The 57,671-nt window shown below is 38.7% G+C and carries 46 protein-coding genes, 1 pseudogene and 1 CRISPR repeat array (1 of these 48 only partly in view); of the genes and pseudogenes, 25 read left to right on the top strand and 22 right to left on the bottom strand.

What is annotated here, in order from left to right; all coding sequences use genetic code 11:
- The 3 genes from gpmI to FJR04_RS13710 all read left to right on the top strand — a co-directional run.
- Window positions 1-196: the 3' end of a 2,3-bisphosphoglycerate-independent phosphoglycerate mutase gene (gene gpmI, locus FJR04_RS13720; protein ID WP_168495615.1), read on the top strand. The gene continues 1,403 nt to the left of window position 1, outside the view; only the last 196 of its 1,599 coding nucleotides appear in the window; its start codon lies off the left edge, out of view; the stop codon is at window positions 194-196.
- 89 nt (window positions 197-285) lie between these two features.
- Window positions 286-519 (top strand): preprotein translocase subunit SecG, encoded by a 234-nt coding sequence (gene secG / locus FJR04_RS13715; RefSeq protein WP_168495613.1) that lies wholly within the window; start codon window positions 286-288, stop codon window positions 517-519.
- Window positions 520-531: 12 nt separating this feature from the next.
- Window positions 532-1,299, top strand: coding sequence for a peptidase (locus FJR04_RS13710; RefSeq protein ID WP_168495611.1), 768 nt, complete (start codon window positions 532-534; stop codon window positions 1,297-1,299).
- Between the two features lie 33 nt (window positions 1,300-1,332).
- On the opposite strand, the gene FJR04_RS13705 is transcribed toward FJR04_RS13710, so the two are convergent.
- The 7 genes from FJR04_RS13705 to FJR04_RS13675 all read right to left on the bottom strand — a co-directional run bounded on the left by FJR04_RS13705 (window position 1,333) and on the right by FJR04_RS13675 (window position 9,254).
- The gene (locus FJR04_RS13705; protein WP_168495609.1) at window positions 1,333-1,782 is read right to left on the bottom strand and encodes a DUF29 domain-containing protein; all 450 of its coding nucleotides are present in this window, start codon (window positions 1,780-1,782) and stop codon (window positions 1,333-1,335) included.
- Window positions 1,783-1,948: 166 nt separating this feature from the next.
- Window positions 1,949-2,917 carry an orange carotenoid protein N-terminal domain-containing protein gene (locus FJR04_RS13700; RefSeq protein WP_168495607.1) on the bottom strand — a complete coding sequence of 323 codons (969 nt, stop codon included), beginning with the start codon at window positions 2,915-2,917 and terminating at the stop codon, window positions 1,949-1,951.
- Between the two features lie 305 nt (window positions 2,918-3,222).
- Complete coding sequence (locus FJR04_RS13695) at window positions 3,223-4,371, bottom strand: glycosyltransferase family 4 protein (protein WP_168495605.1); 1,149 nt, start codon at window positions 4,369-4,371, stop codon at window positions 3,223-3,225.
- A gap of 371 nt (window positions 4,372-4,742) precedes the next feature.
- Complete coding sequence (locus FJR04_RS13690; protein WP_168495603.1) at window positions 4,743-6,350, bottom strand: MFS transporter; 1,608 nt, start codon at window positions 6,348-6,350, stop codon at window positions 4,743-4,745.
- Window positions 6,334-7,257: a DNA repair protein RecO gene (recO, locus tag FJR04_RS13685; RefSeq protein ID WP_168495601.1), complete on the bottom strand. Its 924-nt coding sequence runs from the start codon at window positions 7,255-7,257 to the stop codon at window positions 6,334-6,336. The genes FJR04_RS13690 and recO overlap by 17 nt, the downstream gene beginning before the upstream one ends.
- 70 nt (window positions 7,258-7,327) lie before the next feature.
- A complete protein-coding gene (deoC, locus tag FJR04_RS13680; protein WP_168495646.1) occupies window positions 7,328-8,014 on the bottom strand; it encodes a deoxyribose-phosphate aldolase in 687 nt (228 codons plus the stop codon).
- A 118-nt stretch (window positions 8,015-8,132) separates the two neighbouring features.
- Window positions 8,133-9,254 (bottom strand): DNA cytosine methyltransferase, encoded by a 1,122-nt coding sequence (locus FJR04_RS13675; protein ID WP_168495599.1) that lies wholly within the window; start codon window positions 9,252-9,254, stop codon window positions 8,133-8,135.
- 48 nt (window positions 9,255-9,302) lie between these two features.
- On the opposite strand from FJR04_RS13675, the gene FJR04_RS13670 reads away from it, so the two are divergent.
- Together FJR04_RS13670 and FJR04_RS13665 are read left to right on the top strand one after the other, a co-directional pair.
- Window positions 9,303-9,824, top strand: coding sequence for a hypothetical protein (locus FJR04_RS13670; protein ID WP_168495597.1), 522 nt, complete (start codon window positions 9,303-9,305; stop codon window positions 9,822-9,824).
- A gap of 16 nt (window positions 9,825-9,840) precedes the next feature.
- Window positions 9,841-10,092: a hypothetical protein gene (locus FJR04_RS13665; protein ID WP_254445284.1), complete on the top strand. Its 252-nt coding sequence runs from the start codon at window positions 9,841-9,843 to the stop codon at window positions 10,090-10,092.
- Window positions 10,093-10,273: 181 nt separating this feature from the next.
- Here FJR04_RS13665 and FJR04_RS13660 read toward each other — a convergent pair whose 3' ends face one another.
- Both FJR04_RS13660 and FJR04_RS13655 read right to left on the bottom strand, forming a co-directional pair.
- Entirely contained in the window at window positions 10,274-10,498 is a 225-nt protein-coding gene (locus FJR04_RS13660) for a hypothetical protein (protein WP_168495642.1), read from the bottom strand.
- Window positions 10,482-10,967 carry a type II toxin-antitoxin system VapC family toxin gene (locus FJR04_RS13655; protein ID WP_168495595.1) on the bottom strand — a complete coding sequence of 162 codons (486 nt, stop codon included), beginning with the start codon at window positions 10,965-10,967 and terminating at the stop codon, window positions 10,482-10,484. Before FJR04_RS13655 ends, FJR04_RS13660 begins: the two co-directional genes overlap by 17 nt.
- A 29-nt stretch (window positions 10,968-10,996) precedes the next feature.
- Here FJR04_RS13655 and FJR04_RS13650 point away from each other — a divergent pair, with 29 nt between their 5' ends.
- The 8 genes and pseudogenes from FJR04_RS13650 to FJR04_RS13615 all read left to right on the top strand — a co-directional run bounded on the left by FJR04_RS13650 (window position 10,997) and on the right by FJR04_RS13615 (window position 22,690).
- On the top strand, window positions 10,997-11,500 hold the full coding sequence (locus FJR04_RS13650; protein WP_168495593.1) for a hypothetical protein: 504 nt from the start codon (window positions 10,997-10,999) through the stop codon (window positions 11,498-11,500).
- Window positions 11,501-11,795: 295 nt separating this feature from the next.
- A complete protein-coding gene (kdpA, locus tag FJR04_RS13645; RefSeq protein ID WP_168495591.1) occupies window positions 11,796-13,481 on the top strand; it encodes a potassium-transporting ATPase subunit KdpA in 1,686 nt (561 codons plus the stop codon).
- A gap of 73 nt (window positions 13,482-13,554) precedes the next feature.
- Complete coding sequence (kdpB, locus tag FJR04_RS13640; protein ID WP_168495589.1) at window positions 13,555-15,654, top strand: potassium-transporting ATPase subunit KdpB; 2,100 nt, start codon at window positions 13,555-13,557, stop codon at window positions 15,652-15,654.
- 49 nt (window positions 15,655-15,703) lie between these two features.
- Window positions 15,704-16,303, top strand: a complete 600-nt coding sequence (kdpC, locus tag FJR04_RS13635) for a K(+)-transporting ATPase subunit C (protein WP_168495587.1) — start codon at window positions 15,704-15,706, stop codon at window positions 16,301-16,303.
- Window positions 16,304-16,554: 251 nt separating this feature from the next.
- Complete coding sequence (locus tag FJR04_RS13630) at window positions 16,555-17,706, top strand: anhydro-N-acetylmuramic acid kinase (protein WP_168495585.1); 1,152 nt, start codon at window positions 16,555-16,557, stop codon at window positions 17,704-17,706.
- A 94-nt stretch (window positions 17,707-17,800) separates the two neighbouring features.
- On the top strand, window positions 17,801-18,265 hold the full coding sequence (locus FJR04_RS13625) for a hypothetical protein (protein ID WP_168495583.1): 465 nt from the start codon (window positions 17,801-17,803) through the stop codon (window positions 18,263-18,265).
- 764 nt (window positions 18,266-19,029) lie between these two features.
- Window positions 19,030-20,012, top strand: a pseudogene (locus FJR04_RS13620) (serine/threonine-protein kinase).
- Window positions 20,013-20,056: 44 nt separating this feature from the next.
- Window positions 20,057-22,690: a DNA polymerase III subunit alpha gene (locus tag FJR04_RS13615; RefSeq protein WP_168495581.1), complete on the top strand. Its 2,634-nt coding sequence runs from the start codon at window positions 20,057-20,059 to the stop codon at window positions 22,688-22,690.
- A 411-nt stretch (window positions 22,691-23,101) separates the two neighbouring features.
- Window positions 23,102-24,803: direct repeats of the CRISPR family, unit length 37 nt; unit sequence ATTGCAATTTTCACTAATCCCTATTAGGGATTGAAAC.
- A 159-nt stretch (window positions 24,804-24,962) separates the two neighbouring features.
- Here FJR04_RS13615 and FJR04_RS13610 read toward each other — a convergent pair.
- On the bottom strand, window positions 24,963-27,215 hold the full coding sequence (locus FJR04_RS13610) for an FdhF/YdeP family oxidoreductase (protein WP_168495579.1): 2,253 nt from the start codon (window positions 27,213-27,215) through the stop codon (window positions 24,963-24,965).
- A 234-nt stretch (window positions 27,216-27,449) separates the two neighbouring features.
- Here FJR04_RS13610 and FJR04_RS13605 point away from each other — a divergent pair, with 234 nt between their 5' ends.
- Window positions 27,450-28,196 (top strand): hypothetical protein, encoded by a 747-nt coding sequence (locus FJR04_RS13605; protein ID WP_174763546.1) that lies wholly within the window; start codon window positions 27,450-27,452, stop codon window positions 28,194-28,196.
- 509 nt (window positions 28,197-28,705) lie between these two features.
- Here FJR04_RS13605 and FJR04_RS13600 read toward each other — a convergent pair.
- Together FJR04_RS13600 and FJR04_RS13595 are read right to left on the bottom strand one after the other, a co-directional pair.
- A complete protein-coding gene (locus FJR04_RS13600) occupies window positions 28,706-29,608 on the bottom strand; it encodes a S1 RNA-binding domain-containing protein (RefSeq protein WP_168495638.1) in 903 nt (300 codons plus the stop codon).
- Window positions 29,609-29,685: 77 nt separating this feature from the next.
- Window positions 29,686-30,426 (bottom strand): dienelactone hydrolase family protein, encoded by a 741-nt coding sequence (locus FJR04_RS13595; RefSeq protein ID WP_168495636.1) that lies wholly within the window; start codon window positions 30,424-30,426, stop codon window positions 29,686-29,688.
- Between the two features lie 284 nt (window positions 30,427-30,710).
- Here FJR04_RS13595 and FJR04_RS13590 point away from each other — a divergent pair, with 284 nt between their 5' ends.
- Both FJR04_RS13590 and FJR04_RS13585 read left to right on the top strand, forming a co-directional pair.
- Window positions 30,711-31,697: a GntR family transcriptional regulator gene (locus FJR04_RS13590; protein WP_168495577.1), complete on the top strand. Its 987-nt coding sequence runs from the start codon at window positions 30,711-30,713 to the stop codon at window positions 31,695-31,697.
- 184 nt (window positions 31,698-31,881) lie between these two features.
- A complete protein-coding gene (locus FJR04_RS13585; protein ID WP_168495575.1) occupies window positions 31,882-33,267 on the top strand; it encodes an aldehyde dehydrogenase family protein in 1,386 nt (461 codons plus the stop codon).
- Between the two features lie 88 nt (window positions 33,268-33,355).
- On the opposite strand, the gene rpmF is transcribed toward FJR04_RS13585, so the two are convergent.
- Both rpmF and FJR04_RS13575 read right to left on the bottom strand, forming a co-directional pair.
- A complete protein-coding gene (gene rpmF, locus FJR04_RS13580) occupies window positions 33,356-33,532 on the bottom strand; it encodes a 50S ribosomal protein L32 (RefSeq protein ID WP_168495573.1) in 177 nt (58 codons plus the stop codon).
- Window positions 33,533-33,695: 163 nt separating this feature from the next.
- Complete coding sequence (locus tag FJR04_RS13575; RefSeq protein WP_254445283.1) at window positions 33,696-34,247, bottom strand: hypothetical protein; 552 nt, start codon at window positions 34,245-34,247, stop codon at window positions 33,696-33,698.
- A 192-nt stretch (window positions 34,248-34,439) separates the two neighbouring features.
- Between FJR04_RS13575 and FJR04_RS13570 the strand changes: the two genes are divergently transcribed.
- Complete coding sequence (locus tag FJR04_RS13570; protein ID WP_168495634.1) at window positions 34,440-36,290, top strand: caspase family protein; 1,851 nt, start codon at window positions 34,440-34,442, stop codon at window positions 36,288-36,290.
- 36 nt (window positions 36,291-36,326) lie between these two features.
- Here FJR04_RS13570 and FJR04_RS13565 read toward each other — a convergent pair whose 3' ends face one another.
- The 4 genes from FJR04_RS13565 to FJR04_RS13550 form a co-directional block, all read right to left on the bottom strand.
- Window positions 36,327-36,704: a Mo-dependent nitrogenase C-terminal domain-containing protein gene (locus FJR04_RS13565; protein ID WP_168495571.1), complete on the bottom strand. Its 378-nt coding sequence runs from the start codon at window positions 36,702-36,704 to the stop codon at window positions 36,327-36,329.
- A gap of 867 nt (window positions 36,705-37,571) precedes the next feature.
- Complete coding sequence (locus FJR04_RS13560) at window positions 37,572-39,338, bottom strand: ribonuclease J (RefSeq protein WP_168495569.1); 1,767 nt, start codon at window positions 39,336-39,338, stop codon at window positions 37,572-37,574.
- Between the two features lie 237 nt (window positions 39,339-39,575).
- A complete protein-coding gene (dapA, locus tag FJR04_RS13555) occupies window positions 39,576-40,460 on the bottom strand; it encodes a 4-hydroxy-tetrahydrodipicolinate synthase (protein WP_168495567.1) in 885 nt (294 codons plus the stop codon).
- 131 nt (window positions 40,461-40,591) lie between these two features.
- Window positions 40,592-41,614: an aspartate-semialdehyde dehydrogenase gene (locus tag FJR04_RS13550; protein WP_168495565.1), complete on the bottom strand. Its 1,023-nt coding sequence runs from the start codon at window positions 41,612-41,614 to the stop codon at window positions 40,592-40,594.
- A 1,045-nt stretch (window positions 41,615-42,659) separates the two neighbouring features.
- Here FJR04_RS13550 and tig point away from each other — a divergent pair.
- From tig to FJR04_RS13530, 4 genes are all read left to right on the top strand, one after another.
- Window positions 42,660-44,054 (top strand): trigger factor, encoded by a 1,395-nt coding sequence (tig, locus tag FJR04_RS13545; RefSeq protein ID WP_168495563.1) that lies wholly within the window; start codon window positions 42,660-42,662, stop codon window positions 44,052-44,054.
- Window positions 44,055-44,224: 170 nt separating this feature from the next.
- Window positions 44,225-44,902 carry an ATP-dependent Clp endopeptidase proteolytic subunit ClpP gene (gene clpP, locus FJR04_RS13540; protein WP_168495561.1) on the top strand — a complete coding sequence of 226 codons (678 nt, stop codon included), beginning with the start codon at window positions 44,225-44,227 and terminating at the stop codon, window positions 44,900-44,902.
- Between the two features lie 30 nt (window positions 44,903-44,932).
- Complete coding sequence (gene clpX / locus FJR04_RS13535) at window positions 44,933-46,276, top strand: ATP-dependent protease ATP-binding subunit ClpX (RefSeq protein ID WP_168495559.1); 1,344 nt, start codon at window positions 44,933-44,935, stop codon at window positions 46,274-46,276.
- A 71-nt stretch (window positions 46,277-46,347) separates the two neighbouring features.
- The gene (locus FJR04_RS13530) at window positions 46,348-47,199 is read left to right on the top strand and encodes an alpha/beta fold hydrolase (protein ID WP_168495557.1); all 852 of its coding nucleotides are present in this window, start codon (window positions 46,348-46,350) and stop codon (window positions 47,197-47,199) included.
- A 160-nt stretch (window positions 47,200-47,359) separates the two neighbouring features.
- Here FJR04_RS13530 and ureC read toward each other — a convergent pair whose 3' ends face one another.
- The 3 genes from ureC to FJR04_RS13515 all read right to left on the bottom strand — a co-directional run bounded on the left by ureC (window position 47,360) and on the right by FJR04_RS13515 (window position 51,124).
- The gene (gene ureC, locus FJR04_RS13525; protein WP_168495555.1) at window positions 47,360-49,066 is read right to left on the bottom strand and encodes an urease subunit alpha; all 1,707 of its coding nucleotides are present in this window, start codon (window positions 49,064-49,066) and stop codon (window positions 47,360-47,362) included.
- Window positions 49,067-49,359: 293 nt separating this feature from the next.
- The gene (locus FJR04_RS13520; protein ID WP_168495553.1) at window positions 49,360-49,926 is read right to left on the bottom strand and encodes a phycobiliprotein lyase; all 567 of its coding nucleotides are present in this window, start codon (window positions 49,924-49,926) and stop codon (window positions 49,360-49,362) included.
- Between the two features lie 517 nt (window positions 49,927-50,443).
- Window positions 50,444-51,124: a HEAT repeat domain-containing protein gene (locus tag FJR04_RS13515; protein ID WP_168495551.1), complete on the bottom strand. Its 681-nt coding sequence runs from the start codon at window positions 51,122-51,124 to the stop codon at window positions 50,444-50,446.
- Between the two features lie 318 nt (window positions 51,125-51,442).
- Here FJR04_RS13515 and FJR04_RS13510 point away from each other — a divergent pair, with 318 nt between their 5' ends.
- A complete protein-coding gene (locus FJR04_RS13510) occupies window positions 51,443-51,994 on the top strand; it encodes a ferritin-like domain-containing protein (RefSeq protein ID WP_168495549.1) in 552 nt (183 codons plus the stop codon).
- A gap of 79 nt (window positions 51,995-52,073) precedes the next feature.
- Here FJR04_RS13510 and FJR04_RS13505 read toward each other — a convergent pair whose 3' ends face one another.
- Window positions 52,074-52,733: a fasciclin domain-containing protein gene (locus FJR04_RS13505; protein WP_168495547.1), complete on the bottom strand. Its 660-nt coding sequence runs from the start codon at window positions 52,731-52,733 to the stop codon at window positions 52,074-52,076.
- A 524-nt stretch (window positions 52,734-53,257) separates the two neighbouring features.
- Between FJR04_RS13505 and FJR04_RS13500 the strand changes: the two genes are divergently transcribed.
- The 3 genes from FJR04_RS13500 to FJR04_RS13490 all read left to right on the top strand — a co-directional run bounded on the left by FJR04_RS13500 (window position 53,258) and on the right by FJR04_RS13490 (window position 57,380).
- A complete protein-coding gene (locus tag FJR04_RS13500) occupies window positions 53,258-54,052 on the top strand; it encodes a glutathione S-transferase family protein (RefSeq protein WP_168495545.1) in 795 nt (264 codons plus the stop codon).
- 81 nt (window positions 54,053-54,133) lie between these two features.
- Window positions 54,134-55,864: an ATP-binding protein gene (locus FJR04_RS13495; RefSeq protein WP_168495542.1), complete on the top strand. Its 1,731-nt coding sequence runs from the start codon at window positions 54,134-54,136 to the stop codon at window positions 55,862-55,864.
- 532 nt (window positions 55,865-56,396) lie between these two features.
- Window positions 56,397-57,380, top strand: coding sequence for an RNA polymerase sigma factor, RpoD/SigA family (locus FJR04_RS13490; RefSeq protein WP_168495540.1), 984 nt, complete (start codon window positions 56,397-56,399; stop codon window positions 57,378-57,380).
- The last annotated feature ends 291 nt before the right edge of the window (window positions 57,381-57,671 follow it).

Here is a 57,671-nt window from a genome sequence, read left to right as displayed (position 1 = left end):
AGGCGAAAAAGCTAAAATTCCTGGATATGGTACAGATGTACGGTTGAGAAATGATGGCAAATTAGCCGATATTGCCCCGACTATTCTGGATATTTTACAGATATCCCAACCAGAAGAAATGACAGGGCGATCATTACTTAAAGCGGCAGAATATGATGTACAACTAACTCGTACTCCTGTACAAGTAGGTTTGTAAAATATACTTGAGTTAACAGTTAACTTTTGATAGTTAACTGTTTTCTTAGTTACAATTGTGTAAAATTTGTTATAATCAAGATTTCTAATATGACAATTACTAGCATCGTACAAGGTATTTGGGCGTTTTCTGCTCTGGGTTTAATTGTTCTCGTCTTGCTGCATAGTCCTAAAGGTGATGGGATTGGTGCTATTGGTGGACAAGCGCAATTATTTAGCAGCACCAAGAGTGCCGAAAATACTTTAAATCGAGTTACTTGGGCATTAACGGTTGTTTTTCTGGGTCTAACTGTGGTTTTAAGTGCTAACTGGTTGCCCAAATAATTGAAAACGAACATGGGGAAGATCACCCAAAATCAACTATTTTGGCGACGGTTAATAGTTCAATTTCGCTCACTACAAGTAGCAGTTCTGACTTTAGCGATAAGTACAGGACTGCTAGTTATTTTGAGTAATTTTCCAGTTGATGCGGTTTTGCCGGAACAGGGAAGAAACTCTCTACCTATTATCCAAAAACCCCATTCTTTACCACCAACTTTGGCACAATGGCAAGATCCAACAAATAGTGGTGATTATTTTGATCAAATCAAATCTACGAAAGTTGGCTATTTAATTTGGTCAATTTTTCCCATAAAAGTGAAGATAGAAACACCAACAAATATTAGTGAAAAACAATCGCAACTATGGGTTAGTAGTGTTTTAGAAGCAGTGCAAGAATGGAGTATTTATTTACCTTTGCAGATAGTGAAAACATCTGATATTGCAGATATTATCATTATTCGCAAAGCACCTCCTTTGCAACTTGATCCTAATAGGAAAATACTTAGGGCGCGTTCGGCTTTAGCTAGTTATGATTTATATAATTTCAATAATATTTTATTTCACCGTTTCACAATTCTATTGAGTCCTAGTCAAACTGGTGATTATGTCTTATCAGCAGCACGTCATGAACTTGGCCATGCTTTAGGAATTTGGGGGCATAGTCTTCTAGAAACTGATACTATGTATTTTGCTCAAGTTCGCAATCCACCGCTTATTTCTGCACGTGATGTGAATACTTTGAAGAAGGTTTATGAACAATCTACGAGTTTGGGGCATAATTGAATTTACTTCATGCAAAGGCACAAAAGTAAGATTTTAAGATGAAGGCAACCAGTTTTTATCTAAAATCTGATCTAAGGTGTAAGGACAGATTTCTGGTAAGTTGGTAAGTTTGGTTTTGGCTTTAACATAATCTAAGGCATTGCTGTAAATGAGATTGATATTTTCTGCTAAATGGTTGCGTAAGTTACTGGTTAATTCTTCATTAATTTGATTACGAAAACTAATAATTTCCGCAGCCCAATGGTTAGCATTTCTGGGCTTTTCTATATGCCAGTTTTGATAAAGTAGTAAATGTCTAATAATTTGTTCTAATAAACTTCTTACGCGTCTTTTTTCGGTTTTCGCCAATTCTTCTAATTCTGCTATTAAGTTATCATAGTCAATCTCCCCTAATTGGCGAGATTTGAGACTTTCAATTGTCTCCTCTAACCATTGTGAGTAATTAGACTCATATAATTTGTTGATCTCAATAGCTGTTTTCATTTAGCTTGATACTTCATAGCTTGCTTATGCGCTTGAGCTAGTTCTTCCTCGTCAATACTATGATAACAAGTTTTTTATCCGTTGTCAATGGCGTTTTCTTCTTATAATTGGGAGGCTGTATAAATATATCAATGCAAACTTGATTTTTAACAGCCTCCTGATTTGATTAAACTCGACGTAGGTTCATTAGTTCTTGAGGAGATGCAAGCATATCAATGGCTACAAAGAAGATTTTTCCATCGGGATTGATTAAAAAGCGCCAAGAAATATTCATACCGACTGTGACACCAAACCAAGGAGTTTGCACTATCCCTGTGATTTTTAGTTGCTTAGAACCGTCTGGTTGAACTTCACAAATACCTTGTTGTGGCATCATGTTAAGTCCTTGTGCTTCTTCACGCATATATTTAGCGATCGCTTCTGGTCCTACAATTGGCTTTTGAAATGGTGGTTGTAGCGCACCGTCGTTAGTGAATAGGGCGATCGCATCATCAAATTTATCTGCATTCATGGCTTCAATGTAGCCTAATACAGCGGGTTCTGTAATCCCGTCAATTTTAACTGAGGAAATAACTGGGGTTGTCCGTTGGAAAGCAGGTTCTGTAGATTCTTTGGGGTAACTGCTTGGACCTAATTCAGAAGTATCAAAGCCCATATTTACTACGGTATTCCGTAATACGGTAATTTGCTGACCTTGATCAAGCTTTTGTGTAGCTTCTAACACAAATCTTACACCAGGAGACATTTGATAACCAACTGGAATGGGAGTAACGATTCCCTGTTTCATCAATTCTCCTAACTCATACCAAAAAGCGAGTTTGGTATTAACGCTAAAGAAACCATAGGAACGGCTGATAGGAGTATCAGCACGGCTGGCTAAATCCCGCATGACTTTGGTTTGATCTTCGCGTGTCATTTGCTTAATTTGAGTCAGCAAACTGTCTGCTAGTTGTAAACGTGCTGCTCCTGGTGCTGCGGGAGTAATGGTCTTACCCATTTCAGTATAAGCATACCAAAGATAAGCTAGTTGATCGTCAACGTTAAGTTGATCGAATAATGCTATGGTTGCGGGAATGGGACTAGGAACTTGAGTATTAGAAAAAATAGTTTGAGCAGACTGGATAGTTAAAGCCACAGTCGGAATCTCCAAGATAATTTGTTAATTAGTCGCTGTTGAGAGATAAGTTAAAAATGTTTATTATGAACTTATCTGCTATGTAAAGCAATGTAACGGCAATCTTAAATTTTGTAAAGTAACAGAAATTACGAATTGACAAAATGTATTAAATGTGATTTATAAAAAACTGGGATTTTAGTAGTTAAATCTACAATAAAAATCTTTCCCCCATAGAAGCAGAGAGAAAGATGTGATCAGTAATTCTCAATCGGGCTGGCTGATAGAGTAGTGTCAGCCATAATTATAATATGTTGAATGTCTGCTTAACTACCCCAACTTAGTGTCAAAGGTCGTTGTGCTAGAACTTGGCTATAAAGCTCTTCTAGTTGAGTAATATTATCACTGAGGGTATAACGTTCTAATACGCGATTTCTGGCTTTTTCTCCCAACAATGTTGTTAACTCTGGATGATCTTGGAATAGTGGTAACAGGGTTCTGAGTTGCGATCGCACACTGCTTGTATTAATTACAACACCTGCCCCTTTTTCTAAAACTTCCCCGTCTGCACCAACATCAGTAGCTAAACAAGCTAAACCGCAGGACATAGCCTCTAATAGAGACAAGGATAAACCTTCTACTAAAGAGGGTAAAATAAACACATCTGCACCCCGCAAAATTTCGATGCGGCGATTTTCGTCAGCGATAAATCCTAACCAGATGATGCCATATTCTCGCCCATAAAACGATTCCAAAGAAGGCTTTAATGGTCCATCACCGACAATCAGTAATTTGGTATTAGGTTCCATGTCTGATTGTTTCCAAGCACGCAAGAGAGATTCAACGTTTTTCTCTGGAGCAATTCTCCCTTGATAAACAAACAAACGATCTGCCCCAAATTCGGCCTTAATATGGGAAATACCAGGAGAATATTTGACAGTATCTACACCATTAGGAATGACAGCAATTTTACTTTCCCCAACACCCATGCTTGATAATAATTCCCGCTGAATTTGGGAAAAGATAATGACGCGATCGTAGTGATCCAAAAAAGGAGCGTAGAGTTGATAAGCTAGAAGTTGGGTACTAGATATTAATTTTGCGCCTTTCCCTGCAAATGGAGTGTGAAAAGTTGCAATGAGGGGCAAATTTAATTCTTCACAAATTTCTGGTAAGACAAAATCTAAAGTTGATAGAGTCAGAGAAGCATGAACTATATCAGGCTTAATTTCCCTAAGAGAGTCTTTCAGAACTTTAGTAGCTTTGAAAGAGGGAATTGTGTAAACCTGGGACTTGTAAATAAATGGTAAAGGAACTTCTTGACAATTAGGCCAATTGTCTTTGGTTGGTTCTTCTTGAGTAAAGTGGAGAAAACTAACCTCATGTTCCCTGTCTAGCAATCCGTTGGTAATTTCTCGACTGTAGGTGACGTTACCACAAAAGGGTGTTTTTTTTCCAATCCAAGCTATACGCATTCTTTGGTTATCTATGAAAGAAAAGCGAGTGTAAACAATACTGTTTTTATTATGCTGTTGTGATTGCTGAATTTTTGTGAATGACAAAAGCTCAGATGTTTTTAAATGACAGTAATGGCGAAACTCAGTAAATAAATTTATTGATAATGTTAATAAGTTATGAACTGTATAAATTAATCACAACTTAGATACTGATTATTTAGTTGATCCCCAGCAAGTATTTTACATCTTGCTGGACTAATTTTACCATGAAAGCCGATAGTTAGATACAGTTGTTGATTATTTACCAGATGATAACTTCCTAGAATGATAGTAACTGCCTAAGTGCTTAGAACCTGAATTGATCGTCAAAATTCTGCCACTACAGAGTTTTATTCTTGATGATTAACTGCTGAATCATGATTTCGGCTATACCAGGTAAAGAGACCCCCGCATAAGACGATGGCAGCCAAGGTAAAAAATACTACTTTTAATCCCACAAAAGTTTCCGCTACACCAGCTAAAGCCAAGGGGAGAGAGAGAGCAATATTAATCACATTATTTTGTAGTCCAAAGACTTTACCTCGCATAGCTGCGGGTGTTTCGGTTTGGATGACGGTTTGCATAGGTATACCGACTAGAGCGCCAAATACTCCCATAAGGGCGATGAATAGCAGCACTGGTAAGAGTTGGGTAGTGAATAGAGATAAACCGATTAAAGAGCCTGTCATTCCTAAACAACCCCAAAAACTGAGTTGTTTATAGGAAAAACGCTGGCCAAATTGACCAAGAATTGTTGCTCCTCCAGCCATACCCACACCACCAGATGCTAGTAAAAAGCCGAATTGAGAAGCTTTCAGATTAGGAATAATTTCTGCCATGCGAACTGCGAGAACAGTAAGGGCGGCAAAGACAGAAAATAAGATAATTAGTTGTAATAAAGCATTGCGGAGTTGATTATTCGCTTTGAGATAACTAAACCCGTCGCGCAAGTCAGAGAAAACATGAGGAAATTCTGTTTCTGGGGGGTGGGGTTTTTCTTTAGTTTGCAGTAGTAATAATATTAGTCCAGCGATCGCATAACTACCACCAACCAAAATTTCCTTACCCAGTCCACCACTACCACCTAATTGTGACCAGAGTCCATCGGCTAATGCTAAAACTGGTTCACCTACGGCAAAACCTATAATCAAAGAAGCCATCATTGTCGTTGTGTAGAGAGAATTAGCCGAAAGCAAATCCTCTTCTCGCACCACTAAAGGAATAGCTGATTGTTCGGCGGGGGCGAAAAATTGGGTTAAGGTAGAAACCAAAAAAGTCACACCTAAAATAATCAAAAAACCTACTGGTAAAACTCCCACAGGCCGCCAACCATGGGTTAACCAAAGTAGAGGAGGAATTACCAAAACCAGAATACCGCGCCAAATATTTGATGCTACCAATACGACTTTTTTTGACCAGCGATCTACAAAAACCCCGGCTACAGAACCAAAGAGAACTGCTGGAATCGTAAATGCCATCATTAAAGCCGAAACCCAACCACTAATACTCTGATCACTAGCTTGAAATTGGCTGTTAATCAAAGCAATCATTAATACTAAATAAACCTTATCTGCTAGTTGACAGAAAACTTGACCTGCCCAAAGAGCCAGAAAATTCGGATTTTTTAATACAGGTAAAAAACCCGCTTGTTTATTTTTTTCCGATGTGGCTTGTCCACCATCACCAGCATCTGTAAATGGCATCTTTTCTGGTGTTAAAACATCTTGAACGCCATTAATATTGCCATTTGTCTGTGTAATTTTTAATGATTGATCCGATTCTATTTCTGATGTACAAGTTTCATCTTGAGAAACATCCGGTGATGACATTTCTGGATTATGAATATGACTAAGTTTAGGTGGAGAAGCAACATTATGATCTGATGCTGTATGCTTTTTTTTAGCTTGGCTAGGTGAAAGAGACCGGCTTTTTCTATCTAAATCAGACGATTGCATCATGGTTAGCGGCAAAATAAGAATCAATCAAAGTGGCAGAGCGAATAGGTTGTCCAAAATGATACTGGACATACTGACGCAAAATTTGCTCAACAGATAACCAGCCAGAATAATCGGCTGAATCTATTTGTATTATCTCTGTTTCCGACAGATGTTGAAGCATAAGCAGTTCTTTCCCATTCAAACGACGAGAAATAATTGGTAACTCCTGCTGGTGAAAAACTGTTTCATAGCTGGGGTTAGAGGTTGAGGAATCAGGAAAATTTATGTTTTTTCTGGCTTCCGTCTCTCCATTTTCCCATTTCTCCTGCTCTATTTTTTTTCGCAAGCTTTTCCAAGCATCTAAGCAAATTATCCCACCAGTGGGAATACTAAATCCTACTTGCCAGTGGGGATTTGTCCAGTCTGGAGTTAAAAGACGCTGGGTTAAGCCGCAAAATTCTACTTGGGGGGTGAGTCCTGCTAATCCTAAAAGGTGGAATACACCTTGGACTAGATGAGCAATTACAGCTTTTATTTCTGTTTTGGGGATACTTTCTAACCGCTGGAGATGTTCATTAAATAATTCATAAAGTTCTATTTGGGGTTGTTCGCTTAAAGCTTGACACAAGACTATTTCAGCTAAATATTGACTAGCAGCTAATTTACCTAAATCTTTAGATAGACCAGAATAAGTTTTTATAGTTTCAGCTTGAGTAATTCTATCGAGATTTCTACCGGGGGAAATTAGTAATTCATTGATGACAAATATCCCCATTCTCCCGCCCAAGCTGGAGTTTTGTTTACGAGTTCCCGGAGCGATCGCCCGAATTAACCCAAATTCATGAGTTAAAATTGTGACTATCTTATCTGATTCGCCGATCGCCTGAGTTTTGAGATTAATGCCAATTGCTTTGTAGGTTTTACTCATTTTTAGTCAGTGGTGAGTCAGTAGTCAGTGGTCAGTAGTAAGGGAAAAACAACTGACAACAAACAAATGACTACTCACTCATTTCTTTTTCTGGGTTATTGCGTTGACGCAGTAAATCTATCGCGCGAGATGTACCTAATCGAGTAGCACCAGCCATAATTAAATCTAAGGCTTCGTTGTGAGTGCGAATACCTCCTGATGCTTTGATTCCTACCCGATCTTTTGCTATTTCCTTTAAAAGCTTAACATCTGCTACAGTTGCGCCACCATTCCAACCTGTACTGGTCTTTAAGAACGCTGCACCCGCATCCATGGCAAGTTCCGCAGCTATTTGTTTTTCCATATCTGTGAGCAGGTTGGTTTCGAGAATCACCTTTACAGGCTGTCCAGCTTCTTCACAAATTGTAGCAATTTCCCGGTGAACTTCCTCTGTTTTACCGGCTTTTAACCATCCTAAATTAATGACTACATCTAACTCAGTAGCACCATTGTCTACTGCTTCTTTAGCTTCATACAACTTAACCGCTGAAGTCGTTGCACCATTGGGAAAGCCAATTACCGTACAAACGTGAGGATTTTTGTTATGAAGTAGCTCTACTACTTGCTTGACATAGCAGGGATTTACACAAACTGCTGCAAAGTTAAATCTATATGCTTCGTCGCACCATTGACTAATCTGCTCTGGCGTAGCTATTGGTAACAGCAGAGAGTGGTCTATAAATGGCGCGATATCAATATTGGGATAGTCTGCTGCCATCATTTGTTTTTCTGGTGTAGTGTTTATTAAACTTTATGAAAATTAAAGTATTTCTTATATATTAAACCACATACAGGAGAAGTGAGACAGTAGTGGCACAGGGCGTGCGCCCTTATTCTTACAAGTCAGTATTTAAAAAGTCAAGAATAGTTTGTGCTAATGCCTTAGCTGCTAAGTATGGAACACCATTACCAACAGTTTTAAACATATTAGTAAGTGACATATTTTCTGGTAGTGAAAAATTAGCAGGTAAAGATTGAATAGCTAATGCTTCCGCTACAGAAATACGTCTAATTTTGTAAGGATGTAAATGTACTTCGTTATTACCATAACAAGCCGTGGGAGAATAACGCCATCTATGGAGACGTTTAAATGACTTTTTAGAATCATCTCCTTCGGCAATAGTAGCAAATTTAATTTTACCTGCTCTTGGTTGAAAATGGTGTTTAGCATTAGGATGATTTAGGACGTTATTTTTTCTAAACCAATATTCAACGGTGAGTTGTTGAGGAATATTTTCAGGACAAGGAATTATAGAATCTTCTTGAAATGGTTCGCACTTATTCCAAGGATAAGTAAACACTTGATTTTGAGGATATAAAATATATTTTTCCCAAGGAAAGGTAAAATCATCTTTGATTTTCATGTCTTTGAGAAAATTATCTTTAAAGCCAAGTAAAATAATTCTATCTCTATCTTGAGGTACAGCGTATTCAATTGAATTAATTAAACGTTCTGTTAAGATATAACCAGATTTTTGTAATTTGATTTTTAGTTCTTCAAAAAATAAACGGTGTTTTGTTGTTCTCCACAAACCTTTGACATTTTCAAATAAAAAGAAATCTGGTAAGTTTTGACAAATTAATTCAATATAAGCAGATGAGAGTTTACCATTATCACCTAAATGTCCTTTGTTTTTGCCACCAATAGAAAAATCTGGACAGGGTGGACCACCAATAAAGCCAATTATATGATTTGATTTACGGGAATCTTTGACTAATTCATTTAATCTTTTTGCTGGTATTCCTGCTATTAATTTACTTACGTCTGCGGCTTCACCTTCATGATATCCATATTCAGGTTGTGGGAGGTTGAGTTTTTCCCGTGAATAGCGATATGCGGACATGAAAGGGGGGAAGATTTCGTTGACATAGGCGATTTTATAACCTGTGGTTTCAAAGCCTAAATCGAGTAAACCTGACCCGGAGAAAAAAGAGAAGATGGAAATAGTCTCATTCATTGGTAAGATAAAATGATGTTGTTTTTGCTGAATTAATTAAATATTATTATGTCTTCATCCGATTGGGAAAAGTTCTTAGCTGAAGGAAAACGGGCAGTTGAAATAGTTCGTAAAGGGTTAATAAATCGTGGTATCAATGCTGGTGAATCAAGAATAACAGAATTTGGTACTGATGAAGATATTCCAATATATAGCAGTGATAATCAGCGTCAGCTATTTTGGATCTCAGTCAAGAGTGTTTCTGGTTTAGTGGAAAATCCAAGAATCCTACCTTTTGGTTATCAAGGTTGGATGTGTGGAGAGGTAGAAAGTAAGCAATGGGTAAATCCACCTGCTGCTATTATTTGGTTTTGTTTAGTTAATGGAATGTCATGGGGTGCTATTTCTCCTAGTAGGTTAAGTACCCGTTGGTTTATTTATCCAGATCGTTGGGGTACATCAGTAGATAGTAGAAAAACTCGTCAGTTAGCTCGGAAAGTATATCTTTATCCTAGTTGGCTTGTTCCTCCATCAGCTATAATAAATAAAGCAGAAATTATCGCTTATGTTCAGCGACTAGCACAAGAATAATAGAAAGGTTTTAAATATGTCTGAACCATTTGTAGACCTTAATGCTATCTTCAATCTGGCAATTAAAGAAACTGAAGAACTCATTAAGTTGGGTTTTGATATTAGTGATCCTTGTATTGTCACACCACTGGGATGGTATGCTAATAAATATCCAGAAATTGCGGAACGTTGTAATGAAGCTTTGCTAGAATTGAGTGATAAGCAAGCTACATCTACTCCTGCATTTGTTGGTGTTGGATATTCTGAGAGTAATTTACATAGTTTTTGATTACATTCATAATGTAATCGGATTAACAATCATGAATATACCAGGGAATTAATTCCCTGTCTAATAGCTCAAGTCTACTTTAGTAGACTAAAGATTGTTTTTTAGTCCACTTGAGTGGACTTTAACTATTAGCCTATGATTAAAATCGTAGGTGGTTTAGTTCCTTAGTGCAAGAGTTGAACTATTCAATAATTTCGTCATATTGATTTAAATCGTCTTCCGGTAATTGTTTTATTTCCATAAATACATCTTCCAAAGTTTTTTCATCTAGCCATTGATGACGTTCTTTTGTATAGTCTCCCTCACCAGGATGAAAATATTGAATAAACCGAATAGTATCAGCAACTCCCAGAGAATTAATTAAGGCATCATAGCCTTGTTTGATAATTTCATTTTGGGTTTTCATCATTACTTTCCTCTGCTTGTATTACTTCTGCCAGCCATTGCACAGGGTTATTAGTTTTGACGTTAATTAATTGAGAATATTTTTGATATTTTTTGATAAGTCTATCATCTGTTGTCAAAAATATATCTGCCTGACTTCTTTCAGCACTGGCAATGTGGGTGGCATCATAGCTGGAGAATCCTAATTTTTGGAGTTCAGCGGATCTGCTTTCAATGAAGGCGTTATTAATAACTTTAATTTTAGCAATAAAGAGTAATTTTTTGATGTTTTGTAATCTTTCTATATCAGGTGTTTGGTTTAATTCAGCGATTAAAGCACTACTATTGATGAGTTTCCAAGTCCCTGATTGACATTGACTCAGAATTGTCATAACTGCCTGTGCTTCTAAATAAATACGAGATTGCGTTTGATCATCAAATGGACGATTTAAACAACAAGCATCAAGATATATTATATATTGTGTAATCATAGTGTTTAATCATATTAATCATAACTAAAATGTATAAATTACAAAGAATATTCAGCGGATTTGTATTACTATCGGTACAAGTAGTATATTGGATAATTAGTTCAATTGTTGATATTAAATATTTTTATCAAAAAAGGTTAGCACTGGCAAAATCTCAGGAAATTCTCGACTGGGTAAAATCTCAAAATATACCTTTAGATACTAGCGAAGGCTTGAAATTACCTGATCATCTAGTAAATATCAGTCATGATGGGTTAGTTCAAGTTCTGCATACATCAGAGGATACCTACTGTGTAGCAATTATGATTCAATATAAATATACTACAGGTGCGACACAAAGGGTTAAAGGTATATTTGCTTGTGATTTCCCATTAAATCACAGATATTTGACCAAAATTCCTGATATTTGTCACCGGATCAATATATTAGGAGAATATCAAAAGCCATACAAAGTCGCCTGGGCGTTTACAAATCTTGAGGTTGAAAAGCAATATAATGATTGCTTGTTTGCAGTTTATCGTCAGTTGGGGTAATTAGTTTATTTCTAAAATCTACCAATAACTAGATAATTATATATACCTACGTAGACTTAACTATAATTAAAAGCATATTTTTATTGAATAGTAAACTATATTTGATCTGTAGTTAAATAAATTAAAAATATACTGGATAAAATATTTAGCTAGATTCAGATAAAACGATACCATGTTGATGAATTGAGATGGTATAAAAATTATCTAATTGCTAAAAATTCAATTTACTACTAATTTAGACATGATTGTTGAGTATTGACTGGCTAGAACTTGAGTTGAATAGAGTATAAATTACATGGGACAAGGTTTTTTACAAATTGCTTTAACGCTGTGTATTGTCATAGTCATTACCCCAAGACTGGGAAAATACATAGCCCGCGTTTTTTTAGGAGAAAGGACAATACTTGATCCTGTTATGAAGCCAATAGAGGCAATAATTTACATTTTAGGAGGTGTGGGTAAAAAAAATGATATGAGTAGCTGGCAGTATATCCGCGCCTTGCTATTCAGCAATTTAATTATGGGTGGTATGGTTTATGCTCTCCTCTATTATCAGGAATTTCTACCCTGGAATCCCAATAAACTAGGGAGGATAAGATGGGATTTATTACTACATACTACTCTTTCCTTCCTGACCAATACCAATCAACAGCACTACGCGGGAGAAAACACCTTTAGTTATTTTAGTCAAACATCAGCTTTAGGCTTTTTGATGTTTACTTCAGCGGCTAGTGGTTTAGTGGTGGGAATAGCCTTTATCCGCGGGTTGACAGGGAGAAAACTAGGAAATTTTTATGTTGATTTTACCCGTGCTATCACGAGGATATTACTACCTTTATCTATTATTGGGGCGATCGCTCTGATTATTTCAGGTGTACCCCAAACTTTAGCCGAAACTCTCGTAGTAGAAACCTTAGAAGGGAGAATTCAGTACATAGCTAGAGGTCCAGTAGCATCTTGGGAAATGATCAAAATGTTAGGGGAAAATGGCGGTGGCTTTTTCGCAGCTAACTCCGCTCACCCTTTTGAAAATCCCAATGGCGCTTCTAACTTAATCGAAATCATTGCTATGTTGGCCATTCCCACCTCTCTAATTTACACCTACGGCATATTTGCCAATAACCTTAAACAAAGCTGGCTATTATTTTGGATGGTGTTTATCATCTTTGTTTTCCTGATTGGAGTTACAGCCATAGGAGAATTGCAAGGAAATCCCCTGATTAACAATGCTTTGCGATTAGAATTACCTAATCTTGAAGGTAAAGAAGTCAGATTTGACTGGGCGCAAACTGCATTATGGGCAATTGCAACTACCGCCACCATGTGCGGTGCTGTCAACGGAATGCACGATTCTCTCATGCCCAATGGCATATTTTCTACCTTATTCAACCTATTTTTACAAATAATTTGGGGTGGACAGGGAGTAGGAACGGCTTATCTCTTTATTTATTTGATTCTCACCGTTTTTCTTACCGGTTTGATGGTAGGGCGCACCCCGGAAATTTTTGGGCGCAAAATTGAGAAACGAGAAATTGTTCTTGCTAGTGTAGTGCTGTTAATTCATCCAATGATGATTTTAATTCCCAGTGCTGTAGCTTTAGCTTATCCTATATCTCTATCAGGAATTAGTAACCCAGGATTTCATGGTATTTCCCAAGTAGTTTATGAATACGCCTCAGCCGCAGCAAATAATGGTTCTGGCCTAGAGGGATTGAATAATGATACTTTATGGTGGAATTTAAGTACAAGTGTCAGTATTTTTGCAGGGCGTTATATCCCCATGATTGCCCTGATCCTTTTAGCTGCTAGTATGTCTGAAAAACAAGCTAGTGCCGAAAGTCGTGGGACTTTAAAAACAGATTCTCTACTATTTACTGGTATTACCGCTGGTGTCACTCTAATTTTAGGAGTTTTGACATTCTTCCCTGTTTTAGCTTTAGGTCCAATCGCTGAAGGTTTTAAACTCGCCGCTGGTAGTTAGAAGAAATGAGGTGATGAGGAGAATATTTCTCTTAATCACCTATTGTCAATTATCAATTATCAATTATCAATATATGAACTCAGCCGCAAATACCTCTAATTCTAAATCGCCCCGTTCTCGTTATCGGCGCAAGAAACGTAAAAAAACGCGGGTAACAAACAACGGACTCTATTTCCGGTCAATTGGGGATGCTTTTATCAAACTACATCCTAAATATGCCATCAAAAATCCGGTGATGTTTTTGGTCTGGATAGGAACAATTATTACTTTCTTCGTGACCATTGATCCCGAATTATTTGGACCGATAAATCAAAACAACCCTCATCTGTTTAATGGCTTGTTAACTGGAATTTTGTTCTTGACGGTTCTATTTAGCAACTTTGCTGAAGCCATAGCCGAGGGACGGGGTAAAGCCCAAGCTGATACTTTGCGTTCCACCCAATCAGAAACGATCGCTAAAACCATCACCGTTGACGGCACAATTACAGAAGTTCCTTCCACTAGCTTGAAACCAGGAGATACCATCTATGTAGTCTCCGGTGATGTAATTCCTGCTGACGGTGAAGTGATCATGGGTGTCGCTTCTGTGGATGAATCGGCAATTACGGGCGAATCTGCCCCAGTTCTTAAAGAATCAGGTTCAGATGTTGCTAGTTCAGTTACAGGTGGTACGCGCATAATTTCCGATGAACTGATTATTCGCATCACTGCTGAACCAGGTAAAGGCTTTATTGACCGGATGATTGCCTTAGTAGAAGGAGCAGAACGCACCAAAACACCTAATGAAATTGCTTTAACAGTATTATTAGCGGTTCTAAGCTTAGTATTTTTATTGGTAGTGGCGACTCTTCCCGCCTTTGCCTACTATGTCAATAGTCCTGTTAGTGTCTCCATTTTAATTGCTTTGTTGGTAGCACTAATTCCTACAACTATTGGTGGTTTGCTGAGTACCATCGGCATTGCAGGTATGGATAGAGTTGCCCAATTTAACGTTATTGCTACCTCTGGAAGAGCGATCGAAGCTTGTGGAGATATAAATACCCTCATTCTCGACAAAACAGGGACAATTACCCTGGGCAACCGTTTGGCTGAAGAGTTTATCCCTATCAATGGTCACTCAATGTCAGAAATTGCTAATGTGGCCTTGGCTGCTAGTATTTTTGACGATACTCCAGAGGGTAAATCTATTGTCCGACTTGCAGAAAAGTTAGGTGCTAATTTTGATTTAGACCGCAAACAGGCACAAGGGATAGAATTTTCCGCAAAGACGCGCATGAGTGGCACTAATTTACCTGGAGGAAGGGAAGTGCGAAAAGGTGCAGTAGAAGCAATTAAAGGCTTTGTGCTTTCGCGTCATGGACAGGATAGCCCAGAATTAGATGTTGCTTACGAACAAGTTTCCCATCAAGGCGGTACACCTTTAGCTGTTTGTCTCGATAACAAAATTTATGGTGTGATCTATCTCAAGGATATTGTTAAACCGGGTATCCGTGAACGATTTGACCAACTGCGGCGAATGGGAGTGCGGACAATTATGCTCACGGGAGATAACCGGATAACGGCTTCTGTGATTGCTAAAGAAGCTGGAGTAGATGAATATATCGCGGAAGCTACACCAGAAGACAAAATCAGTGTGATTCAACGGGAACAGGCTGAAGGAAAAATCGTGGCGATGACTGGGGATGGAACTAATGATGCTCCTGCTTTAGCTCAGGCTAATGTAGGTGTGGCTATGAATACGGGAACACAAGCGGCTAAAGAAGCTGCGAATATGGTGGATTTAGATTCTGATCCTACCAAATTAATTGATATGGTGAGTATTGGTAAGCAATTGTTAATTACCCGTGGGGCGTTGACGACGTTTTCGATCGCTAATGATATTGCTAAATATTTTGCGATTATTCCGGTATTGTTTACTGCTGCTAATCTAGGAAGCTTGAATATTATGAAGTTAAGCAGCGTCAATTCGGCTATTCTCTCGGCGCTGATTTACAATGCTTTAATTATTCCGGCTTTGATTCCCCTAGCATTAAAGGGAATTAAGTTTCGACCTTTGACAGCTAATCAACTTCTCCAACGAAATATTTTAATTTATGGCTTAGGTGGGGTGATTACACCATTTATTGCTATTAAGTTAATAGATATGATGCTCACATTTGTGGGTTTAACGTAAATAATTACGTGAGTAAGTAATCGGATAAAATTAAATTCAAAATTAAATTATGTCTATGATCAGAGAAGCTATCAGAGCAATCAGAATAACTCTGGTAATTTGGTTATTAACAGCGATTATATATCCTCTTTTTGTATTGCTAATAGGTCAGTCACTGTTCCCGTTTACAGCTAATGGTAGCATGATGTTAAATATCAATGCTCAACCAATTGGTTCGACTTTGATTGGTCAAGGATTTACATCAGATCGCTATTTTCATGGTCGTCCCAGTGCTGTTAGGTATAGCCAAGGTAGAAAAGCTCAACCTACTGGTATTTCTGGGGGTAGTAATCTTGCGGCTACTAATCCAGAACTCAAGGAACGCATTCTCCAGCAAGTAGAAGAATTTCAGGATGACAATAAACAACCTCTAGCTGATTTGATTTATACATCAGGATCTGGTTTAGATCCTCATATTTCTTTGAAAGCAGCAAGACAACAAATAGAAAGAGTAGCACAAGCACGGGGAATAAAAGAAGATGAGATTATTCCTTTAATTACTAAATATATTGATGGGAGATTTTTAGGATTTTTCGGTGAACCAGGGGTGAATATTTTACGTTTAAATTATGCTCTGGATTTACAAGATATTAATCGTCAACGGAATTAGTAATTAGTTAGTTGTTTAATATTTGAAAGATCCGTAGGGTGCGATCGCATAACGCACTCTACAAATACTGAAGTTAAAGAAATTGTCTGAAATGGCTTACGCCACGCTGCGCTATCAGGATTTAAGGATAAACAGGATTAAGACTGAGATTTTATCACCAATCACCAGCCTCATAAATATGAGTATTGTTTTGACATAGGTAATTGTATGAATTACACTACCATTGACAATCTATAAAAATATTTGAGTCAATGCAGCCGACTCGCGTGATTGGTTTAATGAGTGGTACATCTGTAGATGGGATAGATACCGCTTTAGTAGAAATTTCTGGTAGGGATTTGGATCTGAAAGTGGAATTACTAGCAGGAGAAACATATCCTTACCCTCCTAAACTCAGAGAAAAAATTTTGGATCTGGGGGCTGGTAGTGCTGTCTCAATGCTAGAGTTAGCCGCAATAGATGATGCGATCGCTCATGCTTTTGCTGAAGCTGCTCAAAATATTCAAGCTGGTTATAAAGCGGCTACTTTGATTGGCTCTCATGGTCAAACTGTATACCATCGGCCACCCCAGACAGGAGGAGAATTAGGTTATAGTTGCCAATTAGGACGGGGCGACTTAATTGCCCATTTAACAAATATTACTACTATCAGTAATTTCCGAACTGCTGATATTGCTGTCAGTGGTCATGGTGCGCCGCTTGTGCCTAAAGTTGATGCTTATTTACTCAGTCATCCCCATGAAGACCGTTGTGTTCAAAATATTGGTGGGATTGGGAATGTAACTTATCTTCCAGCCCGTGGTGATCATTGGTTATCGCAAATTCGGGGTTGGGATACAGGTCCTGGTAATAGTTTATTAGATTTAGCGGTAGAGCATTTTACAAATGGTGCTAAAACCTATGATGAAAACGGTGATTGGGCAGCTAGTGGGACACCATGCGATCCATTGGTAGAACAATGGCTAAGTCAAGAATATTTCCACTTACCACCCCCTAAATCTACTGGACGGGAGTTATTTGGCATAAATTATTTGCATCATTGTTTACAAGATGCCCAAGCCTACGAACTCAATCCCGCAGATTTTTTAGCAACCATTACAGAACTGACAGCAGCTTCTATTGTTCATAGTTATGACACTTTTCTCACAAGAAGGCCACATAAGGTGATATTGTGTGGTGGTGGTAGTCGCAATATTTACTTAAAAAATAGACTAGAGTTATTGTTGGGGAAAATACTGATTGTAACTACTGATGAATTTGGCTTGAGTGCCGCTTTTAAAGAAGCGATCGCATTTGCGGTTTTAGCATACTGGCGAAACATGGGAATTACGGGTAATTTACCCGCTGTAACAGGAGCATCCCATGACGTGCTTTTAGGGGAAATTCATGGTAATCATAGCTAACTCAGCTATATTTCCGCCTTTTTCTCTCAGAAGACTATGGTAATACGTATTTCTAAAATTTTACTGTGCTGGATGAAAACAAGGAATTTAGCAAGTGGCTCATACTTTTTTATTAGAACCAGGACGTTGGGTAATGCAAGGTAATTGGCTGGAACGCAATAGTCCACCAATCCCCTTGAAAGGTTTAACATTGGTGATTTGGAATCGAGATAATTGGTTCTCTATGGCTACAAAATTAACATTCCCGAACAGCGATCGCGCAGAAATCTCTTTTCAATACAAGGGACGACTTCATGATGGAGAACGCCAATATACTTTTTTGCTCCAGCATAATTCTTTAGGACAAGTAGAAGGTGAAGGTTGGATTTGCCCAGAGACAATTGTGCAGCGTTATTGGGTAATCAATGACACTTCTAGTGAGGGAAACTATCGTCAAAGACGTAGTGGTTTTGAAACCTTGCATCGAATTAATGACGATCAATATTACTTAACAAGCGGACTGCTTGCTGGTCATTTTTTAGACAGTACAATGGAAGCTAGTCTAGAACGTCAAATATAATTGTTACACTCATTTATAAATATGTGAATCATAGCCATGACAATCCTATTCAATTTGGGCAAAAACTCAGTATATACTTAGGGCTAGAAATCATAGGGACGTATCCCTGACGGGACTGGAAGCATCAGCATTTGGTGTAAGGGCGTATCCCTAACGGGGGCTGGAAGCATCAGCATTCGGTGTAAGGGCGTATCCCTAACGGGGGCTGGAAGCATCAGCATTCGGTGTAAGGGCGAAGCATTCGGAAAATAAACTTGGGAAAAACCGATAAATTATCGCCCGAATGCTTCGCCCCTACAAGGGAAAAACCGATAATTTATCGTCCGAATGCTTCGCCCCTACTTGGGAAAAACCGATAATTTATCACCTGAATGCTTCGCCCCTACAGGAGTCAGAAGGAAGAAGAATATTTCGCACTTACTCCTTGCGGACTGGCCTCTGCTCCTTTGTGCTAAGGTAAAAATCTGATTATGTAGTGTAACTCTTATGGGGTGGGCAAAAAGCCAGCCCTTAATGTGCTTTTAATTCAAGCACAAAAGTATAGTAACCTTTAGTAGTAGAAATGTACTCAATGCGGATTAATCAATTTTACGTAAATATATGGGTAGGATTGAGTATCTTGCGTAAATCTACTCAAAAAAGGGATAATTAGCTTGGAAACCGTTGTCTGATCTAGACTTCATCTCTTAATATATCCCATCTATGTAAACAGAACCCACAAAATTGTCCTCTGAATTGTTAAACATTGGAGTCGAATTTTTTCTATGTCAGACCCCAACATTGGTCGCTTACTCGGAAACCGCTACCACATACAAGAACTAATTGGTACTGGAGCAATGGGACGAGTTTATTGTGCTAAGGATACTTTGTTGGGCGGTGTCCCCGTTGCTGTTAAGTTTTTGTCTCTATCAGTCCAAAACGAAAAAATGCGCTTGCAAGACCGATTTGAACGAGAAGCAAAAACTTGCGCTTTACTAGGTCAAAAAAGTATCCATATTGTCCGAGTGATGGATTATGGCGTAAATGAAACATACTATGTGATGGAATATCTACAAGGACAAAGCTTGAGTAATATAATTCGCAAGCAAATTCTGACCTTACCTAGATTTCTGAGCATGGCCAGACAGATTGGGCTGGGATTACAGTGCGCTCATGAAGGTATTATTGTAGATGGAAAAATTTGTCCAATCATTCATCGTGATATTAAACCTAGTAATATTATGGTGATTCAAGATCCTAGTTTTGGTTTATTCAACCTATTTACCACAACAAAAATCTGTTACCCGCACTTTGGGTAATGTTACCCCAACAAGAAATTCAAAAACGTTTAGTTTGTACTCGCTACAATCAATTTTTATTTATTTCTTCTCCCCATCCAGTAGTGTTATGGATTACAGTTATTTATACCCGTCAGCATGGTGCTAAATGGTTGCCTTACTATTTGGATCTCAAGACTAGTTTTGGTCAAGAAATTACGCGGTTATTACAAAATACTGGTCAATATCGTTTATTATTCTTTGCCAAAGAAACTCCTAATCCTTGTACTCATATATTGCCGTCAAGTATTGCACCTGCTCAACGTGAACGATTACAAGAATGGCTGCAAGCTAGTAGTTTTTCCAATTCATCAACAGATCCTCAGATTAGTAAAAATTTGTTGAAAAAAGAATATGAAAAAATTAAATCTAAAATATTATCTAAGTTAGAAACCATTGATACAGATTCTCCTTTTGATCTTTCTGGTTGATCAAGTTGTTAATATAAAATTCCGTTACTTTACCAAATACTAATATGTCATTTGTTCCTTTACATATTCACAGCGATTACAGCTTGCTTGATGGGGCTAGTCAACTACCAGAATTAGTAGATAGAGCGATCGCATTAGGGATGAAAGCGATCGCCCTCACAGATCATGGTGTCATGTATGGCGCAGTTGAACTGATTAAAATCTGTCGTAACAAGAACGTCAAGCCAATAATTGGCAATGAAATGTATATTCTCAATGGTGAGATTGACAAACAAGAACGTCGTCCTAAATATCATCAAGTCGTATTAGCTAAAAACACACAAGGCTATAAAAACTTAGTTAAAATTACCACCATTTCTCACCTCCAAGGAGTACAAGGTAAAGGCATTTTTTCCCGTCCTTGTATTAACAAAGATTTACTCAAACAATACCGTGAAGGCTTAATAGTCACCAGTGCTTGTTTAGGTGGAGAAATTCCCCAAGCAATTCTGAGTAATCGTCCAGATGCAGCCAGAAAAGTTGCCAAATGGTATAAAGAAGTATTTGGTGAAGATTTCTATTTAGAAATTCAAGATCATGGTTCACAAGAAGACCGAATTGTGAATGTAGAAATCGTCAAAATTGCACGGGAATTAGGAATTAAATTTATTGCTACAAATGACTCTCATTTTATCTCCTGCTTTGATGTAGAATCCCATGATGCCTTACTCTGTATTCAAACAGGTAAACTAATTAGTGAAGATAAAAGAATGCGGTATAGCGGCACAGAATACCTCAAATCTGCCGAAGAAATGCAACAGTTATTCCGTGACCATTTAACCGATGATGTCATCGCTGAAGCCATAGCCACAACAGAAGAAATTGCTGATAAAGTTGAACCTTATCATATTATGGGTGATCCGCAAATTCCTACACCCACAATCCCTTCAGGACATACTGCGGATACTTATGCAGAAGAAGTTGCTTGGGAAGGACTTTTAGAAAGATTACATCGCAAATCTCGCAATGAAGTAGATCCAGTCTATAAAGAAAGATTGGAATATGAATTAAAAATGATTCAAAAGATGGGATTTTCTACCTACTTTTTAGTAGTGTGGGACTACATCAAATTCGCACGAGATAATAATATTCCTGTTGGTCCAGGACGGGGTTCTGCTGCTGGTTCTTTAGTAGCTTATGCCATGAAAATTACGAATATTGATCCCGTACATCATGGTTTACTATTTGAAAGATTCCTGAATCCTGAACGGAAATCAATGCCTGATATTGATACGGATTTTTGCATTGATAAACGCGATCAAGTCATTGATTATGTAACTAATAAATATGGTGTGGATAGAGTTGCCCAAATTATTACTTTTAACCGTCTGACATCAAAAGCAGTGTTAAAAGATGTGGCTAGAGTGTTGGATATTCCCTATGGTGAATCTGACAAAATGGCGAAAATGATTCCAGTGGTGCGAGGTAAACCCACTAAGCTGAAAGTGATGATTTCCGATGAAACTCCTGAACCAGAATTCAAAGCCAAATATGATAATGAACCTCATGTAAGGCGCTGGATTGATATGGCCATGCGAATTGAAGGAACTAACAAAACCTTTGGTGTTCATGCTGCTGGTGTGGTTATTTCCGCAGAACCATTAGATGAACTTGTTCCCCTCCAACGCAATAATGATGGTTCTGTAATTACTCAATATTTCATGGAAGATTTGGAATCATTGGGATTATTAAAAATGGACTTTTTGGGTTTGCGTAATTTAACCCTAATTCAAAAAACCATTGATTTAATTGAACAAAGTAAAGGATATCGTATAGATCCTGATGAAATTACAGGACAGGAAAGAAAAGCCCAAAAAATATTATCCAAAGGTGAACATACCAGCTTACCCAAAGATGTCGCTAAAGCTTATTCATTATTAGAAGCTGGTGATTTAGAAGGGATATTTCAATTAGAATCTTCTGGAATGAAACAGATAGTTCGAGATTTGAAACCTTCCAATATTGAAGATATTTCTTCTATTCTGGCACTTTATCGCCCCGGTCCTTTAGATGCAGGACTAATTCCTAAATTTATTAATCGTAAACATGGTAGAGAGGAAATTGAATATGATAGTCAAATTTTAGAACCAATATTAAATGAAACTTACGGAATTATGGTTTATCAAGAGCAAATTATGAAAATTGCTCAAGATATGGCTGGTTATAGTTTAGGACAAGCTGATTTACTCCGTCGGGCTATGGGTAAAAAGAAAGTATCGGAAATGGAGAAACAAAAGCAAAATTTTATTGATGGTTCTGCAAAAAACGGTGTAGTACCCCAAGTTTCTGAACATTTATTTGGGGATATGTTGAAGTTTGCGGAATATTGTTTAAGTTATGATACGGAAATTTTAACTGTTGAATATGGCTTTTTACAAATTGGGGAAATTGTTGAAAAACAGGTTGAATGTAGTGTTTATACTGTTGATAGTAATGGAATGCTTTACACTCAATCAATTGCCCAATGGCATAATCGTGGACAACAGGAAGTTTATGAATATTTGTTAGAAAATGGGGCAATTATTCGCGCTACAAAAGACCATAAATTTATGACTGAAGAAGGGCAAATGTTACCTATTGATGAGATTTTTGCCCAAGGATTAGATTTGTTACAGGTGGAAAGTTTACCGCTGTCATAAAACTTGGTGTTGATAATACGTGATATTATACGTTAATTTGTGGTTCTAAGCATTTAGTTGTATCATGGTTTAAATATTCCTCAACTATTTATATTCATGATTTTCTAAAATCGCTATGACGGATCACCGTTTTATTTTGGAACAGGGGTGAGTAACTACGAAATCAGACTCTTTTTTTGGTTTTGTGCGCGAGGAGGTGGGTGTAAAAAATCCATTTTCTCTCAATTTGGCTGAAATTATATCTACATAAGGCTTTGACTGATTTTTTCTATCTACACTCTCGCGCACCTTACACAGTAAGAGTTTCGGCTATTTTTCTTCTTGACACTTTTTCTGGAATGGACTATTATGATATCAGTCGCGCAACCGAACCTTGAAAACTATATATACTCAGGCTTTCAGCGCCCCGCTATTGCAATTTTCACTAATCCCTATTAGGGATTGAAACAGACATTTGAGGGGCTTCTATCAGATTTAATTGAATTGCAATTTTCACTAATCCCTATTAGGGATTGAAACTTTGTGTTTGAAAATGTGACTGGCATGGTCAAGGGTATTGCAATTTTCACTAATCCCTATTAGGGATTGAAACTAGTGTAATCTCATGCTTTCGATTGGTTAATGCTTGAATAATTGCAATTTTCACTAATCCCTATTAGGGATTGAAACTTCCTTGACTTATTTACTATCTCACACTAGCTAAATTGCAATTTTCACTAATCCCTATTAGGGATTGAAACAACTTGGGGTAGGTTTTCGACGCAAACTTTGGTATTGCAATTTTCACTAATCCCTATTAGGGATTGAAACTTTCAATACATGAGGCTTGATATCTACATTTAGTTATTGCAATTTTCACTAATCCCTATTAGGGATTGAAACTTCCGCTAAGGCTCACACCAAGACTGACTATAATATTGCAATTTTCACTAATCCCTATTAGGGATTGAAACCTTCCTCCCAGAGGTCGGGGAGGCTGGGAAACAGATTGCAATTTTCACTAATCCCTATTAGGGATTGAAACTGTGGCTATAAGTTTAGTGCCATCATAAAAAATAATTGCAATTTTCACTAATCCCTATTAGGGATTGAAACTGATTATTGACTTTTGATTTTAATTCCTCTATTTGGATAGAATTGCAATTTTCACTAATCCCTATTAGGGATTGAAACTCTACTAAAACAGCTAATGGTAGAGTCTGCCTAAATTGCAATTTTCACTAATCCCTATTAGGGATTGAAACTTAATTTTTCATGAATAGCAAACATATCAACAGAATTGCAATTTTCACTAATCCCTATTAGGGATTGAAACATTTTGGGATTCATTTCGACGGCGGAACTACGATTGCAATTTTCACTAATCCCTATTAGGGATTGAAACATAATCTATAAAACTATACTGAATTTATATAAGCAAGATTGCAATTTTCACTAATCCCTATTAGGGATTGAAACTATAATAGTAAGAGCTAAAGAGGTGGACAATGCATTGCAATTTTCACTAATCCCTATTAGGGATTGAAACCAATGAGTTCATGGCGAAGTAATTTTAAAATGTTATTGCAATTTTCACTAATCCCTATTAGGGATTGAAACTGAGCTATAGTTCGGACATCATCATACTCGTAAGAGATTGCAATTTTCACTAATCCCTATTAGGGATTGAAACCTCTTTTGTTTGGGATTTATCCGTAGTAACACTAAATTGCAATTTTCACTAATCCCTATTAGGGATTGAAACATTATGTTATAAATCCTGCATTAGGATGTACTCATGGGTGATTGCAATTTTCACTAATCCCTATTAGGGATTGAAACAGTTCAAGATAGGTTGATTCCTGAATTAAAGGAATTGCAATTTTCACTAATCCCTATTAGGGATTGAAACTCAAATTCGGACCACTCCAAACACCAAAATCGGTGCATTGCAATTTTCACTAATCCCTATTAGGGATTGAAACGTGCGATCGCAATTTCCATTAAATTATTCAAATTAATTGCAATTTTCACTAATCCCTATTAGGGATTGAAACAACCGCTACAGCCAAATCGTCAGATATTTACTCAAAAGATATTGCAATTTTCACTAATCCCTATTAGGGATTGAAACGGGATTCGCATATGTGCAGGAGTAGATGAAAGAAATATCTCGTTCCCATACAGAGTATGGGAATGAATGTTAAAAGGCTCTGCCTTTTATTTTAAACTAGAGTCAGAGACTCCTGATAGCATTCCCAGTCTGGAGACTGGGAACGAGATAACAAGATATTTATGATGTTTTACTATAAACAAAAACCGGAACTCTTTTATAGGCAGGTGTGCCACTTTTTGGATCTATTTCTGCTTTAAATAAAATATTTGCTTCAGGATAAAACATAAAAGCTACACCTTCACGAATCGCACCACAAATAATTTCAATATTCTCTAATTCCCCTGCATTTCCTTTAACGATAACTCGTTGATGTTCCTGAAATCCTGCTTTTTTAATATCCAAACTATTCATTAAAATACAATGACGATGGGGCATATTTCTATATTTATCTTCACTGCGATAAACTACAGTATTATGTTGTCCATAACTGCGTCCTGTTCCCAATATCAATACAATTCCTGGCTGATTTTCCTCAACACCAAAATCTGATTTTTTAGGTATTGTTAATTGTGGTAAAGGTGTAACAAACATCTGCGCTTTACCATCAGATGTGGGAAATTTCGGTTCTTCTAAAATCCGTCCTGGAATGATAAATTCTTCTTTTGTTTGATCAATATCAGCTATTTTTTCATAACCAGGAATGGTTTTAGCAATTAATTCTCTCACATAAACTGTATCTTGTAATTTATGCCAATTTATCGGATTTTCACCATGTAAACCATGAGCAATTTCTGTAATTAATTCTATTTCGGAAATCAAATCAGAATTATGGGGTTGTAAATGACTTTTACCTTCATCATTTAACCTCACAAAGTTATTACCTGATTCAGTTGTGGTTTTATGAGGATTTTCAAATCTATTAAAAACTGGTAATATTAAAGTTTGCGTTTTTCCTAATCCGTGAAAATGTCCTAAGTTCGGTTTTGTAGATATATAAAATATAGTTTCTATTTGTGATAATGCTTGTTTTGCTTGCTGTAAATCTGGGTTCGCTGCATACAAATTTCCCCCTAAACAAAAGAGTGTATCTATCTTTCCTATTTCTGCTGCTGCTATTAAATCACGGGTATGATAACCAGGTGTTTCACTGAGGGGTTTTCCTAATAGTTTAGATAGTGCTTGTTTGATTTCTGCTCGCAAGTGAACAGTCACACCCATTGAACCAAATCCTTGGACGTTGGAATGTCCTCTAATAGGCATTGTTCCCGCACCAATTTTTCCGGCATTACCTGTAATTAAGGCTGTATTTGCTATACTAAATATATTATCAACTCCGTTTGCTTGTTGGGTTACACCCATAGCCCAAGCAAAAATTACTCTTTCTGATTTACCTATTATATAAGCTGTGGCTGTGATTTCTTCTAGGGATAAACCGCAGGTTTTAGTGATATTTTCCCAAGGTGTATTTTTGGCATAGTCTATAATTTGTTGCCAATCTTTTGTATATGATTTTAGGTATTTTGTTTTGATTAAATTCTGTTCAATGAGGGATTTTTGTAACCCCACAAATAATGCGACATCACTACCAGGAATTGGTTGCAAATATAAAGAAGATATATCTGAACCACCTGTCAGTAATGATTTGATGGGAAATGCAGGAGAGGCAAATTTAACTAAACCTATTTCTATTTGGGGATTAATAATAATTACTTTACCGCCTCTTGACCGCAATTGGATCAATTCGTTCATCAATCGCGGATGGTTTGCTGGTGCGTTAGAACCAATTAAAACCACACAATCACTGTGTTTTAGGCTCTCTAAACTTACCATTGATGTGCCTGAGCCGAAAACTTTTTTTAAGCCAACGGTTGAGGGGGCGTGACATAAATCAGAACAGTCTGCTAGATTATTACTACCAAGCGATCGCATTAATAATTGTAATAAATAAGCAGCTTCATTAGATGAACGTCCAGAACTGTAACTAGCTATTCTTTCTGGTGCTAAACTAAAGGCTGATGTAGCAATTTGATAAACTTCCTCCCAGCTAATCCGTTGATAATGGGATGAACCTGATTTGAGAATGAGAGGATAACTTAATCTACCTAAATTATCGCATTCTTGAGAAGTCAGTTTTTGTAATTCACTAATATTATATTTTTGAAAAAAATCTTGTTTAATTCCTGGTTGCAATTCGGCTGATATTGCTTCTACACTTTTTGCACAACGTTGTAAATATTCCCCCGCTTCATTTACAAAGCCTCCTTTTTGTCCACCCGTACCCCAAGCACAGGATAAACAAGCACTTTTATGATTGAGAGTTTGCCATAATTTCAACCCTTGGGGGGATAAAGTTTTTTCTACCCAATATTGAATTACAGGTAAACCACCACCAGCTTCTGAGTTAGACTGATTTTGTGATATATTATTCATAATCAGGAGTTCTATATCTCAATTTAATTATTTTAACTGACTTTGAATAAATAGGGAACAGAAATCTCAATTCACTCAGCCTTCATTCATCAAACTTTGAAAGCTGGTATCAGGCAATTTTGGATTTGTGATTGACCTCACGGATAAATCTAGGCTATAAATTTGACAAACCATTAATCATGTAGTACATTAGAAATATAGTAATACATAATTATTTATCAGGGGGATATAAAATTGAAACTAAATCAAGTCATAGCAGTTTTACAGACTGTGAAATCTAACGCCACAAAAGCTAAAACTACTATTTATCAACTAATTCAAAAAGGACCCATGTTTCAGGGTATTTCCCGCACATTTAGTCCCGTAGCTGAAGATGGCTATGTTTATCCTCCAGAAAATCAGACATTACAAATAAAAGCAGAAGACTTGCTGAGTCAATATGAACAAGCTTGTGCGGAATTATTTAATTTATGTGCTACCCAAGATTGGGCTAACGCTCAAGCAAAAGCAGATATAGTAGTTGATGGTACAACTATTTTAACTCAAGTTCCTGTTTCCTATCTACTCTTTTTAGAAAAGCAATTACTTGATATCAAAACCTTTGTTACCACATTACCAGTTTTAGATAATAGTGAATTTTGGGTTTATGATCAGCAGCAAGAATGCTTTGCAACTGAACCAAAATTAACCACCAAAACTAAGAGAATAGTTAAACCTGTGGTACTGTATGAAGCCACAAAAGAACATCCTGCACAGGTGAAAGAGTCATCAGAAGATATACCTGAAGGAAATTGGCGAACAGTGAAGTTTTCTGGAGCAATTTCTCAAGCTAGACAAAATGAGTTGCTGCGAAGAGTAGACAGACTGATGCAAGAAGTAATTTTTGCCAGAGAACAAGCAAACAGTTTAGAAGTCAACCAACAAAACCAAGTTGCAAGATCAATTTTTGGTTATTTGTTTGCACCATCAAATTTCCGGTAGAATAGATTTGGAGTACAAATTTAGTTTCAGTGTCTATAGGAGAATTTGTAGGTTCGATTCCTACTCCCTCGACTTATTTAAACCGGGGGATAGCCAAATGGTAAAGGCACTCCTGACACAGTTAGTATCAAATTTAGATTTAACCTATTGCTCCAAGCTAAATTTAAAAATTCACCTCCTACATCAACCTCTGTAGATTAATGTCAGTGGGACACGGGTTCAAATCCCGTTCGGTGATTTTTAATTCATTCGCCGATAGTTTAGCGGTAAAACACCACGACCTAAAGAATAAATTTACAGAAACCGGAAATTAATTAGGTAGAAGTAGTGAAACACAACACTGAAGCTTAATAACTTTCAGTTACCACCCCCAAGTAGGGATATTACTTGGGGGTTTTTAAATGTTGGTTGATAAAGTAGTTGATGAATTAATGCTAGGAAGACGGGACAAATGCCCGCATTACCAATTACCAACCCTTCGGCTACGCTCAGGGCAAGTCACCAATTACCTATTCAGCATTTTTATTAGCTGCACGATTAGCACGAGCTTCTGCTGAACTCATCACTTCGGCGAAATTTTCTACAACTTCACCAGGGTGGTTTTCCAAAACTCTGGTAGAAATAGCAACTCTACCTTTACCTTCATCTAAATCAATAATTACAGCTTTAATTGGCTGACCAACTTGAAAGACTTTTTCTAAAGATTCAATGAATTTTTGGCTGACTTGTTTGATGTGTAGTAAGGCGCTGACACCATTTAAATCTACGAATACACCAAAAGGTTGAATGCCAGTAATTTTCCCTTCTACTAATTGACCTAGTTCTAGTAAACTGAAACTGCTAGAACGAGTTGCTAAACGTTGGGAAAGAACGAGTTTATTGGTATTGTTATTAACTTCTAAAAAGCCAGCGGTGAGAGTTTGACCTTTGAGTGCATCTAGGTTATCACGTTCGGACAAGTGCGATCGCGGAATAAATCCCCGTAAACCCAAAAGATCAACAGTGACACCACCTTTATTCACACCAGTGACGCGCACTTGTACCGTTTGGGAATTCTCCTGCATTTCTAACAGTTTTTCCCAGATGTTGCGAACTTCTAATTGTTTACGAGAAAGGGTAACTTGACCTTCAGCATCTTGATCCCGAATAATCAAAAACTCTAGTTCCTCATTCATCGGTAAAAGTTCCGACAAATCAGTTACTGCTCTCAAAGAAGCCTCTTCTTGGGGGAGAAACGCAGAAGATTTGCCACCAATATCTACATAAGCGCCATCATGGTCAACTTGAAATACCTTTCCTCGGACAACTTGTCCTTTTTGAAATTGGTAATCGTGTTTTTCCAGGGCTTTGGCAAAATCGTCCATCGAAAAAGACGAGTTGGCTGTTTGAGAAAGTTTAGATTCGGAATTCATGACTTTTGCAGATAAGTTGTTATTTGTCATTTGTCAGTAGTTTTTGACTCACTACTGGCTAAAGACGGCGGAGATTTTCAGGCCAGTTGACTAAAAAGTTTTTGGACTTGCTCCCAAGCATCGGCCGCAGCTTTAGGATTATAACTGGCACGACGGTCACAGAAAAATCCGTGATCAGATCCATCGTAGCGAAACAGACGATGAGAAATGTTATATTTTGCAAATTCGGCGGCAATTTCGTCTACCTGTTCTGGGGGAATACTGGCATCTTCCTGACCAAAGAAGGTGTAAATAGTGCCTTTAATGTCTGCTGTCCTGGTAATAGTGGGTTTTCCACCGCCAGGAGTGCGGGTTGTGATCCCAGCCCCGTAAAAGGATGCAGTGGCTTGAATATCTGGTAAAGTAGCAGCTAGATAGGCGACATGACCACCAAAACAAAAGCCAATACAACCAAAGCCATCTTTTTTGACTTGGGGCAACGTTTTCAGGTAGTCAATAGCTGCTTGAATATCGCTCAACAGTTCTGAGGCTGTGGTTTGTAAGGCGTATTTTCTGCCTATTTCTATATCTTGGGAGGTATAACCAGTTTCAAATCCAGGAGCTTGACGTTGAAAAAGTGCCGGAGCGATCGCTACATATCCCAATTTAGCAATTCGTTCTGTAACATCCCGAATATGCACGTTAACCCCAAAAATTTCCTGTAAAACCACAATTCCGGGATAAGAACCGGGTGCTGTTGGTTTTGCTAAGTAAGCATCTATGTGAAAATTATTTTGAGAAATCTGAATTGTGGCCGTGTTTATTGCTGGCTCTGTCATAATATCAGGGAACAAAGAAGAGTTAATAATAGTTATATCCACCAGTCGGACTCCTATTTATTCTGACACGGTGACTCCTGACTTCTCTATTCTTCTTTGGTAATATTTTTCAAATAAAGTTAATCCATTAATAATCAATACTTGTTGGTTGAAAACCTAAAAGTTGTAAATTGGTTTGGGTGAAGGTTTTTTTTACCCTCTGAACCGAACAGTATTGCATTAATAATATATTTAACAAGTAGTTTATAACCATTTATCATCAATTTTATGGAGCAGAATTGGTAATGATTCAATTCCGTATTCAGCCAGATAGTGAAATTCCCGCATCTAACCAACTGTTTAATCAAATCCGATTTGCGATCGCTTCTGGGCAGTATTCCCCTGCATATAAATTGCCTAGCACCAGGGCTTTAGCAATGCAAACCGGATTACATCGCAATACAATTAGCAAAGTTTACCGCCAGTTGGAGGAAGAAGGATTTGTTGAAAGTCTGGCAGGTTCAGGAATCTATGTCCGCGCTCAAGGTCATGAAGGTGGAAGCCGTTCACAGTCTCCCATTCTCAAACAACATCCTGAAGCCTATAAAGTAGTCCAACAAGCCCTAGATGAGTTACTTAGCCAAGGCTGTTCCCTCAATCAAGCTAGGGAACTATTTCTAGCAGAGGTAGACTGGCGCTTGCGCTGTAGTGCCAGAGTGTTAGTAGTAACTCCATCTCAAGATATTGGGGCGGGGGAATTAATGGTTGATGAACTAGAAGAATCTCTGCAAATCCCAGTCCAACTGGTAGCAATGGAAAAACTCATCGGGGTACTAGACCAAACAACCTCAGCGACTTTAGTTACTAGTCGCTATTTTATCGGCGAAGTTGAAGCGATCGCTGCACCAAAAGCAGTTCGTGTTATTCCTTTAGATATTCACGACTATGCGAAAGAACTGACTGTAGTTAAAAGCCTCCCAAAATCAAGTTGTATAGGAATAGTTAGTCTCAGTTCGGGGATTCTCAGAGCCACAGAAGTGATTCTTCACGGTTTACGAGGAGATGAATTATTAGTGATGACAGCCCAGCCCAAGGATGCGTATAAATTACACGCGATCGTTAAACGCTCAGAAATCATATTTTGCACCGATCAAATTAGTCATTCAACAGCACAAGCAACTGTACAAACAGTCTTAGAAGACCTAATTCGTCCACCTAAACTAATTCGTTGTGAGAACTATATCGGCACTCAGTCAATTAATTTACTGAAACGCGAACTAGGCTTAATTTAAGATATAAGGTTGGCGTTAAAAATTGTCGTTGGGGTAAGGCAGGGAGCAGGGGGAAAAAGGGTTTTATGGCTTTTTTCTGATAACAATTCCTGTCTGAGGTACAAGCAGTAAAAATTAACCGCAGATAAACGCAGATAAACGCAGATTTTTTGTACTTCATTAGATTAGGAAACACTATAAAGAAATGATTACTACTGAATTACCAAAGATTGTTGATATTATCGCCAAACAACGGCAGTTTTTCCAAACTGGTAAAACTAAAGATGTGGCTTTTCGGATTTCCCAACTCAAGATTCTTAAACAATTAGTAACTGAAAATAAAGCTGCAATTATTGAAGCATTGAAAGCAGATTTACATAAACCAGAATTTGAAAGTTATGCTACAGAAATTTTTGTTAGTAAAGAAATTGATTATGCCCTCAAGCATATTAATAATTGGACAAAACCCAAAAAAGCTGCTGTTCCTTTAGAATTTCTTCCTTATGCGGCTAAAATATATCCAGAACCATTGGGAATAGTATTAATTATTAGTCCTTGGAATTATCCTTTTTATCTAATTATTTGTCCCTTAGTTGGGGCGATCGCTTCGGGAAATTGTACTATCATTAAACCTTCAGAACTTGCACCTCATACTTCTAATTTAATCATCAAACTTATTCATAAATACTTTCCTCCAGACTATATTACAGTCGTCCCTGGTGCAGTAGAAACCAGTCAACAGTTACTAGCGGAAAAGTTCGATCACATCTTTTTTACTGGTGGTACAGCCATTGGTAAAATTGTCATGGAAGCGGCTGCAAAACATCTCACTCCAGTAACGTTGGAGTTAGGGGGAAAAAGTCCGTGTATTGTAGATACAGATATTAATCTAGAACATACTGCCAAACGCATTATTTGGGGTAAATTTATTAATGCTGGACAAACTTGTATTGCACCTGATTATCTTATAGTTGATCAAAAAATCAAACCAGATTTAGTTAATGTTTTACAAAAATGTCTAAAAGAATTTTATGGTGAAAATCCAGCTATCAGTCCAGATTATGCCAGAATTATTCATCAAAAACATTTTGATAGATTAGTTAATTTACTTAAATGTGGTGAAATCATTGTTGGTGGAGAAACCAAATCCGAAGAACTTTATATTGCGCCTACACTTCTAGAAAATGTTTCTTTAGAAGATCCGGTAATGCAAGAAGAGATTTTTGGACCAATTTTACCAATCATTGAATATACAGATATCAATGCAGCGATTACCTTAATTAACTCTAGACCAAAACCCCTAGCTTTATATTTATTTTCCCAAAATAAAAACCTGCAAAAACAGATTTTACAGGAAACATCGTCTGGGGGAGTATGTATTAATGACACAGTGTTACAGGTTGGTGTTTCTTCCTTACCTTTTGGGGGTGTGGGTGATAGTGGGATTGGTAGCTATCACGGTAAAGCTAGTTTTGATACCTTTTCCCATTACAAAAGTGTTTTACAAAACTCATTTCCTTTGGATATAAATTGGCGATACGCACCCTATAAAGGTAAATTATCACTTTTGCGGCGAATTCTTGGTATTTAATGAAGTAAAAACTTTGTAGGGGCGCAGGGCTTGCGCCCAGGATTCACAGAGTCAGAAGCTAAATTTATTCTGACTCCTGAATTTTCACTTATGATTCTTCGGTTTCTTCTTCCTCAGCAGTTGGATAAACGAAATTAGAACGACCACTCAAAATAGATTTACCGAGGGAGATAGCTTTTCGCGCTTCCACAACAGCCTTATGTCTCCAGGTAGCGCGGCGTTTATCTCTTTTAGATTTTGATGTTTTCTTCTTAGGAACAGCCATGACAGCGGTATATCGTGATTCTTGACAACCTTCCTATTCTAAGCGATGAATTGACATCAGGCACTATAAAAACGACTATTGTAACAGGTGACAGACTTTCATAGTGAGTGTCAGTTGAACAGTAACAGAGTTGAAAGTCTTATACTGTCTTGCTTTATCCGAATTATTGTTTTTCTGGCGGATCAGCGGGGGGTTGATTATTAGTTGGCTGTTCTGGGTTGGGGTTTTGAGGGGCTGGAGTTGCGGCTTCTGGTTGATTGGTTGTCATTTCTTGATCAAATAACAATAAAAAGCGTGCTGTTTTGAAATAATTTGACCAAAGTTGGGGATCAGGTCGTTTTTTCCATTGAGGACGACTGACTTCTAATGATAAAATTGGTGCGATCGCTCCTTGATTTTGTGCGGAAATAATCACAGATACTTCTGTCACCAAAATATCTTGGTCAAAGCTACGTTGAGTTGTTGCTCTAGCGGCTGCTTCTGCCCTCCTGAGAACGTTGTCGTAGCTTTCCTCCGGTAATCGCTCTATCAGCAAATCTACTCTTGCTGTGTAAGCTTGGACAACTTGTGGAGCGATCGCTTCTGTCGTTAACCATAAAGGAATTGCTAGTAACAACCAAACTCCACTCTGAATGATCCGGATTTTTTTGCCAATTTGGCCAATAATTGAAAAGGGGATAACCGAAAATGGTTGTTGTGTATAAATCCTGAACATAAACTTGTAGCTCCTGAATAATCGATCATGGAAATCGAGTGCAAGTATTTTACAATTATTTATGTTGTATAAACTACAACAAATGAGCGAAATAAGTGAAAATTCCCTAAACGATAAGACATCAGTTAGCTTTGTGGTGAAAGCCCCTTGTTAAAAACAATTTCTGGCAAACAACAACCGACAAAGAGCGGGATGGTAAATTACTGGGCGATCGCCATTGGTATTAATCAATATGAATTATTTCAACCTCTAAGTTGCGCTCAAGCAGACGCTGAGGCTATCAAAGATTTTTTGGTGTTCCAAGCAGGGTTTTTACCAGAAAACTGCCTGTTAATGACCAATACTTCGCCCCCTATCGGAGAAAAATCCTCCTCTCCAAACAAAGAAAATATTCTCTCGTTGCTAGAAGAATTAGCAGCGACATTTTGGCAACCAGAAGACTACTTATGGTTATTCTTTAGTGGCTATGGAGTTAACTACAAAGAACAAGATTATTTAATGCCAGTCGGTGGGAATCCTGATCAAGTTCCCGAAACAGGTATAGAAGTGCGATCGCTGATGCAAAGTCTACAAGTTACTGGCATCAATGTCTTACTCATCTTCGATATTAACCGCGCTTTTGGGACTCAAGCCGATGCACCTGTAGGACAAGAAATCATTGAACTTGCCAAAGAACTCCAAATGGGCGCAATTATTTCTTGTCAACCAGAAGAATTTTCCCATGAAAGTACAGAATTAGGTCATGGTTTTTTCACAGCCGCATTATTAGAAACCTTGAATACTGGGAAAGGATACCACTTCCCTGATTTAGCAGCTTATCTGAGTTATCTGACTCCCAAACTTTGTCAACACCACTGGCGGCCAGTCCAAAACCCTGTGACTGTTATTCCTTCTCCACAGCCAGTAATTTTACCTCCGTTGACATTAGATGAAAACTCAGCAGCAATCATTTTTCCAGAAGAAAATTTTGCTGTCACTCAAACTGCACCTCCCCTAGAAAATCGTGAATTTATTACCACCACAGACAAGGCTTGGTGGACAGAAAATGCCTCAGTAGAAACAACTCTCAACAATATAGCTTCACAAGAAACCCAGATTAATGAATCAGGTTCTCAATCACTTGTCGAAAGCAATCACACCTTAGCAACGTCTCCAGAATCGAAGCAAGGGGGCAGATTTATCCCCCCTCTGACAACAGCCAATACTTATCCTTCACGTCAGACGGAGACACCTGTATGGCAACAATTTATCATCTGGGGTGGCGGAACTATGGTGATAGTAGGGTTAATTGCTACATTTTTGCTCCGCAATCACGAAAGTTTCCGCTTTAAAAATTTCTCAAAAACTATATCCAATAACACTACTAACCCACCTCAATTTCCCCCAACATTTCCCACTACCCAAAATTCCAGCACCGCCCAAATTAGTTTTAATCCCGATGCTAAAAAACGGAATCAAGCCATATTAGAGTTAGAAAAAATGTCTCTGGTGGCGACTAAACCAGAGGATTTGAAGATGGCGATCGCCAAAGCCCAGAAAATTCCTGCAAATTCACCGCTATCCGCCCAAGCCCAAGAAAATATTCAGGCTTGGTGTCAGCTAATTTTAGAATTAGCCCAAACACAAGCTCAACAAAAACAATACGAAACCGCCATAGCCACTGCTCAATTAATTACCAACAAAGAGCCGCTATATTCCCAAGCTCAAGGTGTGATTAAAAAATGGCAACTCGAAGCCAAGCAGTATGTTAGTAATAAAACTCTCCTGGAAGCAGCAACAGCCTTGATTATTCCCGAACAAGCATCTACTTATAATCGCGCCATTGAAGTTGCTAAAAAAATACAACGGGGACAACCAGGTTTTGAGAATGCTCAAACATCCATTAATCAATGGAGTGAAAAAATCTTAGATTTAGCTAAAAGCCGTGCTGCTCAAGGAGATTTTAATACGGCAATCGCCACCGCTGCTTTAGTTCCAGAAGTGACGATCGCTTATGAAGATGCTCAGGATGCGATCCAAAAATGGCAACTTCAAAAAAATTAGTTAGTTGTCGGTTGTTAGTAATTCAAAAATCAGCAATTAGCAATATTGTGATATGTCCTCGCCACACGCATCAGCTAAATAGCACATTGCTCTAAATCGTAAACCTACTACTTCTTCGTACAAAGGGTTAAGTTTACACATTGGGGGAATGTGAAACAGGGTTTTACCGAATACTTGGACATCACGCTCAAATGGACACTGAGACGGGATGAATTTACACAACCGATGAGCTAATAGGCGATCGCTTACTTGAAAGTTGTCTACCCAATTTCGTAACGGACCAAATAAGTCCCAAAGAGGTTTAGATGCAACATTGTGTAACGGACTAACATTAGCTTCACCAGCGTCTACATGATGTAGAGAAATCCAACTTACTAGGAAAATCTTTTTGCTGGTATTTTTAGATACCTTCATGGTAATGCCTCTCTTCTTATGAGGGTATTCACCTTACGGATGAATATACAATATGACAAGAACCTAAATCGAAAAACAGTATTATGACGGAAATTTTGTCAAAAGTGGAATGAACTGCTGCCTCTTTTTAATCTATGTATTGATACGTTACTTTAAACGTAATTTCCCAAAAGCAATACTGTATTTATTTAATCTTATTGATAACTTGACACAGTTAAAATTTTAGTGAAGACATCTGCCTTTAGACGTGATTTTTTTTAACTGTAACATAACTTAATACAGTCATGATTATCAATAATCAAGATTAAGTAAAATACTTGCAAATAGCTAACTCCAGGCAGTTATTTCTACTAATTTTGCCATTTATAGTCAATTATGTTGAATCTGCCTAGCTTTAGCTCTTGGTTACAACTCCAGTTTACGAATGAACTTGTTTTTTCTGGACTGAGTTGATGCTGCTGTGGTGTTGATAACTTTGGGAATTCTAAATTGACAGGAAACTGGCTAGAACATAGATGCCAACACCATTGTATTTTTGTTGAGTCTGATGGTGATTAGCTCCAACCTTACCTATGCTAGATTTTCCTGCCAAGCAATGATGCTGCTATTGAACTCTGCCCCTAGTCCTTTAGATTGATTGATGGCTCTAACTTTCGGCTGTGGTATCCTCTCGCCCTTCTTTCTCCATGACACCATAACTCTAATTCTTACACCCCTCACTTTCAGTCTAACTCTATCTCTAGGCTTAACTACTCTTCTTAAATATTATTTGCAGGATACGTAAGATTGTTCTTTAAATCACATAAAAAAAACGCAAAGATGCTAAAAAACACCTTTGCGCCTTTGCGACTTTGCGTGAGCTAATTCTTAAGAAGCCACAGCAGTAGAACGAGTGCGTCGTCTTCTGCCATCAGAAACCTTCACAGGAGGCTCTTCCGGGATTTGCATTAACAAAGTCAAAGAAGGTTGACATTGCAACTCTCTCCGCATAGAACGAGCTAATTCACGTTCTAACATTTCTTGCAAACCACCCCAGTCTGTATCTGCGGGCTGTCCTTCTAGGGGAGAAAATTCTGACCACCGGACACCGAGAATTTCTTCAAGGCGCTGTTGTACCCATTTCTGTAAGAGCGATCGCTCGATACTTGTCACCACACCTTGCATATGCAGTTCTGGTCTAGCCATGAGCTTACCGTTCCAATCAATGGCAGCAGCAATAGTCACCATGCCTTCTGAAGCCATGCGTTGGCGTTCTTGCAATACTTGAGAACTCACCATGCCAGAACTAGAAGTATCTACCAATTCAATTCCAGATGGTACTTTTGCAGTAGCACGAATAGAATTTTCTGTCAACTCTATCACATCGCCATTTTGGATAATCACCATATTTTCCGCCGGGATGCCCATACTTTGAGCAGTTTGCGAATGCTTGACTAACATCCGATGTTCACCGTGGAATGGCACAAAGAACTTAGGACGAGTTAAAGCAATCATCAGCTTTTGTTCTTCCTGACAGCCATGTCCGGAAACGTGAATCCCTTTATCCCTTCCATAGACTACTTTTGCCCCTTGAATCATCAATTTATCAATGGTGTTCACCACTGCAATTGTGTTACCGGGAATGGGGTTAGCAGAGAATACAACTGTATCTCCTTGGCGAATTTTGATATGGGGGTGTTCTTTGTTAGCAATTCTGGTCATTGCTGCCATTCTTTCACCCTGAGAGCCAGTAGTTAAAATTAACACTCTATCATCTGGCATTCCCCGGACAGTATGCAACGGTTGGAACAGGCTATCTTCACATTTGATATAACCTAAATTCCGAGCGTGGGCGATTAAATTCAGCATTGAACGCCCTACAACTGTCACCACACGATTATGTTTTCTTGCTAGTTGCAAAATCATGTTGATGCGATGAACACTGGAAGCAAAGGTAGTGACAAATAAGCGTCCAGTCGCGTAGGAAAATTCTCGATCAAGGTTGGGAAAAACAGAACGTTCGGAAGGGGTAAATCCGGGAACTTCGGCGTTGGTGGAATCACTCAATAAGCAGAGTACGCCTTTTTCGCCATGTTCTGCTAGACGTTGTAAGTCGAATTTTTCACCATCTACGGGAGTATGATCAATTTTGAAGTCTCCCGTGTGGATAACTACGCCCAATGGTGTATGAATAGCAACAGTAAAACTATCAGCGATGGAGTGGGTGTTGCGGATATATTCGGCAAAGAAATGTTGACCAATTCTTACCACGTCGCGGGGCATGACTGTTCTTAATTCTGTGCGATCGCGCACTCCTGCTTCTTCTAATTTCCCTTCTAGCATTGCCATTGCTAGTCTTGGTCCATGAATCACAGGAATATCAAATTGCTTCAAGTGAAAAGCAATGCCCCCAATATGGTCTTCATGACCATGAGTGACGATCATGCCTTTAATCTTATGGCGATTTTCCCGCAGGTAGGTTGTATCTGGTAATACAATATTTACCCCGTGCATGGCCTCTGTAGGAAATGCTAATCCTGCATCTAAGAGAATAATTTCGTCGTCATACTCGAAAACGCAAGTATTTTTACCTATTTCGTGTAGACCACCCAAAGGAATAATTTTGAGAGTGGGATTAGTTTCGGTTTTAGACATTTTCTCCTGGAGATTGTTGTTGGTTGTTAATCAGTTGATAGTTCGGTTTCTTGTATGAAAGAAAACACCAAATTTCTGTTTAAATTCAGCTTTTATGCAGTCCTATGCAATTGTGTTTACGTAAAACGGACTTAAAACTGAATGGTTTTTATATGGTTCAGTTGTAGCACAGGTGTTTCAATTGCAATCAAATAACAATTCATACACATTATTTATAAGTCGCTTACTTATTGCTGTTTAGATTAAATTCAGCTTTTCCATGACTGATTTTAATTTTTGAGAAACATCCAGATCAGCTTCACATAGGGGTGGCCGAGTTGAACCTACTTCCCAACCTTGCAGTTTTAGTGCTTCTTTGACAGGAATGGGATTTGTAGTTAAAAATAAAGCTTTAAACAATGGAAACAGTTGTAGATGAATGTCGGTAGCAATTTGAGTTTTTCCTACTTGCCATGCTTGAATCATCTCTTGGAGTTGATTACCAACCAAATGAGAAGCCACGCTGATCACACCTTGAGCGCCTATTGCTAACATAGGTAAGGTTAAAGAATCATCCCCAGCGTAAATCTGAAATTCTTTTGGTGTCAAGCGACGGATTTCACTAACTTGATCTAAGTTGCCACTGGCTTCTTTAATTCCTACAATATTATCAATTTCTGATAACCGTACTACTGTTTCTGGATTGAGGTTTTGGCCAGTCCGACCGGGGATGTTATATAGTATCATTGGCAAGTCAGGACAGGATTGCGCTATTGCCTGAAAGTGCTGATATAACCCAGATTGCGGCGGTTTATTGTAATATGGGACTACTTGTAAAGAACCATGTACTCCTATTTTAGCTGCTTTTTGAGTGGCGGCGATCGCTTCTTTAGTGTAATTAGAACCACACCCAGCAATTACTTTAGCTTTACCCGATACGGCTTGCAATACCTCAACAAATAATTGGTATTCTTCATCCCAACTCAGTGTAGGGGATTCCCCTGTTGTTCCACACACCACTAAAGCATCTGTGCCGTTGTTAACTAAATGATCTGCTAGTTTGGCTACCACATCATAGTTAATACTACCATCTGCTTTAAACGGCGTAATCATAGCCGTTACAATTGTACCAAAATCTCCCACCCTTTTTTCTCCTCATTTATCAGTTTTTAGTCGTATGGGCGTGTTTAGCAGATAAATATAGCTACTATTTGATAATTTATATATAAAACCCGCCCACATATTGGAATTATCAGTTATTTCCCCACCTCAAATTAATGACTAAACCAATCTTTGTTTACTAATAACTCCGCAATTTGAACTGCGTTTAATGCTGCACCTTTACGGATTTGATCGCCACATAGCCACAATTCTAAACCACAAGGATGAGAAATATCCTGACGAATTCTCCCCACTAAAATTTCATCTTTTCCACTGGCATCTATTGGCATCGGAAAATAATTTTTTTGCCAATCTTCTACTAATTTAACACCAGGTGATTTACTCAATATTTCTCTAGCTGTATCTGGATTAAAAGGTGTATCAAATTCTAGATTAATTGCCTCAGAATGGGCGCGGAGTACGGGAACTCGTACACAAGTAGCTGTAATTCTGATTTCTTGATTACCGAATATTTTGCGAGTTTCGTTCACCATTTTCATTTCTTCCTCGCAATATCCCCAAGCAGTTAAAGGGGAATTATGGGGAAATAAATTAAATGCCAACGGATAAGGTAATACCTCTGCTACTGGTTGCTTTCCTTGTAGTATAGCGCCACTTTGGATTTTGACTTCCTCCATCGCCTTTGCCCCAGCACCACTAGCTGATTGATAGGTAGCGGCAATAATCCTTTTGACTGGTTTTACTTGATGTAATGGCCACACTGCCAATGACATCAGAATTGTCGTACAGTTGGGATTAGCGATAATTCCTTGATGATTAGATGCGGCTTGGGGATTTACCTCTGGCACTACTAAAGGTACATCTGGGTTCATGCGGAAGGCGCTGGAATTATCAATTACCACTCCTCCTTTTTCTACAGCTATGCCTGCCCAAGCTTTGGAGATACTGCCCCCAGCACTGGCTAAGACTAAATCTACATGATCAAAGGAATGATTACTGACAGCCTCTACTGATATATCTTCTCCTTTGAATCTTAGTTTTTGTCCAGCACTGCGTTCTGATGCCAACAATTTGAGGTCAGCTAGGGGAAAATTTCGGCTTTCTAGTAATTCTAGCAACTCTGTGCCTACAGCACCCGTTGCTCCCAAAATAGCTACACGATAGGATTTAGACAAACTCAACTCCTCCTTTAAGAGGTTATTAACACGTTTTCTTTTCGGAACAAGCAAAAAAACAAATATCTCTGTTGTTGATCTCAACAGCCGATGTTAAATAATAAAATTTGAATATTTTTGGAATTTTATCTCAGTTTTTGACGATTATTGAGGAATTTGAGACGCATTTGTTTATATTGCAGTTAAAAAATAGATGATATCGTAGTTTACAGCAATTTATTAATAACAATCAAAGATACTACCGTATAATGTTCTATCATACAACAAGCTGCAAAAAAAGGAAACTCAGAAAAATTAACATTTAGATATTTTTGATCAGCTGGGATTGTAAAGTTATATTACCGGAACTAGGGCGACTATCTTGAATCAGTGGGATATATTACTAGAAACTCCCTACTAACTTCTTTACGCCGGCCTCACGAACTAGATTATACCTTGCTACGTCCACTAGTACCGCAGGGCGGAATTAAAAAATCATGATTAGAAATTCCCAAAGCAGATGGAACAAGCTTGTTAAGGATTTTGAATGATTTGCTTATTTACGTCATTGTGTAATAGTCGTAGAGAACTCATTTTGAATTAACACTCACCTACTTAGTCCTAATTCTGATGTTAGGATAGTTTAATCAGTACAAGATTAAAAACCTACCTCCGGACTGGGGGAAAGTCTACGCCCGAAACAACCTTGAGGAGATATCACTACGCCCTACTGGGCAAACGTGGTGAGCCTGAGAACCTGTGTAAACAGGATATTAAGACTGTGAAGTCTTAAGAATTTCCTTGCCTTTAGGCAGGAGAGTGTCAAGTTTTGAGAAAGTTTTCAGTGCCTTGCTTTTGGCCGTAAACTGGATATCTGCTAGAGGTAATCATCCATTTTTGGATTTGAATAATGCCTGATCAGCATATCCTCACCGTGAGATATTCAAGATAGAAACGCCTGAAAATGGTGATAGCCGAAGCCGTGAGCGATCGCTTCCCGTGGTGATAGGCAATTGCGTCTTGTGTGTACTCGTAAATAAAAATACCAGAAAAATAGAAACAAAGCATGAAAGTTACCCAGGAAAGACTTCCCGCCAGTCAAATTGGTTTAGAAATAGAAATTACACCGGAAATTACCAAACAAAAATACGATCAAGTCATTAGAAATTTAAGCAATACCGTCAACATTCCTGGGTTTCGTAAAGGCAAAGTACCCCGGCAAGTATTAATCCAACGCCTCGGAACTACTCGTGTCAAGGCGGCCGCCCTGGAAGAAATAATTCAAGAAGGTATTGAGCAAGCAATTAAACAAGAAGCCATTGCCGCGATTGGTCAACCGCAATTACGCTCTTCCTTCGATGATTTGATTAATAATTATGACCCCGGCCAACCTTTGACTATTTCTGCTGCGGTGGATACAGTCCCAGAAATCAAGTTAAACCAATACACTGGGTTAGAGGCCAAAGCCGAGGAAATCAAATATGATCCTACCCAAGTAGATACAATCATCGAAGAACAAAGAGCAAAATTAGCAACATTAGTCCCTGTAGAAGGACGTGCAGCCGCAATTGGTGATGTGGCTGTAATTGATTTTAAAGGTGTGATTGCTAAAGCAGAAGGTGAAGACCCCGACACCGAACCAAAACCAATTCCCGGTGGAGAAGGAACTGATTTTCAAGTTGAGTTACAAGAAGATAAGTTTATCCCCGGTTTTGTCTTGGGTATAGTGGGCATGAACCCTGGAGAAACCAAAGAAGTCTCGGCTCAATTCCCAGATCCTTACGCTAACGAAGAATTATCTGGTAAAGCGGCTCTGTTTACCATCACACTTAAAGAAATCAAAACCAAAGAACTACCAGAGTTAGATGATGATTTCGCCCAAGAAGTCAGTGAATTTGAGACATTAGATCAATTACGGGCATCCTTGGAAGAACGGTATCAAAAAGAAGCCGCAGATAAAACCAAAGAGAATCAGCAAGAAGCTTTATTAAAAGAACTGCTCAACTATGTAGAAATAGACTTACCGACAACATTCATTGATCAAGAAGTTGATGCTATGCTGACACAAACAGCAATGAAGCTGTCTCAGCAGGGGATAGATGTTAAAAAGCTATTTACCCAAGATATTATTCCCCAATTGCGAGATAGATCAAAGCCTGAAGCGATAGATCGTCTTAAACGTTCTCTCTCTTTACAAGAAATTGGCAAACGCGAATCCATCGCAGTGACAGCAGCAGAAGTTCAAGCTAGAGTCACAGAGTTGATGGTAGAGTATCCTGATCAAGACTTGGATGAAGATAGACTGCGTGGAGTAGTCGAAGAAGAACTTTTAACCAAAAAGATTGTTGATTGGTTACTAGAACACTCTTCTGTGGAATTAGTCCCAGAAGGTTCTTTAACTGCTATAGAAGCAGAAACAGATTCAGCAGTTCCAGAAGCAGAAACCAGTAATCCTGAGTAATAGGATAGGTGACAGATGACAGGTGACAGGTGACAGGTTAACCAGCGCGGTCTTGGGGGTTTCCCCCTTGCTTCCTGCCCCCTGCTCCCCTGCCTCTTACCCCTGACTCCTACTATATGAGGCATAATGGTTAAGAGTTCACGATTCCATTTATTGTTAAATATTCTAGTATGCTTGTATCGCAGTCGGGAAATTACCCAATCACGAGCTTGAGTCCCATCAGCATTAACAGCAATTTCAGCAGCCCTAGCAACATCGTACCGATGGTGGTAGAACAGTCTGGTATGGGAGAAAGAGCATTTGATATCTACTCCCGCCTACTACGCGAGCGGATTATTTTCTTGGGAACACCCATAGATGATGTTGTCGCTAACTCTATTGTTGCCCAATTACTATTCCTCGATTCTGAAGATGCAGAAAAGGATATTCAACTGTACATAAATTCTCCTGGTGGCTCTGTCTACGCAGGTATGGCAATTTATGATACAATTCAACAAATACGTCCCGATGTTGTCACCATCTGCTTTGGACTAGCCGCGAGCATGGGGGCCTTTTTATTAACATCTGGAACTCCAGGAAAGCGGATGTCTTTACCTGACTCCCGGATTATGATTCACCAACCCCTTGGTGGCGCTCAAGGACAAGCCATTGACATTGAAATTCAAGCGCGAGAAATTCTGTATATTAAGGGTGAGTTAAATCAATTAATGGCCAAACATACTGGTCAACCCTTAGAAAAACTTGAAGCTGATACAGAACGCGACTTTTTTATGTCAGCAGAAGAGGCGAAGAATTATGGTTTGATCGATCAGGTCATTTCTAGACAAAATCTTCCCACAGCAGGGTAAAACGTCACCATTCTGAAATAAGAGGCTGATATGTCTAAGTACGACTCCCATTTAAAATGTTCATTTTGTGGTAAGTCTCAAGAGCAGGTGCGTAAGTTAATCGCGGGTCCGGGAGTCTACATCTGCGATGAATGCGTTGACTTGTGTAATGAAATCCTCGATGAGGAATTGCTGGATACCAATACTGCGGCGGCGCAACCAGCCCAAAAGTCAGAACCACCTGAAAAACAACGTCGTACCCGTTCGGCTAATCTCTCGTTTAATCAAATTCCTAAACCGAGAGAGATTAAAAAATATTTAGACGAACACGTTATCGGCCAAGATGAAGCCAAAAAAGTGCTATCTGTGGCTGTTTACAATCACTACAAACGCTTGGCTGTGATTCAGTCTAAAGCCAGTGGAAAATCGGGATCTGATGATGCTATTGAACTACAAAAGTCTAATATCTTGCTCATTGGACCAACTGGTTGCGGGAAAACTCTCTTAGCGCAAACTCTAGCCAAAATTCTGGATGTTCCCTTTGCTGTTGCTGATGCCACAACCTTAACTGAAGCGGGGTATGTGGGGGAAGATGTGGAAAATATCTTGTTGCGACTGTTGCAAGTGGCAGATTTGGATGTAGAAGAAGCTCAACGGGGCATTATCTATATTGATGAAATTGACAAAATCGCCCGCAAAAGCGAAAATCCCTCCATTACTAGAGATGTTTCCGGAGAAGGTGTACAGCAAGCTTTACTAAAAATGTTAGAGGGGACTGTGGCTAATGTCCCACCCCAAGGCGGACGCAAGCACCCATATCAAGATTGTATCCAAATTGATACGAGCAATATCTTGTTTGTTTGTGGTGGTGCTTTCGTTGGTTTAGATAAAGTGGTAGATCAGAGAGTTGGGAAAAAGTCAATAGGCTTTGTCCAACCAGGAGAAGGACAAAGTAAGGAAAAACGAACTGCTGATACATTGCGTCATCTCGAACCAGATGATTTGGTGAAATTTGGGATGATTCCTGAGTTTATTGGGCGGATTCCTATGGTGGCTGTGGTAGATCCTCTGGATGAGGATGCGCTGATGGCAATTTTGACTGAGCCACGTAGTGCTTTGGTGAAACAGTACCAAAAACTACTAAACATGGATAATGTCCAGTTAGATTTTAAAACAGATGCTTTGAAAGCGATCGCTCAAGAAGCCTATCGGCGGAAAACTGGGGCGCGGGCTTTACGAGGTATTGTGGAAGAGTTGATGCTGGATGTCATGTATGAGTTACCTTCCCGTAAGGATGTGACTTGCTGTACTATCACGAGAGAAATGGTTGAGAAGCGTTCAACGGCTGAACTATTAGTACATCCGTCTTCTTTACCTAAACCAGAATCGGCTTAATTGATAATTGATAATTGACAATTGACAATTGACAATTATCAATTTTTAATTTTAATTTTTACTTGTGACAAATGAGTTATATAAACGTTCGGGGTGTTGAGCATTATTACGAGTGGATGAAAAAACCATCAGATGTTATTAAACCTGTGATGGTTTTTTTGCATGGTTGGGCGGGTTCGGCTAGATACTGGCAAAGTACGGCGGAAGCTTTATTAGATGACTTTGATTGTTTACTCTATGATATGCGCGGTTTTGGGCGTTCTCAGGCTAAATTTAGCCGAGAAAAACCCCCTGGAATTGAAAATTTAAGTTATCAATTAGAGGATTACGCTGAGGATTTAGCAGCTTTATTAGATGGGTTGCACCTGGGGCGTGTTTATATTAATGCTCATTCTATGGGCGCTTCCATAGCTACTTTGTTTTTTAACCGCTATCCTCAAAAGGTGGAAAAGGGAATTTTAACTTGTAGTGGTATTTTTGAATATGATGAAAAGGCTTTTGCTGCTTTTTATAAATTCGGGGGATTAGTAGTTAAATTTCGTCCCAAATGGTTAGATAAAATCCCTTTGGCTGACAGAATGTTTATGGCTAGATTTCTCCACAGTCCTATTCCCAAATCTGAACGTCAGGCTTTTTTACAAGATTTCATTAATGCTGATTATGAAACAGCTTTGGGAACAATTTTCACGTCTGTTAGTAAAGAACAGGCGGATTTTATGCCCCAAGAATTTGCTAAATTAACTGTGCCGACGCTATTAATTGCGGGAGAATATGACATTATTATTCCGGCTGAATTGGCAAAAAGAGCCGCAGCACTAAATGATAAAGTCGAGTTGACTATTATTTCTAATACTGCACATTTTCCGATGTTGGAAGATCCAGAAACTTATTTAACAAAGGTAAAGGAATTTTTAAATAATTGACAATTGATAATTGACAATTGACAACGCTTAATAACCCAGATTCGAGACTATTCTGATCTGCTTCTAATTTTTCTTCAGTGACTGGGCGCAGGGACTGCGCCCCTACTCCTAGTCCTCACGAAATGACTTTCTCGGCAAACCCTAAGTCTTCCTGTGTGGACTAAAATAAAAAGTATCTTTGTGCCATTGGTAAAACTGTTGCAGGTTCACAGGTTAGTAATTCACCGTCTGCACGAACTTCGTAGGTTTCGGGATCTACTTCAATATGAGGTAAAGCATCATTTAATTTCATATCTCGCTTAGTTAATTGCCGAGTTCCTGAAACAGCGATCGCTAATTTTTTCAACCCTAATTGTTGAGGAATGTCTCTTGCCAAAGCTGCTTGAGAAACAAAAGTTAATGATGTGGCGTTTCTTGCACCAGCAAAACTACCAAACATGGGGCGCATATACACAGGCTGGGGTGTGGGAATACTAGCATTAGCATCGCCCATTTGTGACCAAGCAATCATGCCCCCTTTAATGACAATTTCCGGTTTGACACCAAAAAATGCAGGTTTCCACAAACACAAATCTGCTAATTTTCCTGCTTCCACAGATCCTACATAGTCAGCAATACCATGAGTAATAGCTGGATTAATTGTATATTTAGCAACGTATCTTTTGGCGCGTAAATTATCTGCATGGCGATCGCCCGCAAGACTTCCTCGCTGTACCTTCATTTTATGTGATGTCTGCCAAGTACGAATTATGACTTCGCCAACCCTTCCCATCGCTTGGGAATCGGAAGCAATCATACTAAATGCCCCTAAGTCGTGGAGAATATCTTCCGCCGCAATAGTTTCTCTACGGATACGAGACTCAGCAAAAGATACATCTTCAGGAATTGCCGGATCAAGGTGATGACATACCATCAACATATCCAGATGTTCATCGAGAGTGTTGACGGTGTAAGGACGAGTGGGGTTGGTGGAAGATGGTAAAACGTTACTTTGTCCACAAACTTTGATAATATCGGGTGCGTGTCCTCCTCCTGCCCCTTCGGTGTGGTAGGTATGAATAGCACGATGTTTAAAAGCGGCAATTGTATCTTCGACAAATCCGGCTTCGTTGAGGGTGTCAGTGTGAATGGCTACCTGCACATCATATTCATCAGCCACGGTGAGACAGGTGTCAATTGTGGCTGGAGTCGTTCCCCAGTCTTCATGGAGTTTTAACCCCATTGCCCCGGCTTCAATTTGTTCTACGAGTCCTTGAGGTTGGCTGGTATTACCTTTACCTAAAAATCCTAAATTGACAGGGAAAGCGTCAGCAGCTTGCAACATTCGGTACATATTCCAAGGACCAGGAGTGCAAGTTGTGGCATTTGTGCCTGTAGCGGGACCTGTACCACCACCGATCATTGTAGTAATGCCGGAGGCGATCGCTACTTCAATTTGTTGGGGACATATAAAATGAATGTGAGAATCTATTCCCCCCGCAGTCAGAATCATTCCTTCTCCTGCTAAGGCTTCAGTTCCCGGTCCGATAATAATATCTATATTGTCTTGAATATAAGGATTTCCGGCTTTACCAATTTTGTAAATTTTGCCGTCTTTAATGCCGATATCGGCTTTAACAATTCCCCACCAATCAAGAATTAAAGCATTAGTAATAACTAAATCTACAGCACCATCAGCATTAGAGATGGGGGATTGTCCCATGCCATCCCTAATAACTTTACCACCACCAAATTTCACTTCATCGCCGTAGGTTGTAAAGTCTTGTTCTACTTCAATAAATAATTCTGTGTCTGCTAATCTAATTTTATCGCCTACAGTTGGTCCGTAAGTTTCAGCGTAGGCACGACGATCCATTTTATAACTCATAACCACCCTTTCATAAATTAAGAACCTGTTCAGAGAGAATAAGGAACGGGCAATAGGGAACAGAAAAAACTCATGTTTAAAAACATCTTTTTTTGACTGAGCTTTAAACTGGTGCAAATGAGTGTTTCTTATCTGTTCCCTGTTCCCTGTTCCCTGTTCCCTTTTTGTCAGGACTTACGCACAAGTCACGAAGAAACGAACCACGAAGGAACGAAGAACACGAAGAAAAGAAGGTTTCAGAGATATTTTGCGTAAGTCCTATTTGTGTAATTTTCCCCTGTCCCGTTGCTTCCCTAACTGGTAGCAGAATTAGCTGCTTCAGTAGCTTTTGTAGATGCAGCGGTACTACCCATGCGGATTTCGGAAGTAAAGGAAGCCATACTAAAGCCACCAAACCGTTTGAGAACACTTACTCGCATCCGCAAATTGGGACTAGCAAACCATAACCTTTCTTCTGACCACATGGTTTCATACTCGGTGGTGAGAGTTAAAGCGCCATCACTGCCTATTTTATAGCTGCCAGCTACGGGTGCTTTTTCGGCGTAACCCATTTCTCTCAGTAATCTACCTTCATCTGGGTTATTGCGATCGGGAATGGTAGCTAAAACCGTAGAACCTTCATGTTTTTCCTCATCCCATTCCATTGTGCCGTTCCAGGTAACTCTTGCACCACAAGAAGCAGCACTAGGTTCAATTTCATACTGTTCACACAGTTTAATTACTTCTGGATGATCAGCGGCTAATGTCTCAATCACAATGTCTGATTTGCCGTCTTCAGACTGCTTGAACGCCAAATGGTGGCTAGTACGATGGGAAAACCATTTACCAGCACTTAACTCAAAAAATTCCTCAATGTTCATAAGACCTCGCGGTAAGTGGGAAACTCAGTTACTTTAGTGCTGAGAGGGAAGCGACTCAAGCGGTTAAAACCGCTTTGAATATTTTTTTATTACCGCCTTGGAGTCGGAAAATTCGGGGTACTTTTGTGATGTACTTTCAACGGGACAATTACCGATTCAAATTTTCCAACTCTGTACGCATAATGTATTGCACGCGATGTGCCTCCCATTTCTGGGGTAATGTTAGCTTTGACCAGTTATCAGAGCTTGTTAGGCTTGCAACACTGTTCCAGTGACCTTAGAACTGTTTAATCACAAGCGACAGAGCAGGGGACTAGCTACGCATCCACAGGGTGTCATGACTCAAATAACGGCTACCGTGAGAGTAAACTCAGGGTGGTCTGGTCAGTACGGCTTACTTGATTACTCTTGCAAGCCCAGTCCCTTTAGGGCTGGGTTACTGACAAACGAAGTTATCCTGCATCACAATTTTGAGTATTCCTCTTAATTTATTAAAAACTAGGAAGAGACTTTAATATCAACTAAGATTGTTTACTTCCTCAAGTCTTTGTAGAGAAATCCTTGCGGCTTCAGCAACGTTACTATGACTATCTTTTTCTAAATATTTTAAAGCCGAGACACTTTTAAGAGTGGGTAAATTGCCTAAAGCTTCAGCAAGACGCTGCCGTACTAACCAATCCTCTGATTGGGCAAAGCGCAGAATATATGTGACAGAATCGAGATCGCGGATTTCTCCCAAAGCAGAAATAGCAGCTTGTTGGATGACTATTTCTTCACTATTTAGCGCCTGGATGAGAATATCATGGGCGCGGGGGTCTTTAATATTACCTAAAGATACAGCAGCACTAAACCTAACTAACCAGTCTGTATCTTCATAGAAAGCCCGTGATAGCACTTCAACGGCTCGATTATCCTCAAGATATCCCAACGCACCAGCCGCATCAGCACGGATACCATAGTCTGGATCTGTTTCCAGAATTTTTACCAGGATAGAATAACACTCCGGCGTTTTTTTAATACCAAGAGCAAATATGGCCATGGAGCGCAGTTGTAGAGATTCATCATCCAAAACTTTTTTAATTAAAGGAACTGCATCATCAGCAGACACTTGGCGCAAACTAGCAAGAGCTACCATGCGATCGCGCAAATTTGGACTTTCTAATTGAGCGGAAATTACTTCTAAACTTGGAGCAGCCATTTATTTGACAGCATTTTCTTAATTTATCTTTACTTTAACGTAATTAGGAAGAAATCTATTGTCTCGCCTCTTCCTTCTGCCCTATTCCCCATGTGTGATCTTGTCACTTAAATAACAATCAGATTTCATCCCCATACTGTGTCTTGGGTATGAAGAGAATAGATCAAGGTGGACGTAGGGTTAATAGAACGACTATCAATACTGTGCGATTAAGGGGGCAAGGGATAGATCAAATTTTTCACTTTTACCCAAACTTCCTTAACTGACAAGTATTGGCACGACTGTTAAATATAGCTTCATACCATCAGGAGAATAATCATGGTTCAACTGAAAGAACGTCCAGGCACACAAAAAATCACCAACTTACAGCAAAAGTTTGTCTATGAAATTAACGCCATGTACGATGCTGAAAATCGCTTTTTAGAAGCCCAGCAGATGATGTGGCAATGTGGTCAAAATAGTAAGTTGAAGGCAGTGATTGAGACACATATTCAAGAAACTGAACAGCAGATTAGAAACCTGGAACAGGTGTTAAATGTCTTAGGAGAACAACCACAACGGATTACTTGTGATGTTGCAGCTAGTTTAATTAGTGAAGGTCAAAAATTTGCACTTCTAGCTGCTGATAATCCCAAACTTGTAGACTTAGGACTAGCAGGATGTAGTTGTAAGATCGAACAAATGGAAATTGCTTGTTATCGTGGTTTAATTAAAGTTGCGGAACAAATGGGACAAAACCAAGTTGTACAGTTGTTAGAGCAAAATTTACGCCAAGAAGAACAAACAGCACAAAAGCTTGAGCCGTTAATGATGCAGTTACTTCAAGACTTAAAGACAACTGATACCAAAACCACTGCTAAATCTCGTTAGATTGCCAAAGTCAGATCCCCGACTTCTCTAAAAAGTCGGGGATCTTGTTGTTAATAATTTAATTCCGCTCTGGGATAGTTTATAAGCTGGGTGGCAGAATCAAATTATCAATTTGATGAATAACTCCGTTGCTACCTTGAATATCTGCCTGAGTTACCTTTGCATCATTCACTTGAACGCCATTATTATCAACTTTGACAGTAATAGGATCTCCTTGTAAACTTTTCACTTCCCCAGATTTTAAATCACCGGAAAGTACCTTACCAGGTACTACATGATAGGTGAGAACCTTCAGCAATACTTCCTTATTTTCTGGCTTTAATAAATCTTGTACTGCGTCTTGTGGTAGTTTCGCAAATGCCTCATCTGTGGGAGCAAAAATAGTAAAAGGACCATCTCCTTGTAATGCTTCAGTGAGTCCTGCTGCTGTTAAAGCTTTAATAAGGGTTTTAAATGAACCATTGGCGTTAGCCAGCACTATTAAGTTCCTGGTTTCTGTTGTGGGTGTGGTGGGAGTAGTTGGGATTGTAGGAATTTCTGTTTCTGAAGGAGTAGGTTTGATGATAGGTGGGGTTTCACTAGGTCTTGTCCCCCGATTGTAAGGCGGTTCGTTGAAAATACTTGGTCTGGGATTGAGTAATTCTTTTGCTGGAGATGGGGTACTAATCAAAAGACTGGCACTAATTAATCCCATGATTGCAGTGATTCTGGTCAATAATTTGCTGTAATTCGCGTTCATAAATTTTGTTTGTATTGATTGTCTACAAGTTATATCAAGATTTATAACATTTTGCCAACTCGAAAATTTCTTTAATTTTGTCAATATGAATCTATCTGCAAATTTAGGAGTCGGTCGCCATTAGTGAAAATATTTGTAAAATTAGGCAATTTTATGCTAAGTTGTAATTTGCATCGTCAAAAAAGTTAAAAAGTTGTATTATTTTCATTCATATCAATCGCTATAATCCCCCATTAATTATCAGACATACAGGATTCTTAAACATCCTCATTTGCATCTTATGAAAAATGAGGGAAAGTTAAGACTCATCATTAAAATATGAGAGAATCTAAAACTAAGAGTATATTTGTCCGCTAGTTAAGTCCTATGAAATAGCTCGAAAATATAAAACATCCCTTGTTAGGATAATTAAAGTTGAGTGACAGCAAATAATTTCAAAAAATGGTTGATTAACAAAAAAATTTCTAGAAATTGAAGATAGAATTATTGAAGTTGAGAACCAAAAAAGTTGCAAAGTATAAAATATGCTAGAATTATATCAGTGGGAATTATCTCAATTTTCTGAAAAAGTCCGTCTTATCCTTGATTATAAGGGATTAGAGTATCGTAAAATCGAAGTTGCGCCGGGGATTGGACAGCTAGAATTATTTCGGATGACTGGACAGAAACAAGTTCCAGTGTTAAAGGATAGAAATAGATATATTGTAGATTCTACAGAAATCGCTAAGTATTTAGATTCAGAATATCCAGATCGGCCGCTGATACCGACAGATCCGAAAAAACGGGCTTTGACTTTATTGTTGGAAGATTGGGCTGATGAGTCAATAGGTGTTAAGGGTAGGAAGGCTCTGTTTGCAGCTATTAGTCAAGATCCAAATTTTCGGAAGTCCTTGTTACCGGTGTCAACTCCAGACATTCTCAAAAATGTGTTGGAAGGTGTTCCTAGTGATTTTCTGTCTGTTCTGGGTTTTGGTGTAGGTTTTACTCCAGATACGGTAAATGCTGCTATTAATAGCTTAAAACAAGATTTGGACATTGTTACCCAGTTGTTGGTAGGTAGTCCTTATTTAACAGGTGATGAACCAACTTTAGCTGATTTAGCAGTAGCTAGTTTGTCAATGCTGTTAAAGTTTCCTGATGGTGCATACTTGGATTTACCAGTATCACTGAGGGGGAAGGGATTGCCCATTTTCGCGGAGAATCCTGATTATGAAGCATTTTTTGCATGGCGCGATCGCATTTACGCACAATTTAGAAAACCATTACCAGGAATAACTCCACCAGTGGGAAATGCACCAACAAGCATTCAGATTGATTAAATAATTGACAATTGACAACGAACAATTGACAACGAACAACGAACAACTGACAACTGACAACTGACAACTGACAAAATTAAAATGAATTTGGGACAGCCATTAGGTTCAGTTATTGAAGGTTCTCTGACTGGGGGTTTAGAAGTGAGATTACACCCCGATATCTGTGTAGAAGATATGCGGGTGGGTAAATTTCTGGTAGTACAGGGGATGCGATCGCGCTTTTTCTGTATGCTGACAGATGTATCCTTGGGTATGGCAAATGACCGCATTACAGCTAGTCCTCCCAATTGGGAAGATAGTTTTTTACGTGAGGTATTAGCCGGAAGCGGTACTTATGGGATGATCAACCTCGCACCCATGTTGATGTTTACCCCTGAATCTAATGAATCTGTCTTTTTCAGCAATGGTAAATCCCCCAACTCCTTTGTACCATCATCTACGGGTTTAGCCTCTTTTCAACCCCAAACCAGTACGACGATGGAATTGTTACCTGTTAAAACTATTCCTAGTCATTTTAGCCAAGTTTACGAAGCAAGCGAAGAGGATTTCCGCAAGGTATTTGGCTGGGAAGATGATCCTCACCGCAAAAACTTTTCCATCGGTAAACCCTTAGATATGGATGTGCCGATTTGTATTGATTTAAACCGTTTTGTCGAACGAAGTAATGGGATTTTTGGTAAATCTGGGACTGGTAAATCTTTCCTCACCCGCTTAATTTTAGCTGGTGTCATTCGCAAAAATGCTGCGGTTAACCTAATTTTTGATATGCACTCGGAATATGGTTGGGAAGCAGTAGCAGAAGGTAAGAACGTTAATACTGTAAAGGGATTAAAACAATTATTTCCCGGACAAGTTGAAGTTTACACACTTGATCCAGATTCTACTAAGCGGCGGGGTGTACGTGACGCACAAGAACTATACCTGAGCTATGAGCAGATTGAAGTTGAAGATATTAAATTATGTAATCGTGAATTAGGACTTTCCGAAGCGGCGTTAGATAATGCCAATATTCTATTTAGTGAATTGGGTAAATCTTGGATTGTTCAGTTGCTAAATATGAGTAATGAAGAAATTGAGATGTTTTGTGAAGAGAAGCGGGGACACAAAGGCTCAATTATGGCATTACAGCGTAAGTTATTACGCTTAGATAGTTTAAAATATATGCGCGGTGCTTGTCCCCAAAATTATATTAGAAATATTGTCCAATCTCTAGAAGCTGGGAAAAACGTAGTTATCGAATTTGGTTCTCAGTCGAATATGCTTTCATATATGTTGGTGACGAATATGATCACCAGACGGATACATGAGCATTATGTGAAAAAAGCTGATAAATTTCTCCAAAGTAAAAATCCTTTGGATCGGCCGACACCATTAATGATTACAATAGAAGAAGCACACCGCTTTCTTGACCCAGGAGTAGTGCAGAGTACAATCTTTGGAACTATTGCTAGAGAACTGCGAAAGTATTTTGTAACACTTTTGGTAGTTGATCAACGTCCATCAGGCATAGATAATGAAGTCATGTCCCAGATCGGTACTCGGATCACTGCTTTGCTTAATGACGAAAAAGATATTGATGCTATTTTTACAGGTGTATCTGGTGCAGGTGGTTTACGCTCAGTCTTAGCTAAGTTAGACTCTAAGCAACAAGCATTAATTCTCGGTCATGCTGTTCCTATGCCGGTGGTGGTGCGGACTCGTCCTTATGATTCCACTTTTTACGCGGAAATTGGCGCTATAGCTTGGGAAGAGAAGTCAGATGAGGATGTATTCACCGCTGCTGAACTAGCTAAAGCAGATTTAGGATTTTAGCTCTGAATCAGCAATTGACAACTGATAATTGACAACTGACAATTGACGCTTTCGTAACATCCCTCCATTATAGAAGTAACTCAAGTTCGGTTATCCGGCTACTTGAGAGCAACTTGAGAGGGGGTTTTCGCGTCACTATGGATATATCGCAATGGTTAAGGAAGTTAAAGTAAAATAGTTTTCAAGTTTTTGGCTTGATCACTGAAACATTTATCTTCTGGGAACTTTACTATTCACTCTGTTTGTCGTAACATAAAACCAAAGTAAAGTCATACTGACTCCGTTTTTTTAGACGACTATTAGATAAAAAAGAAGAATTGTTGAAAATAGTCGAGTGTACTTGTGTTGAGACTCCAAAATTTCAGGGAGAGGAAGGTAATCTCTATTTAGAGTAGCAACATCTTGACAAAGGCTCGATCAATGTAATTGCTGATGATAGACCTCTATAACCAGTCATGTTTATAGAAAGCTTAGTAATTCGTCTGTGTTGAAAAATATTTATTGTATTTATGGAGTAGAGGATAAAGCACCAATGCCTACTGTTAACAATCATACGGAAAATATCAATGCTAAATTTACGGCGGATATGGTGCGAACCTATCTGCGGGAAATTGGTCGTGTACCTTTGTTGAGCCGTGAGCAAGAGATTGTTTATGGTAAGCAAGTACAGCAAATGATGACACTGCTAGAAGCAAAAGAAGCTTTAAGCAAAGAAATCGAACATGAACCTAGTTTATCAGAATGGGCTGCTCATGTTAACCAATCTGAAACAGAACTAAATCAATTGGTGATGCAAGGTAAGAGAGCCAAGCAAAAAATGATTGAAGCGAACCTGCGTTTGGTAGTAGCGATCGCTAAAAAATACCAGAAGCGAAATATGGAATTTCTGGATTTAATCCAGGAAGGAACTTTGGGACTAGAAAGGGGTGTGGAGAAATTTGATCCTATGCGGGGTTATAAATTCTCAACCTATGCTTACTGGTGGATTCGTCAAGCAATTACAAGAGCGATCGCTCAACAAGGTCGTACCATCCGTTTACCAATTCATATTACCGAAAAACTGAACAAAATTAAAAAAGTTCAACGGGAATTAGCGCAGAAGTTGGGAAGATCCCCATCACCAGTAGAAATTGCGCGGGAACTAGAGTTAGAACCTGCTCAAATTCGTGAATATCTAAACATGGCGCGTCAACCAGTCTCTTTAGATATCCGTGTTGGTGATAACCAAGATACTGAGTTGCAAGAAATGTTGGAAGATGATGGTCCATCACCAGAGTATTATACTACTCAGGAATTCTTGCGTCAGGACTTAAATAACCTACTTGCAGAACTCACACCCCAACAGCGCCAAGTTTTAGCCTTACGCTTTGGGTTAGAAGATGGACATGAAATGTCTTTGGCGAAAGTCGGTGAACGGTTGAATCTCAGCCGCGAACGAGTCCGTCAATTAGAGCATCAAGCTCTTGCACATTTACGTCGCCGTCGAGCTAATGTCAAAGAATACATTGCCAGCTAGGAATGCAAACGCACAGCAGCGTATTTCAAAACATCCCTCTTGGTGATGCGCCTCCTAAATCAGGGGGCGATTTTTTTTTGTTTTTTAGGAATCTCGTCCGAAATCTCCAAGATTGCTGTTGTAGTTAAAAATAGACAAGTGATTTGGACTGTGGATGCAATATCTATGATCACAATTTGCTTATACAAATTCTCTAGGGGTCTTATCGTTAAAAAAATATTTTTCATCCCCCAAATGGGTGAATACCTTGGGTGAAGCCTTAAATTTTTAAACAATGATATTGTCAAATTA

This window comes from Anabaena sp. UHCC 0204 (assembly GCF_009711975.1).
GTDB lineage: Bacteria > Cyanobacteriota > Cyanobacteriia > Cyanobacteriales > Nostocaceae > Dolichospermum.
Note: the sequence above shows the minus strand (reverse complement) of the source record. Positions and strands in the feature narration are given on the sequence as shown.

Excerpts from the sequence above, each read along its gene's own strand:
- FJR04_RS13610 (WP_168495579.1), bottom strand. The coding sequence starts at position 27,215 with ATGAATAATATATCACAAAATCAGTCTAACTCAGAAGCTGGTGGTGGT.
- FJR04_RS13575 (WP_254445283.1), bottom strand. The coding sequence starts at position 34,247 with ATGTTCAGGATTTATACACAACAACCATTTTCGGTTATCCCCTTTTCA.
- kdpB (WP_168495589.1), top strand. The coding sequence starts at position 13,555 with ATGAACTCAGCCGCAAATACCTCTAATTCTAAATCGCCCCGTTCTCGT.
- FJR04_RS13695 (WP_168495605.1), bottom strand. The coding sequence starts at position 4,371 with ATGCGTATAGCTTGGATTGGAAAAAAAACACCCTTTTGTGGTAACGTC.
- kdpC (WP_168495587.1), top strand. The coding sequence starts at position 15,704 with ATGTCTATGATCAGAGAAGCTATCAGAGCAATCAGAATAACTCTGGTA.
- FJR04_RS13660 (WP_168495642.1), bottom strand. The coding sequence starts at position 10,498 with ATGAAAACCCAAAATGAAATTATCAAACAAGGCTATGATGCCTTAATT.
- FJR04_RS13705 (WP_168495609.1), bottom strand. The coding sequence starts at position 1,782 with ATGAAAACAGCTATTGAGATCAACAAATTATATGAGTCTAATTACTCA.
- FJR04_RS13510 (WP_168495549.1), top strand. The coding sequence starts at position 51,443 with ATGGTTCAACTGAAAGAACGTCCAGGCACACAAAAAATCACCAACTTA.
- FJR04_RS13570 (WP_168495634.1), top strand. The coding sequence starts at position 34,440 with ATGGTAAATTACTGGGCGATCGCCATTGGTATTAATCAATATGAATTA.
- FJR04_RS13590 (WP_168495577.1), top strand. The coding sequence starts at position 30,711 with ATGATTCAATTCCGTATTCAGCCAGATAGTGAAATTCCCGCATCTAAC.
- FJR04_RS13650 (WP_168495593.1), top strand. The coding sequence starts at position 10,997 with ATGTATAAATTACAAAGAATATTCAGCGGATTTGTATTACTATCGGTA.
- FJR04_RS13515 (WP_168495551.1), bottom strand. The coding sequence starts at position 51,124 with ATGGCTGCTCCAAGTTTAGAAGTAATTTCCGCTCAATTAGAAAGTCCA.
- FJR04_RS13665 (WP_254445284.1), top strand. The coding sequence starts at position 9,841 with ATGTCTGAACCATTTGTAGACCTTAATGCTATCTTCAATCTGGCAATT.
- ureC (WP_168495555.1), bottom strand. The coding sequence starts at position 49,066 with ATGAGTTATAAAATGGATCGTCGTGCCTACGCTGAAACTTACGGACCA.
- kdpA (WP_168495591.1), top strand. The coding sequence starts at position 11,796 with ATGGGACAAGGTTTTTTACAAATTGCTTTAACGCTGTGTATTGTCATA.
- FJR04_RS13690 (WP_168495603.1), bottom strand. The coding sequence starts at position 6,350 with ATGATGCAATCGTCTGATTTAGATAGAAAAAGCCGGTCTCTTTCACCT.
- clpX (WP_168495559.1), top strand. The coding sequence starts at position 44,933 with ATGTCTAAGTACGACTCCCATTTAAAATGTTCATTTTGTGGTAAGTCT.
- FJR04_RS13520 (WP_168495553.1), bottom strand. The coding sequence starts at position 49,926 with ATGAACATTGAGGAATTTTTTGAGTTAAGTGCTGGTAAATGGTTTTCC.
- FJR04_RS13600 (WP_168495638.1), bottom strand. The coding sequence starts at position 29,608 with ATGAATTCCGAATCTAAACTTTCTCAAACAGCCAACTCGTCTTTTTCG.
- FJR04_RS13670 (WP_168495597.1), top strand. The coding sequence starts at position 9,303 with ATGTCTTCATCCGATTGGGAAAAGTTCTTAGCTGAAGGAAAACGGGCA.
- deoC (WP_168495646.1), bottom strand. The coding sequence starts at position 8,014 with ATGGCAGCAGACTATCCCAATATTGATATCGCGCCATTTATAGACCAC.
- rpmF (WP_168495573.1), bottom strand. The coding sequence starts at position 33,532 with ATGGCTGTTCCTAAGAAGAAAACATCAAAATCTAAAAGAGATAAACGC.
- FJR04_RS13630 (WP_168495585.1), top strand. The coding sequence starts at position 16,555 with ATGCAGCCGACTCGCGTGATTGGTTTAATGAGTGGTACATCTGTAGAT.
- FJR04_RS13585 (WP_168495575.1), top strand. The coding sequence starts at position 31,882 with ATGATTACTACTGAATTACCAAAGATTGTTGATATTATCGCCAAACAA.
- FJR04_RS13560 (WP_168495569.1), bottom strand. The coding sequence starts at position 39,338 with ATGTCTAAAACCGAAACTAATCCCACTCTCAAAATTATTCCTTTGGGT.
- secG (WP_168495613.1), top strand. The coding sequence starts at position 286 with ATGACAATTACTAGCATCGTACAAGGTATTTGGGCGTTTTCTGCTCTG.
- FJR04_RS13710 (WP_168495611.1), top strand. The coding sequence starts at position 532 with ATGGGGAAGATCACCCAAAATCAACTATTTTGGCGACGGTTAATAGTT.
- FJR04_RS13505 (WP_168495547.1), bottom strand. The coding sequence starts at position 52,733 with ATGAACGCGAATTACAGCAAATTATTGACCAGAATCACTGCAATCATG.
- FJR04_RS13595 (WP_168495636.1), bottom strand. The coding sequence starts at position 30,426 with ATGACAGAGCCAGCAATAAACACGGCCACAATTCAGATTTCTCAAAAT.
- FJR04_RS13675 (WP_168495599.1), bottom strand. The coding sequence starts at position 9,254 with ATGAATGAGACTATTTCCATCTTCTCTTTTTTCTCCGGGTCAGGTTTA.
- FJR04_RS13490 (WP_168495540.1), top strand. The coding sequence starts at position 56,397 with ATGCCTACTGTTAACAATCATACGGAAAATATCAATGCTAAATTTACG.
- recO (WP_168495601.1), bottom strand. The coding sequence starts at position 7,257 with ATGAGTAAAACCTACAAAGCAATTGGCATTAATCTCAAAACTCAGGCG.
- FJR04_RS13530 (WP_168495557.1), top strand. The coding sequence starts at position 46,348 with ATGAGTTATATAAACGTTCGGGGTGTTGAGCATTATTACGAGTGGATG.
- FJR04_RS13615 (WP_168495581.1), top strand. The coding sequence starts at position 20,057 with ATGTCATTTGTTCCTTTACATATTCACAGCGATTACAGCTTGCTTGAT.
- FJR04_RS13655 (WP_168495595.1), bottom strand. The coding sequence starts at position 10,967 with ATGATTACACAATATATAATATATCTTGATGCTTGTTGTTTAAATCGT.
- FJR04_RS13565 (WP_168495571.1), bottom strand. The coding sequence starts at position 36,704 with ATGAAGGTATCTAAAAATACCAGCAAAAAGATTTTCCTAGTAAGTTGG.
- tig (WP_168495563.1), top strand. The coding sequence starts at position 42,660 with ATGAAAGTTACCCAGGAAAGACTTCCCGCCAGTCAAATTGGTTTAGAA.
- clpP (WP_168495561.1), top strand. The coding sequence starts at position 44,225 with ATGCTTGTATCGCAGTCGGGAAATTACCCAATCACGAGCTTGAGTCCC.
- FJR04_RS13500 (WP_168495545.1), top strand. The coding sequence starts at position 53,258 with ATGCTAGAATTATATCAGTGGGAATTATCTCAATTTTCTGAAAAAGTC.
- FJR04_RS13495 (WP_168495542.1), top strand. The coding sequence starts at position 54,134 with ATGAATTTGGGACAGCCATTAGGTTCAGTTATTGAAGGTTCTCTGACT.